The organism is Streptomyces sp. NPDC087906 (assembly GCF_055584925.1).
On the sequence record NZ_JBVJLC010000001.1, the window covers coordinates 853982 to 911652 of the forward strand.

Here is a 57671-nt window from a genome sequence, read left to right on the forward strand (position 1 = left end):
CGCAAGCACTCGCACGGCCTCAGCATCGACGAGGCCGACAAGCTCAGCGCGATCAGCACCGCCCTGTGCTCGCTGGCGGGCGGCGTCCGTGACATCAAGGGGCCCGCCGACGGCAGAGTCCGGCAGGTCGTCGTCGAGCACGACAACGCGCTGCTGTTCGTGTCGATGGCGGGACCCGGCGCCGTCCTCGGCGTCCTCGCTTCCGACACCGCCGACCTGGGCGCCGTCGGCTTCGAGATGGGGCAGCTCGTCAAGAGCGTCCCCGAACACCTCAGTACGCCACCGAGGCTGCGGACCTCCCCGGCCGGCGAAGTGGCGCGCTGACATGGGAGCTTTAGACGGCACCCCCTGGGTGGACGACGACGAGCACGAGGTCCGTCCGTACGCGCTGACCGGCGGCCGGACCGTACCGACCAACAACATGAGCCTGACCTCGCTGCTCAAGGCGCGTGCCACGGCGCCCTCGGGCTATCTGAGCCCCGAGGCCGCCCAGGCGCTGGCGCTCTGCCGCGGCGAGGCCCGCTCGGTCGCCGAGGTGGCTGCCACGCTCCAGCAGCCCGTACAGGTGGCCAAGATCCTGCTGTCCGATCTGCTCGACGCGGGCGCCCTGATCATGGCGATGCCCAGCAGAACCGCAGATCCCAAAGACCCGCACCTCCTGGAGGCAGTGCTTGAGGGCCTACGAACCTATGTCATCTGACGATCCCATCGCCCTGAAGATCGTGGTCGGGGGCGGGTTCGGCGTCGGCAAGACCACCATGATCGGCGCGGTCAGCGAGATCAAGCCGCTGTCGACCGAGGAGACGCTCACCGCAGCGAGCAGCGGGACGGACCGGCTGGAGGGGGTGGAGAACAAATCCACCACCACCGTGGCGCTGGACTTCGGCCGCATCACGCTCCGGCGGCAGAACCTGGTCCTGCTGCTGTTCGGCACCCCCGGCCAGGAGCGCTTCTGGTTCACCTGGGACGACCTGTCCCTGGGCGCCATCGGCGCGGTCGTCCTGGCCGACACCCGCCGGCTGCTGGACTGCTTCGCCGCCGTCGAGTACTTCGAACGCCGCAACGTCCCCTTCGTCGTCGCGGTCAACGAGTTCGAGGCCGACGACGCGTACCGCTACAGCCCGGAGGAAGTGCGGGACGCGCTCGAACTCAAGCCTGACGTACCGGTCCTGCTCTGCGACGCCCGAGACCCGGCGTCGGCCAGGCAGGTACTGATCACGCTCGTGTCGTACGCGCACTCCGTCTCCGTCCGTGCCGCGCAGAGCGCGCAGGCATCCGCGCAGACGCAGAGCGCGCAGGCATCCGTGCAGGCCGCGCAGGCATCCGCACAGACAGCGCCGACATCCGCACAGACCGTTCAGCATTCCAGCAGCCTGGGAGCTCCCCAATGACCTATGACACCGAAGCGGGTCTCTACCTGCCGTCGCCCGACTCCGAGCTGGGGCGGCGCGAGCAACGACTGCGCGAGCTGGGTCTGGGGGACGTGCCCGACGTGGAGTTCGACGCGTTCGCCTCCCGGCTCGCCGAGGCGGCCGGCGCGCCGTACGCGATGGTCAACTTCATCACCGGGCACCAGTTCTTCGCCGGCCTGCACACGCCGACGGGACCGCCGGACGCGCGGGGCCTCGACCCGGCGGGCAACGTCGCCGAGGTGGGCCGCTCCATGTCGCGCGACCACGGCTACTGCCCGGACGTGCTGAACCGGCGCCGCGCGCTGGTGCTGCCGGACGTCTACGCGTACCCGAGATTCGCCTCGAACGAGGTGGTCGACCTGATCGGGATCCGTACGTACGCGGGGGCCCCGCTCATCGACGAGCGGACGGACACGGTGCTCGGCACCGTCTGCTTCGTCGGCACGGAGCCGCGCGGCAAGGAGACGGGCCGGGACACCCTGCAGCTCATCAAGGAGAGCCGGGACCAGCTCATGAACCTCATCTACGACCGCACGGGCGGCGCGCCGAGGTAGCGGGTAACTGACCGGGTCTGCCACCGGCCGATGACCGGGCGTCGTCGGCCGGTCATCGGTTGGGGGCGTGCTCCCGGTACGCGGCCGCGGTCGCGACCGCGGCCGCTCAGCGGAGGGCTTCGGCCGCCACGGGAACGGCTGCCAGCCGCTGTGACCAGGCACCCTTCGAGGTGCCCATCGCCACTTCGGCGAGCCGGATGAGCTGGACGTCGGAGGTGCCCGCCGGCGCGAAGATATGGAACGCGTCGCGGGTGTAGCGCTCGATCGGCCGGTCCGTCGACAGGCCGATCCCGGCGTGGATCTCCATGGCGGCGCGCGCCGAATCCATCGCCGACTCGACGTTGATGAGCTTGGCGTTCATCAACTCGGCGTCACAGGGCAGACCTTGATCCAGCAGATGCACCGCGTGGTACGCGGTGAGCTTCGCGGTCATCAGCCGGGACTGCATCTGTCCCAACTTCTGCTTGATGGTGGGCAGTTCGGCGAGCGCGGCGCCGTAGCGCTGACGGCTCGTGACGAACTTGACGGTCTCCTCGACGATCGCCCGGTGGATACCGAGGGAGACCGCGGTCAGATTCGCCCGCCCGTAGAGGATGCTGGACGAGTACGCGACGGGCAGCCCGTCCCCCTCGTTGCCCAGCAGATTCGCCGCCGGGACGCGGCAGTTGTCGAAGATCAGCTCGCCGAACGAGAAGCCGTGCAGGCCCATCGCGGGGCGGTGCGGGGCGAGCGAGAAGCCGGGCCGGTCGGACTCCACCAGGAAGGCCGAGAGCCCCTTGCTGCCGGGTCCTGTCCGTACGACGACCCCGTGCAGATCGCCGACGTGCGAATTGCCGACGAACACCTTGCGGCCGTTGAGGATGTAGTCGTCACCGTCGCGGTGGGCCGTCGCCTCCATACCGAGGACGTGCCCGCCCGAACCGGCCTCGGTGACGGCGATGGTGGGCAGGCAGTCGCCGGCCGCGATCTCGGGCAGCCAGGCCTTCTTCTGGGTGTCGCTGCCGAAGTGGATGATCTTGGCGACACCGAGCTGGGACGCCTGGACCATGGCGCCCATGGCGCCGCTGACGCGGGCCAGTTCCTCGATGATGATCGTCTTCGACAGATGGCCGGCCCCCATGCCGCCGTACGTACCGTCGATCGTGACGCCGAGCCACCCCTGCCGGGCGATGAGACGGGAAAGTTCGTACTGGACGGCCCGTGACGCTTCCATCTCGGGGATCCGGGGCCGTACCTCGGCTTCGGCGAAAGTTCTGACCTGATTCCTCAGACGTTCATGGCTCTCTGTGGTGAAGTAGCCGCTCATTCTTCTAACAGCCCTCTCTTGCGGGTCATCAGTCAGCGTGCCTGAGCTAGGTTCACGAAGCGATTTGCGCATGGCCGGTGGGGGTGACACTCCACAGTGACGAGCAAACGCTTTCGTTGCAGCAGCGCCCTGGGGTCGTTTGAGGGTCGCTTACGGAACCGGTTACACCACGTGCATGTCTGACTATCGACCGTTCATGTGCCTTCTTGGCGTTTTGTCGACTCAGCCACAATCGCCAAACGACCACGAAACGATCCCGAAGGGATCTGGGAACGACCGGTAACGCCAACTAACGATCAGTGAGCGCGCCCGAAGGCGGCTGCGTGAACGTGTCGGAGGACACGTTTAAGGGGGCGCGGAACGGGGTTGAGTATGCGATCCGGCTATGCGAGGAGCATGTGCCGGGGGTGGTGCGGGCCGGGAGGGGGGGCGACCGCAGGGCCGCCCCTGAGGTTCGAGTGTCGCGGCTCCGGTCCGGCTGAGCGTCCACCCCGGCCGGGTATCGGCCGGGACTCATGCCCCGCTGGTCACTGCGCGTGGGGGGCAAATCGGTGGCGTGGAGTGCGGCGGCGTCAGCAGGATGGCCGGTGCGGGATCCGACCGACGAGGGGAACAGTGATGGATCAGCAGTGGGAACAGCGGAACGGGGAGTTGTGGGCCTCCATGGACACGATGCCGGAGGAGGAGTTCCTGGCGGCGATGGACAAACTCGTCGGCGAACTGCCCGCCGGTGACCCGGTGGCCTCGTTCGAGCGGGCCGCCGCCCTGGACTCGACGGGCCACACCGACCGAGCGGTGCCGCTGTACGAGGAGGCGCTGAAGGGGGAGCTGCCGGGGGAGCGGCGCCGACGCGCGGTGATCCAAATGGCCAGCTCGCTGCGGAGCCTGGGCCGTCCGGAGAGGACCATCGAGCTGCTGACGAAGGAGCAGGCCGCGGGCGAGGACCACTTGAGCGACGCGATCAGCGCGGTCCTGGCGCTGGCCCTGACGGACGTGGGCCGCGAGCGCGAGGCGGTGGCCATCGCGGTAACAGCCCTGGCCCCCCACCTCCCGCGCTACCAAAGATCGATGGCGAACTACGCCCGCCAACTGGTCACCCCCACCGCCACCGACGCGTGAGCCCGCTGGGGCGGGGCGGTTGCGCGGGGGGTGCGGGGGTGCGGGGGTGCGTGGTGGCGGGTGCTTGGCGGGGTGCGGGTGAGTGCGCATGGGCCGGGGGTTGGGTGGGCCGGAAAGATTAGCCGCCCGTAGGGCCGCCCCCTGAGGTTTCAGTGTCGCGGCTCCGGTCCGGGCGTCAAGGGCGCTCCTGCGTCGCGTCGCTCCGCGATGGGCTGCGCCCACCCTTGACCCCCGAACCTCCACCGCAAGTACCTCTTTTTTGGGGGGGGCGGCCGGGGGGACCACGGGCAAGCTGGGATCGCGGTGACGGCTGCTCGGCCGGGTGCGGGTGCCGCGCGGCGGTTGTGTGGGGCGACTCGGCCCGTCTCGGCGTCCACCCCCACCGGGTAGTGGTTGCGACTCATGCCCCGCTGGTCACTGGGGGTGGCCGGGTGCGGGTGAGTGCGCATGGGCCGGGGGTTGGGTGGGCCGGAAAGATTAGCCGCCCGTGGGGCCGCCCCCTGGGGTTTGAGTGTCGCGGTTGCGGTCCGGGCGTCAAGGGCGCTCCTGCGTCGCGTCGCTTCGCGATGGGCTGCGCCCACCCTTGACCCCCGAACCTCCACCGCAAGTACCTCTTTTTGGGGGGGGGCGGCCGGGGGGACCACGGGCGGGCTGGGTTCGCGGTGGCGGGTGCTTGGCCGGGTGCGGGTGCCGCGCACCGGTTGCATGGGGCGACTCGGGCCGTCTCGGCGTCCGCCCCCGCCGGGTAGCGGCTGAGTCTCATGCCCCGCTGGTCACTGCGAGTGGGTGGGGTGGGTGTGACTGGGGTGACGGGGGATGGTCGTGGGGCGTCGGTCCCGGGCCTTTTGCGTGGGGGGTTGCGTTAAGCGCGCCGCAGGGCGCATTAGGCCGGTGGGGGCACCCGGTGGGTGGGACGGGTGTGACTGGGGTGGCGGGGGATGGCTCCTGGGGCGGCCATCTGGTGCCTTTTGCGTGGGTGGTTGCGTTAAGCGCGCGTCGGGGGGCATCAGGCCGGTGGAGTGTCCGAGCGGTGGGGCGGGTGTGGCCTGTGTGCCCAGGGGGCAGCCGAAAGGGGCTGCGAGTAGCCGCCCGCGCAACAGGCCCGGCCGAGTCTCCACTTCCGCCCCGTCGTCAGGCCCATTCGTGGGCTGGGTGCCCTCTACAGCGCCCCTAACGCAACGCCCGACGCATAAGGCGCCCGACGGCCGCCCCACAAGCTATCCCGCGTCTCTCCCGTCACACCCGCCCCGCCGCCGGGGTCGCTCCATCAGCCGGGTGCGCCCTACGGCGCGCTTAACGCAACCACCCACGCAAAAGGCGCCCAAGAGCCGCCCCAGGAGCTATCCCTCGTCACTCCAGTCACACCCGTCCCACCCACCGGCCCAACCACCCGTCACCAGGGCATTCTCCCGGCCTGCCCCCACCCAACAGTGACCAGCGGGGCATGAGTCGCAACCGCTACCCGGTGGGGGTGGGCGCCGAGACGGGCCGAGTCGCCCCATGCAACTGCCGCGTGGCACCCGCACCCGGGCAAGCAGCCGTCACGACGGGCGGTCTGGTCCGTGGTGCCCCCGGGCCGCCCCCCCCTCAAAGAAGCACTTGCGGTGGAGGTTCGGGGGTCAAGGGTGGAGCGCAGCGGAATCGGCGTAGCCGACGCGACGTAGGAGCGCCCTTGATGCCCGGACCGGAGCCGCGACACTCAAAGCTCAGGGGCGGCCCTGCGGTCGCCTGGCCTCTCGGTTCGCGGCGTCCGCCTGTTCGTACCGGTATCCCTATTTGCCGGGCATCCGCCCGACCTGACCCTCCATCATGTGGGGACATCACGGGAGGCTTGAATGATCACGAACCTTGCCAAGGGTGGCAACGCGCCCCTGCCTGCGCTGACCTGCGAAGTCACCCTCCAGGCCCCGACGACGGGGATCGACGTCTCGGCCGTGCTGCTGGCCCCGGACGGCAAGGTGCGGGCCGATGACGACCTGGTGTTCTACAACCACCGCTCCCAGGACGGCGTCGCCCTCCGCGGCCAGACCATCGCCGTCGACCTCGCGGCGCTGCCGGCCTCCGTCGACCGGATCGCCGTCGTGGCGAGCATCGATCCGGAGTTGACCGTCCCGTACTTCGACTCCCGCAGTACCCCCACCGCCGTGATCGACTGCGGTGGTACGCGGATGGCGTTCGTACCGCCGCCGCTCGCCGACCGGGAGACCGTTGCCGTCCTGGTCGAGATCTACCGTCGCGCCGGGGCGTGGAAGATCCGGGCGGTCGGGCAGGGCTGGGACACCGGACTCGCAGGTCTGGCAGAGGATTTCGGCATCGTCGTGGACGACCCCACCCCGGTCCCTGTCCCCGCACCCTCCAGGCCCGCCACTCAGGCAGGCAGCGGCCGTCCCCTCGGCAAGGTCCTGCTCACCAAGGGGGGCCAGGCCAGCATCAGCATGCGCAAGGGCGACTCCACCGTCGTGGTCACCGCCACGCTCGAATGGGACGGTGGCAGTGCGCGACGCCGGCAGGCGGGGGCCGACCTCGATCTGTACGCGCTCTTCGTCCCCCAACAGGCCGTCACGCCACGGGGCACCAAGCCCAACAAGTCGGAAGAGGCCGTGTACTACCGGGACTTGGGGTCCGCCACGGCCTCGCCGTACATCGCCCTGGACGGCGACGCCCAGACACCAGGCAAAGAGACGATCACCATCCGCCGTCCCGACACCCAGGGTTACGTTCTCATCTGCGCCTACAGCGCGGTCGAGAACGGCACCGGGTCATTCGCGTCGTACGGTGCGCGGGCGGTGGTGACCGACGGGCGCGGGTCCACGGTCACGGCTCCCCTGTTCAACAACCGCAACCTCTCCTACTGGGTCGCCATCGCGCTGATCGACTTCACCACACCCGGCCGCATCGACATCCGGCACGTCGAGCGGTACAGCGGGAATCATGTCGAGGCGCGCCCGCTCCTCTACTCCAACGGGAACTTCCGAATGAGCGCGGGCAAGGTCGAGTTCAAGTCCGTCGGCTGACCGATCACGGCGGTATGCTGTATGCACAATCCATGAAACCCGAAGTGCATACACCGCTCCACCTGTACCGCTACTCCGCTACTCCGCTACGGAAAGAGGGCGCCATGCTCACCAAGCAAGAAGCCGCCGAAGCCGTTCGCGCCGCCAAGGTGCGGACCGGGATCACCTGGGCTCAGCTCGCCGAAGGCGTGGGGCGGCCGCTTGCGTGGACCACCGCCGCGTTGCTCGGGCAGCATCCGATGCCCAAGGAGGTGGCCGAGGCGGCGGCGGAGCTGCTCGAACTCGACAAGGACGTCGCGGTCGCCTTCCAACTTCAGCCCACGCGTGGCGCACTCGACGCGGCCGTCCCCGTCGATCCGACCATCTACCGGCTCTACGAGGTCGTCCAGGTCTACGGGCCGACCATCAAGGAGCTGATCCACGAGCAGTGCGGCGACGGCATCATGAGCGCCATCAACTTCCGGCTCGACGTCAAGCGCGTCCCCGACCCGGCAGGCGACCGCGTCGTCATCACCCTCGACGGGAAGTACCTTCCCTACCAGTGGTAGGGATACCGGCCCGCTCCAGCGCCGCCTCCTCCAGCGCCAGCCACACCCGGTCGCTCGTGAGCGGGAGTTCAGTGAAGCGCACCCCCGTCGCGTCCCGCAGCGCGTTCGCCAGCGCCGGGGCGACCGGGTTGAACGGGCTCTCGCTCATCGACTTCGCGCCCAACGGCCCGATCGCGTCCGCCGTTTCCATGAAGTGGACCTCCGTGCGCGGTACGTCGGCGAAGGCCGGCAGCCGGTAGCGGCGGAAAGCCGCCGTGCTCACCTCGCCGCGCGCGTCGAGCCGTACGTTCTCGAAGAGCGTGGCCCCCAGCGCCTGCGCCACACCGCCCTCGACCTGGCCCCTGCACTGCATCGGGTTCATGACCTTGCCCGCGTCGGCCGCGTGCACACTGCGCAGGATGCGGATCTGCCCCGTACCCGGGTCCACGGCGACCCGGAACCACTGCGCGTTGAAGGCCACCGAGCGCGGTGTCCCGCCGAAGTGCCCGTCCGCGGCCAGCTCCCGGCCCGCCGACTCCGCGGCCGTGTACAGCTCCTTGAGCAGCAGGCGCCGCCCCGGCACCTCCACCGCCTCCTCCACCAGCCGGCAGTCCGCGCGCTCGACTCCCAGCACTTCCGCGGCGAAGTCGACGAGCCGCACGGCCAGTTCCTGTGACGCGCGCAGCGTCGCCTTGCCCGCCACCACCGTGCCCGTCGAGGCGAACGCGCCCGTGTCGTGTCGTACGACATCGGTGTCCGACTGGCGGACGGTGATCCGGTCCGCCGTGGTGGACAGTTCGCCCGCCGCGATCTGCCGGTGCACGGTCGTGGTGCCGTTGCCGAACTCCGCCGTACCCACCGCGAGATCGAAGGTGCCGTCGGCGCGCAACGCCACCTGCGCGTGCGCGATATGGCCGCCCGGCGGCCCCGTCGCGATCATCGACAGCGCCGAGCCCTCACCCACCAGCCACCCTTCCAGGCCCGGTTCGTCCTGCGGCACGGGCTCAGCCCGCGCCCGCCGTACGATCCCCAGGCACTGGTCGAGGCCGTAACTCGCGAGGTGCAGGTCCTCCTCCTCGCCGCCCGGTGTGACCATGGGCTCGCCAGGACCGATGATGTTCTGCTCGCGCAGCGTGAGCGGATCCAGGTCCAACTTCCGGGCCAGTTCGTCCAGTACGGACTCCATCGCGAAGACGACCTGGCCGAGACCGTAGCCCCGGAACGCGCCCGCGGGCACCGCGTGCGTATAGATGGAGTAGCCGTCGGCCTTCTTGTTCGGGCAGCGGTAGACGGACAGGGACTCGCCGCAGGCGTGGAACATCACGGCCGGCCCGTGGTTCCCGTACGCCCCGGTGTTGGAGACCACCCGGATCTGAAGGGCCGTCAGCACACCGTCGGCCCGCGCCCCCGCCTTCACCCGGACCGTGAACGGATGCCGGGTGGTGGCGCCGTAGAACTGCTCCGCGCGGGTGTACTCCAGCTTCACCGGCCGCTTGGTCCGCAGCGCCGCCAGCGCGACGATGTCCTCGACCAGCATCTCCTGCTTCCCGCCGAAGCCGCCGCCCACCCGGCCGGCGACCACCCGCACCTTCTCCTCGGGCAGATCGAACAGCGCACACAGCGCGCGCCGGGTCAGGAACGGCGTCTGGGTGCTGGAGCGTACGGTCAGCCGCTCGCCGCCACCCTCCGCCAGCTCCTCGAACCAGGCCACGGCACCGTGCGTCTCCAGGCTGGCGTGCTGCACGCGCTGGGTGCGGAACGTCTCCTCGTACACGACGTCGGCCTCGGCGAACCCGGCCGCCACATCGCCGACTTCACCGTGCACCTCACCCACCACGTTGTTCTGCGGGCGCGAGATCCGGGCCGTGGCCGCGTCCTTGGCGTGCACGACCGGCGCGCCGGGACGCATCGCCTCCTCCGGGTCGAGCACGGCGGGCAGCACCTCGTACGTGACCTCGATCCGCCGGCACCCCTCCTCCGCCGCCGCCTCGCTGTCCGCGACGACGGCGGCGACGCGCTGGCCCACGTACCGCACGGTGTCGTCCAGCAGCCGGGTGTCGTCCGGGTCGTCCTCGGGATGCTCGTGGCGGGCGGTCGAGTACAGCCGCTCCGGAGCGTCTTCGTGCGTGAAGACCGCCTCAACTCCCTTGACCCGCAAGGCGGCCGAGGCGTCGATCGCGACGATGCGGGCGTGCGCGTGCGGTGAGCGCAGCAGCTTCATGTGCAGCAGGCCGGGGATGTCGACGTCGAAGGTGTAGCGGGCGGTGCCCGTGACGACCTGCGGCCCGGCGGGTGCGGGCAGATTGCGCCCCACGGCCTGCCCGGCCTCCGGCGCCTCGGCGTGCCGGACCCCGCGTACGGCGTCCTCGATCGCCCGATAGCCCGTGCAGCGGCACAAGTTGCCCTTGAACGCGCGCGGCAGGTCGGTGAGCTGCTCCGCGTCGAGCGCGGCGGTCGTCATCAGGAACCCCGCCGTGCAGAACCCGCACTGGAAACCCTGCGCGTCGAGGAACCGCTGCTGTACGGGGTGGAGTTCGCCGCCCTTCGATGCCAGCCCCTCGACCGTCGTCACCGCGCGCCCTTCGGCCCGTACGGCCGGGTAGAGGCAGCTATGCACCGGCTCACCGTCCACATGCACGGTGCAGGCGCCGCAGTCGCCCGCGTCACAGCCCTTCTTCACCCCGAACCAGCCGCGCTCGCGCAGATACGTGCGCAGACACTGGCCGGGGCGCGGCTCGGCGTCGAAGGGCTGCTCGTTGACGTTGATGTGAAAGCCCATCAGAGACCGCTCCCGCCGCTGCGCGTGATCAGTTCGGCACGTACTTCCTCCGCCAGCCGCAACGTCATGTGCCGTCGCCAGGACGGCAGTCCATGGATGTCGTCGAACCAGTCGCTGTCCCCGACCTCACCGCTGTCACCGCCGCCCGTACCGACATCCCCGACGGCCTCCTCGATCGCCGCGCGCAACTCCCCGGCCCGTGGCGGCAGCGGGAACCAGAACCGGTACGGCCGTACGGTCGCCGCCGTGACCGTCACCGTCAGCGAGCCGTCCCGGGGGTCGAGCGTGCCGATGACGAGCGCGCCGGAGCGGCCGAGCCCGTACAAGGACGCCTGGCGGAACGCCGTACGCGAGGCCAGCGCGGCGGCCGGCAGGGTGACCGAGCGCAGCAACTCGCCCTCGGCCAGGTCCTTGCGTCCCGCTCCGGTGACGAAGTCGGCGACCGGCGTGGTGCGCAGGGAGCCGTCCTGCGCCTGGAGGAGGCAGACGCCGTCGAGCGCGGCGGTGAGCGAGATCATGGGACCTGCGGGCAGGGCATTGCAGAGATTCCCGCCGACGGTGGCCATGTTCCAGATCTTGAACGAGGCGAGAAAGGCACGGCAGCACTGCTCGAAGAGCGGGGCGGCCGGCGGGGACAAGGTCGGGTGCCAGTTCCGCGCGAACCGCGACAACTGCGCGATCGTGCACGTCGCCGCGATCTCCAGGGATCCGTCCGGCAGCTCCCGCAGCGGCTCCCAGCCCAGCCGGCTCAGATCGATCAGGCGCCGCAGATGCGGCTGGGGCTCGGAGAACAGGTAGGTGCCGCCGGCCAGCCAGGCATCGCCCGGCTGCCACGGCACGCGGTGACGCGCGTCCCGTACCTCAAGCACGGTGTTCAGATCCATGCCCGTCAGTGAAGCAACGCCGTGGCGGGCGGCGACACCGGCGCGGGGCACGGAAAAACATGAGGGTCCTCGCTCATCGTTGGAGGATCAACCAAGAGAGTCACCATCCCGAGTCGCTGGCATTTACGATGCATTAACTCGCATCCTCCTCGTGAATGTGAGGTGCCGGGCGGCTCAGCGACCGGCAGTCGCCCTAGGAGCACCCGCATGCACGTCACCGATCTCCTCCAGCTCGAAGCCCTCGACCTCGCCGTCCTCTGGGCGGAGGACGACATGCTCGCCCGGGAGATCAGCGGTGTGACAGCGACCGACCTCGCCGACCCCTCCCGCTTCCTCCAGCAGGGGGAGATCGTGCTGAGCGGTCTCGTGTGGTGGCAGGACGGCGACAGCCGCGCGAAGGCCGACCGCTTCGTCACCGCACTGCGGACCGCGGGCGCGCCCGCGCTGCTCGCCGGGGAGGAGACCCACGGCGCCGTCCCCGACGCGCTCGTCGAGTCCTGCCGCACACACGGGCTCGCGCTGCTGGCCGTCCCCGCGCACACCAGTTTCCGCGCGATCACGGACGCGGTGTATCTGCGGCAGTGGGGAGACCTCAGCCGCCGCCAGGACGATCATTACGCGCTGCCGGGGAACGTACGCACCGAGCTGAACCGCCTGCTCGCGGCGTCCGCGCCCCTCGACGCCCTGCTCGACCAGGCCCTCGCGCACTTGGGCGGCCCGGCCTGCTACGTCGTGTCGGCGACGGGCCGTACGGTCGCCGCCGCCGCGAGCGCGGCGACAGCCGCACCGCCTTCGACGGCCGGGGCGAGGGCGGGGCTGCGGGTCGACGTGGAGTCGTCGGCGTACGACGCCTGGTACCTGCATCTGCCGGGCGGTGCGGACCAGGTGCCGCCGCGTGTGCTGTACGGGATAGCCGACGTGGTCGCGCGGTACCGGCAGGGACTTGAGGCGGGGCGGGACGCGACGGATCTGCTGACTATCGTAGCCTCAACTCCCGCAGCAGATAACGAAACTGACGGTGAGTCACTATCGGCGGCGCTGCGCGCGTGCGGGCTGCCGGAGCAGGGACCGTACCGGGTGATCAGCGCCATGGCGGGTCAGCGCCCGGACGACGCGGCGGCCGCACTCACCGAGGCGCTGCGGCACCTGCCCGGCGTACAGTTCGCCGTCGGCCACCTACCGGACGGTGGGACGGCTGCGGTGCTGCACGAGCCGGTGGCCGGGGCGGGGGCGGGGGCCGGGGCCGGGGCGGGGGCCGGGGAACCCGACCCGGTGCGGCGGCTGGCCGACGTGTGGCCCGTACTCCAGGCGTGCGCCCCGCGACTCGCGCTGTACGCGGGCGTCGGTGATCCCGCGGCCACGGCGGCGGACCTGCACGGCAGCCTGGTGCAGGCGCGGTACGCGCTGTCGGCGGCGCGGCTGAAGCGGCCGTCAGCCGAAGTCGTTGCGGGCGCTGCATCAGCCACCGCGAGGCTGGTCACCATGGCGGACCTCACCAGCCTGGACGCCCTGCTCGCCGGCATCCCCGCCGACGTACGCGCCGTCTTCAGCGCGCGGACGCTGGGTCCGCTCGCCGACGACAGCCGCGCGTCGTACCGGGTGCTGCTGGAGACACTGGAGGCTTTCCTCGCGCACAACGCGTCGTGGGCGCGTACGGCGGAGGCCATGCATCTGCACGTCAACACCGTCCACTACCGCGTCCAGCGCGTCGAGTTCCTGACCGGGCGCGACCTTTCCCGCCTCGACCACAAGCTGGACCTGCGGGCGGCTCTGCTCTGCCGCCCGGGGAAGTGACGAGCGCGACGAGGGGAGCGGCAAGGGGGAGGCGGAGGCAGCTCAGGGCAGATCGACATACACGTTCGTGGACTTCACCCGCGCGGTGACCAGCACACCCACCGCGATCTCCAGTTCGTCGACGGCTTCGCGCGTCACCAGTGACACCACCCGGTGCGGCCCCGACTGGATCTCCACCTGCGCCACCACGTCGTCGACAATGACGCCGGTCACAATCCCGGAGAACGAGTTACGGACCGACGTAGCCACCTCGTCCGGCACCGGACGCACGCCCGCCGCACGGTCCTTGGCGAACGACGCGAGGCTCGCGCCGTCGATCGTCCGGTTGCCCGCACCGTCCCGCTCCATGAGGAGCTGACCGCCGTCGGCCCACCGGCGGACGGTCTCCGAACTGACACCGAGCAGTCCTGCCGCCCGGCCGATGCTGTACGAGGCCACCACCGCACCCTAATGCCCCGCGGCCCGGGATCGTCGCGACGGGCGAACACACCGAAGCCCGAAATCGCGGCGCCCGTCCGCCCTCACCCACCGCGATCGGCCAACGCGTCTTTGCGCTGGCCAGGTTGACAGTCCACCGGGCCAGGCACAACGATGCTGATACCACCGAGGCCGTTGTGTCCCGAGTGGTAATCGACCATCAGCCCGATACCGCCTCGGCACGCCCTTCTCTAGAAGGTTCCTGTGCGGCGGACACTCGTCGGGCGTTGTGAAGTCACGATTGGATTCGCATGCCCATAGCGCGTCATGTCACCCTGTGGCGTTTTGTCGGGGTGGGTGCTGCCGCCCTCGCCCTGTCCACCGCAGCGGCCACCTCCGCCTACGCGGGCGACTGCCCCGGCGGCCACGGCTGGAACAAGGGCCACCAGACCGGATACAAGCCGGGTAAGGGCGCCGGTGTGAAGACCCCGGCCGACCTGTGCGAGTTCTCCCTCGACGGCCAGACCTGGAAGGGTTCCGTCCAGGTCGACGACCTGAACCTGAAGCCGTCCGAGGACGGCAAGGTGCACGTGAAGGTGCGGGCGGCGAAGGACGCCGGGTCCTGCACGGCTTCGCTCGCCTCGTACCGTACCCACGGCGGCACCTGGGAGACCTCGGGCAACCAGGTCTTCCACGACTTCGACACCGTGAAGGTGAAGTCGGGCGGCGGTGACACCCTCGACATCGCGGTGCCCGACGTCGGCTGCTTCGCGCAGGTCGACCTGTACCGCGGTGCGGTCAAGTACGACGGCAAGAAGGGTGTCAACGACGGCTTCGAGCACGGCGATCTGCCGGTCGGCCCGCAGCACGCCGTCATCCTGGACAAGCTGATCGCGTCGTGGAACGGCGGGACGAAGAACTGCACCGAGCAGACCATACCGAGCACGCCTCCGTCGACCCCGGCGTCCCCGTCGGCCCCTGTGACGTCCACGCCGTCGGACACCCCGACGGACGAGACCTCCACCACACCGGCCCCGCCGGCGTCGTCGGCCCCCGCGCCGTCCGAGACGGTCTCCGGTGCGGAGTCGAGCCCGGCCGCAGGCAACTCGGCGAGCCCCGCGGGTGACGTGGACGCGGTCGCGTCCGAGAGCCCCACCGGTGGTCTGGCCGAGACCGGCAGCAGCAACGTCGGTATCACCGTGGGCGGCGCCGCCGTCCTGCTCGCAGCGGGTGGTGCCGCACTCCTGATCACGCGCCGTCGTCAGGCGGCCCGCCGCCACTGACGGCAGGCAGACCGCGGACAGCGGACCACATACCGCGGACTGCGGATCGCGGATCGCGGACAGCGGACCGAGCGGCCGGAGCCAGGGCCCAACTGCCCTGGCTCCGGCCGCTTGACCTTCACATCAGTGTGAGGGTTCGAGCATGGGGCCACCGAGACGGACACGAGGTGAGCACCCATGGACAACCAGCTCTTCGACTACAGCCCGATCACCGAACGGGACGCGATCCACTGGCCGGGCGGCGCCCGGATCGCCTTCTACGTAGGGCTCAACATCGAGCACTACCAAGTCGATCGGCCCTCCACGAGCATTTTCCCCGGCACCGCCGGACTGGCGCCCGACCCGCTGAACTACGGCTGGCGCGACTACGGCCCCCGGGCCGGCATCTGGCGGCTGATCGAGAGCCTTGACCGCCATCAGGTACGGGCGAGTGTGATGCTCAACTCCGATGTCGGCGAGCGCTATCCGCAGATCATCCGGGCGGGCAGGGACCGCGACTGGGCCTGGGTCGCGCACGGGAAGAACAACTCCGTCTTCCAGGCCGACATGACGCCCGACGACGAACGCGCCTATCTCGCCGAGGTGATCGCCGCCATCGAGAAGGCCACCCACCACCGGCCGCGCGGCTGGCTCGGCCCCGCGCTCACGGAGACCTTCCGGACACCGGAACTGCTCGCCGAACTCGGCCTGGAGTACGTCCTGGACTGGGCCAACGACGACCAGCCGTACCGGTTGAACGTGCCGGGCATGCTGAGTGTGCCGTACTCGATCGAGGTCAACGACATCAGCTTGTTCGTCGGAAAGGCCCTGAGCGGGCCCGACTTCGTCCGTATCGTCAAAGACCAGTTCGACCAGCTCTACGAGGAGTCGGCGGAGAGCGGCCGGGTGATGTCGCTGGTCCTGCACCCGTTCGTGATCGGCCAGCCGTTCCGCCACAAGTACCTCGACCAGGCGCTGGAGTACGTCGTCAGCCACACGGGAGTGTGGCTGACGACGACGGACGAGATCGCGGAGCACTACGCGCGGACGGCGGCGCCGCAGGTGTCCTGACCGATGCAACCGGTACGGGATTGGGCGGGACGCGAGCGCTCCGCCCACCGTACGGCCGGACCGGTCGCGGCCCCGGCGCCCAGGAAGACCGCGCCGAGGAGCAGCCACCCCGGTACGCCCCAGGTCACCAGCAGCGCGGTCAGCAACAGCGGGCCGAGGGTGCGGGCCACCGGCACACCCGTACCGAAGAAGCCCTGGTACTGGCCCACTTGGTGGGCCGGTGCCAGCGCGAAGCTGATCTGCCACGACCCGGCCGACTGCCGCATCTCGGCGACGACTTGCAGCGTCGCGCCGACGACGAGGACCGCTGCCGCCGCCCAGCCGGGCAGCCCGGCCGCCGACAGGGCGAAGACCAGGCAGGAGGCGAACATGATGACGGAGGAGTGCCACACGGCACGCGACGCGGTACGCAGCCCCGTCACCGCACGCGCGGTGCGGACCTGGAAGGCCATCACGGCAAGGGTGTTGAGGACGAACAGCGCCGAGACGAGCCAGCTCGGCGCGTTCGTACGCTCCACGATCCACAGCGGGATCGCCAGGCTGAGCAGCGGCATCCGCAGCAACAGCACGGCGTTGATCAGCGTCACGACGGCGTACGGCCGGTCCCGCAGCACCGCGAGCCGCGGCTTACCGCTGCCACGACCCGGAACGGGGGCGACAGTTGGCAGCCGAAGCAGCACAACGGCACAGACGAGGAAGCTCACCGCGTCCATCGCGAACACCGCGAGATACGCCCCGGCGGTGTCCCGACTCAACGCGAGCCCCCCGACAGCGGCCCCCAGCGCCAGACCGGCGTTGAGGGTCGACTGAAGGTGCGCCAGCACGCCGGTACGGTCAGCCGGCGCGACCAGCCCCGCGAGCAACGCCTGCCGGGTGGCGGCGAGTCCGCACTGCGCGACGGCGTACACGCAGGCGGCGACGAGGAACAGCGAGAACGACCGGATGGTCAGGAACGAGGCGACCGCCGCGCTGGTAGCGAGAGCGAGCAGCACAGCGGTCCCACGCGGCCCCCGCCGATCGGCCAACGCCCCGAGCGGCACCCCGGCGACCGACCCGACGGCCCAGGCGACGGTCAGCCCGAGCCCGATCTGGGTGGGGGAGAGGCCGACGACCCGCACGAAGTAGAGAGCGGAGCAGACGTAGTACGCGCCGTCACCGACGGAGTTGCTGAGCTGCGCCCCGGCGAGCACACGCGGCGCACCGGGCGGCGGCAGGATCCGGATCGACATGGCGCGTTCCCCCTGGCGTGTGGCGGTTGCCTGTGGAACGAAACTATCGGTGGGACCTGCCCAGTCGGCAGTTCCAATTAACGCCGGGATATGTGGGCCACTTCTACCGAATCCGCCCGGCACACACCACACAGGTCCGCACGGCGGGCAGGATCTCCAACCGCTCCAGCGGAATGGCACCCCCACACACCTCACACCGCGCGTACGCGCCGGCCTCCAGCCGCTCAAGCGCCAGATCAAGATCCACGAGCTGCTGCCGAGCCCGCCCCAACATGGCCCCGAGATGCGCCCGCTCAAAGGCGGTGTTGGACCCCTCGGGGTCGTGCTCGTCGTCGACGGCGATGAGAGCGTTGGCTTCGACGATGCCGTCGTATTCACGCTGGAGGGCGACGATCTGGGCAGCGGTACTGGCACGCTCGGCGTCGAGCCGCGCGCGTATGCCCTCAAGATCTGTCGAATCACCCATCAACGGACAAACGATACTGCCCGAATTCGTATTCCCGGGTAGTTGTCAGATGACGTCGGTCTGCACACCTGGGATCTTCAGTTCGGTGATGCTCGTACCATCTGGGGTACGACAGCCAAAGAGAGTCACCTGTTCAAGGCTGCGCAGCTTGGCGAAGGCGAGAAGGTCCGAGGGCAGAGTGCAGTCGGTGAGAGATAAAGAACGCAAAGAGGGCGGGGCGCTCTTGAGTGCCAGCAGCCAACCGTTTGCGTCGCAGCCGTAGAGTGCCAGAGTTTCCAGATCGGTCATTGCTGTGAGATTTTCTAAACCTGTCACCGGGCATTGGCTCCCCTCAATCAGATGCAGTTGACGCAAACCCTTAAGTGTGGCGAGCGGGCTCAGGTCTTTTTTGTGGAACCGGGCAAGAGTGAGACCTGTCAATCGGGGGAGTAGGCGTAAGTCGGTTAGGTCCAGTTCTTCAGAAAAGCGAAGGCCCAGCGACCTCAGCTCCGTCAGGCCTAAAAGAACCGACATCCCTTTCGCCGGTCGATCGCTGAAGAATGTGAAGTACTGCAGATCGGGGTGCTGGCGAAGAATTGACAGGTCTACTTCTCCGAGGATTTCATTCATCCACACGCCCCGGAGGGGTGGAAAATCGGTGAGAAACCCGAGTTCCCGTACAGGGAATACCATTTGGATCTGCGTTAGTCCGGGCAATCGACTTGCCGCATGGATCTGTCCCGAATGTGTGAGTGGCACCACACGTCGCTCTAGCGGTAGTCGGGACAGAACATTGTCGGCGTAGGCTGCGGCCTCGAAGTATCCCCAAGCGCCGACGAGTTCATCGATGACGTGCCAGCGCTCCTCGCCCACATAACCCGCCAGCAGTTCCAGAGCCTCCTCCCCCCCGATCCGCGCCACCGTCCGGATCGTCTCAATCGCGGCCTTCTCCGTGAGCTGCTCCAACGAACGAGGCAGCCAGCGCAGCAGACTCGGCCCCACCGCCGCCAACGCCGGCGGATCCGTCTTCCGCCGTGCAGGCAGCAGCTTGCTCACCGCGCTGTCCAGGCGCTCCGCAAGCCCTTCCGACACCGAAGGCAACGTCTCCCGACAGCTCGCGGCCAGCAGCCGCAGCGTCCTCGCGTGGGTGGGCTCGGCCTCCGCACGGTCGAGGATCCCGCCCAGCAGCTCCTCCCGCTGTCGCGTATTGGCGTGGCCCGCCGTCATGATGATCGTTTCCCGCCACAGATCCAGATGTGCTCGGCCGACCAGATTGCCGATGCGGTCCTCCTCCGCCGCCTCCTGCGCGGCCAGGTACTCCTGGAAGGTCCGGTGCACGAAATCTATGCGTGCCTCGGCGGGGGACCGTAGGACCCCGGAGCGGTGCCGAAGCTGCTCCAGAACTTCGTCGCCCTCCAGGCCGTCGAGATGGCGCATCGCCCTGAGCCTCGTCGCGACATAACCCGCGGCCCTGTCCAGGTCGATCTCAGTGCGGTTGTTGTCCGACAACCGCCATGCGAGGTCCCTCAGTAGGAGCAACTTGTCACCCAGGCTGAGCTTGCTGTCGACCGCGCTCGGCACATTCCGGTCCGCGTCCCGGTCGTGAACCAGCGTGTGCAGCGCGTTGCGGTACAACTCCATCCGGTCGCGCGGCAGTTGACGGCCCCGATTCAGGTGCATCGCACACAGCATGGCCGCCAGCAACGGCGTACCCGCCAGCGATTGCAGATGCGCGCGGTCCTTGAGACTGGTCAGCAGCGACTGTTCGTACTGCGGCAGCTCGTCCACCGGGCAGGGCAGCTCGTCTCCCACCTCCCGTACGACCTGGTGCCATTGCCGTACGAAGGCCGCCAGGTCCGGTGGTGTCATCCGGTCCAGATGCAGGGCGGTGAAACCATCGCGGCGCAGCCAGTCCGCACTGGCTGCTGCGGGACGCGACGTGACGACCACTCGTACGTTGTCGTACTGGCCCAGCAGCTTGCGGAGCCATTCCCGTACCGTCCGGCGTTCCCGATCGAGCAACTCGTCCACGCCGTCGATCAGAAGCAGCGCCTTGCCGCCGTCAAGCTGCCGCTCCACCCACCCCCTGGGCATGATCCCGGTGATCGGTCCGGCGACCCCGTCCAGCATCGCTTCCGGGTTGGGCGGGGTGCGGCCGCTGTAGTCGCGCAGCTTGATGAAGAGGGGGGTGAACCCGTTCCAGTCGGCCAGCTCGCCCGTGAATGCCCCGCGTGACGCCATCACCGCCAACCACCGCAACAGCGTTGTCTTGCCCGACCCTGCCTCACCGCGCAGCAGGACCCGTGAGGCACCTCTCAACGCGCCCTCGACCCGCATGCCTGAGCTTTCGCCACCGCCCTCCTCCCAGTTGCTCATGTCCGGTCGGAGTTGTGGCAGGGACCGAGCCGCACGCCGGCGCTTCCCGTCGTCGCCGGTCGCTCGCAAGCTGACGTACGCGACGGACAGCCGTACCCGGGGTGGCGTCGCCTGGTCGGACGTACGGCGGAACAGCTCGACTTCGTCAAGGTCCCTGCTGACCAGCTCCAGGTACTTACGGCGGAACGCTGTGTCCTGGTCGGTGCCGTCCGGCGCGAACAGCGAGCGGTCCGGCAGGCGTTCCAGGATCCGCGCCACCTCGGCGCCCAACGTGGCCGTCCGCAGGAGCAGTTCCCCGGCCGCTCGCTCCTCGAAGACAGGCAGGCTTCGCACGATGCGTACGTAGTATTCGACGCACTCGGCGAACAGCACCTCATATAGTTGGGTTTCGGTCTCGCTCAGGCCCACCGGCCCGCTCACGGAGTCGGTGATGTGGCGGACGAGCTCCGCCGGACGGGCATTCGCCGCGAGCAGCGCCTCGTCCGAGAGGTCCGCCTTGCCGAACGTGTCGGACACGGCGTTCAGCACCGCCTGTTGACCACCCTCATCCAGGCGCTGGAAGGCGTGCTTCAGAAACGGCTCCAGCCGGTCGAACACCGCGTTGGTGATCTGCTCGAACTGCTGCCTGACTTCCCTCTGGAGCCGTACCCCGGACACCCGGACCCGGATCAACTCCTCCATGGACAGCAGCCGTTCCTGCTCCCGCTGCTTTCCGCCCAGCCACAGCTTCCCCGCAGCCGTCGCCACGGTCGTACCCAGCCGTAACGCCGCAGTCTCCGCGATCACCGCAAAACCCCTCCCTCGCACGACCCAGGCATTGTGGCAGCCGAAGCCGCGCGCCGGGCGCGAACCGAGTACGCACCGGAGGCGGGGACTCCTGATCACGGTAGGGCGACGAAAGATCACGAACCGGCAACTACCTCCATCAGTCAACTACTTCCCTGTCACGCTGCTCCAGCTAACGCCAGTACAGGCAAATATGGAGCACACACCACATGACTGACATCCAGCCCACCGTCGACTCCACCCGAAGCGAATCGGCCCCGGCCGGGGGCGCTCTCGCGTCCAGTGCCGGTGACAACCCGATCGCGAGCCGCTTGACCGGCCTGGCCATGAAGCGTCGCGGGTCTGTCGCGGTGTGGATCGGGCTGCCGCTGGTCACTCTCGGGATCTACCAGTTCGTCTGGTACTTCAAAATCCACAAGGAGCTGCTGCAGTTCGACCGCCGCCAGAAGCTCAACCCCGCGGGCAGCCTGCTCGTCCTGATCTTCCTGGGCTGGACCCTGATCGCTCCGCTGATCTCCTTCCACAACACCGGAAAGGCGATAGCGAACGCGCAGCGCGCGGCCGGTCTGCCCGTGACGTGCAGCCCCGCCGCGAGCACGTTCCTGGCGTTCGTCTTCGGTCTGAACATCTGGTACATGCAGCGCCAGCTCAACCTGGTCGTTGACGCGTACCAGGAAGCGACCCCGGGCACCGAGGTGCCGCTGGCGGCCTGATCGCCCCCGTAACAGCCCACTGCCGGAACGCTCGTTGAGCGTTCCGGCAGTGACGTACAGGGACTTACGGCTTACGGGCGACCGCACCGTACATCGCGATGTCCTCGTCCCTGATCTCCTCCGTGACCGTCCCGTCCGGCCGCCACTTGTGGACCTGCGCGATGCCGGGCTCGACCAGGTCGAGCCCCGCGAAGAACTCCTCCGCCTCGGCCATGGTGCGCAGCCGCATCGGCATGCCGCGCTTCTCGTACTCGCGGGCGACCCGGCCGACCTCGTCGGGCGCGAACTCGGCGGTGCCGATGGACATCGCCAGGTAGCTGCCGCTGGGCAGCGGCTCCAGCAGGCGGCGGACGATGCCGACCGCGTCGTCCTCGTCCATGACGAAGTGCACGATCGCGATGACCATCAGCGCGACCGGCCGGCTGAGGTCGAGGGTGTCCCGCAGCTCGGGAGCGGCGAGGATCGCCGCGGGGTCGCGCATGTCCGCCTCGACGTAGGCGGTCTTGCCTGCGGGGTCACTGGCGAGCAGGTCCCGGGAGAGCGTGAGGACGAGCGGGTCGCTGTCCACGTAGACGACCCGCGAGTCGGGCGCCGCCGCCTGGGCCGTCTCATGGACGTTCGGCGAGGTCGGGATCCCCGTACCGATGTCGAGGAACTGCCGGACCCCGGCCTCTTCGGCGAGGTACCGCACGGCCCGGTGCATGAAGTCTCTGTTGGCCCGCATATGGATCGGCATGGCGGGCCACTCGCGGGACATGGCGTCCCCCGCCTCCTTGTCCACGGGGTAGTAGTCCTTGCCGCCGATGATGTAGTCGTAGATGCGCGCGGAATGCGCGGTGCTGGTGTCGATCTGGTCGCCCTGAGACCCGATGTCGGACAAGGTGTCCTCCTCTACCCACGAGCCAAAGCCCGCCACGAGCTGAACCCCCATCCTCCCCCCGAAAGCCCCCACCGGACCCATGCCTGATCCACCCGGGCCAGGGCGCTGAGCGGCGCTGAGCAGGTGCGGGGCGCGGCGCTGAGGTGGTGCGGGCTCCGGCGCTGAGCTGGTGCGGGCCACAGGCTGCCGTGCTGTACTGGCGAGGTGGAGCGAAAGCACGCACTGGCATCGGTCACCCACCTCAGGCGGCCCGGCGGCGCAGCTTCGGACACTGCGACCGACCGGCGGGCCGAGCGGGTGCGTACCCGGGTCCGGCTGATGATCGAGATCACGGCGCGGTCGGGGGCGTACCGGAAGGGGCTCGTCGCGGCCACCCGCAAGCTCAGCCCCGAGGAAGCGGCGATCCTTTCGGACCTGGAGGGGCACGGGCTTCAGGTGCCCCAGTTGCACGACGTGCTGTGCGGCGGGCATGTGCTGGTGGACGCGCCGGAGCTGTACGACAAGTGGCGGTTCGCCGATGTGAGTCATGAGCGCCTGTCGAGCCACCACCGCGACATCGACAAGACGCGCTACCCCGACATCGGGATGCGCGGGGACGTGGTGCGGGAGAAGTTGCACGGGCGCACCGCGCAGGGGACCTGGGTGCAGTTGGAGAAGACACCGGCCGCTTTCGGCGGGAAGAAGCTGCCCAGTGTGGACGACCTCCGCCACCTCATGGACTACGTGGTCTACCGGATCACACGCAGCAACGTCGGCCCCTGGGGGCTGTCGCGGATGACGGAACGCCGCCCGCTGTACCTGTCGCCGTTCCTCGCCGTTCCGACGTCCCTCACACCGCCGGTCGCGCGGGTACTGACGCAGGCGCTGCGCCGGGTGGAGGAGGCCGACGACGTGACCGCCGTCTCCACGGACCTGGCGGCCCACTTCCCGCCCCCGGACCGGGAGGACCTGGCCGGCGAGCTGGGCCAGTCGCTGTCCGGCAGGTCGGGTCGTGGGCTGTTCGGCAACTCCGAGGTGTGGGTGACCGAGACCCCTTCGCGCAGCGCCGCCGAGGTGCTGCGGGAGAGCCATGTACCGCCCGTGGTGGAACTGCTGCAACCGGGAGGGCCGTCATGAGCAGCGACGACGATCAGCGCGATGTCCCCCCTGGCGTACTGCCGGGCGCCGGTGCGTCACCGACGGACCCCGGCGCGGCGACCGCCCCTCAGGGGCTGGTGACGGCCGTGGTGGACCTGGTCGACACAGGCCCGGTGCTGCTCGGCGCGTACACCATCGCCGAGCTGACCGCCGTGGACGCGATCGTGGACTTCCTGGAGGCCCGGCCGTCGGACGACGTGATCGCCGAGGCCGTACGCTCGCTGGCGGCCCGGCAACTGCTGCTGGCGGGGGACACGGGCGAGCAGGTCCAGGTGCAGGGCGACCTGGGCATCGCGGTGGCGTTCCAGCAGCGGGCCCGCAGGGTGCTCGACGCCCGTACGACGGGGTCGGGGCCCGGTGAGCCGTGGCGGATCCTGTTGCTCCCCCAGCCCGAGCGCATCTGCCTCGTGGTCCGCATCGACGCGCTCGGCGTTCACCAGATGGGGCTGTACAAGCTCGACGAGGCCCTGGACATGCTCACCGAGTGGCTGCCGCGAGGCTCGTCGGCGGACCGCGACGAGTCGGCGGACACCGACGCAGTACTGGCCGCCGCAGAGCGCTCCGCGCTGATCACCGTCACCGAATACACGGCGGAGGGCTCGGCCGAGACCGCCGGCAGCAGCCGGGATCTGGTACTGGCCCGCAGCGGCGGACGCCTCCACGTACTGGCCAGGGACCCCGGGCACCGAGAGAAACTGGTCCCGGACCCGGAGGCGCACAAGGACAACATCCGCGAACGGCTCGAAGGCATGCTGATCTAGCCGCCACACGTTCGCAACGGCCCCCAAAGCTGAGGCCCAGGCACCCGGTGCTGTACCGGTTGACCTGGGCCTTTGTCCCGCTCGCCGCTCGCGCGGCCGTGGTGCCCCCGGCAGGATTCGAACCTGCGACACCCGCTTTAGGAGAGCGGTGCTCTATCCCCTGAGCTACGAAGGCGTAGCGCCGCCGGGATCGGCTGCGCCACGGCCATCAGTGTAGCGGGTGGCCCGGTGGTGGCAGGTGCGGCGAGGGTGTCGGGGGCGGGCCGGTTGCTGGGGGTGGGTGGCTGCGGGGGGCGGCTACGGGGCGTGGCCGTATGCTCGCTCGCTCTCCTCGAAGCGTTCCTTCAGGAGCGCGTCCATCAGCGTCGAGTCCGGGCCGAAGAACTTGCCGAACTTCTCGCGGTACTTCTCGAACCAGTGCGGCCGTTCGGACAGGAAGAAGATGTCGTGCAGGGCGATGGAGCGGATCGCGAGGACCGGTACCGGCGCCCTGCTCACCACGAAGTCGGGGTTGCGGGCCGCCGTCACGTCGCAGTTCTCGTGGAACTGGCCGATCATCAGGCCCTTCGCCACGAATTCGTCCTTCACGTGGGCCTGGGCCTGGTCGAGCAGGCCGGTGTCCTCGCTGCGCAGGTCGGGGAAGACGATCACCATGGCCTGCAGCATGGGGTTCCGGCCGCGCCAGGTCGTCAGCTCGTACTCGCGCAGGCTGCCGCGCGCGATCTCCTCGACCAGTTCGAGGGTCGGGGTGTGCCCGACCAGGCGTAACCGGATTTCCATCGTCCGGTTCTTCCGGGAGGGGGACACGAAGGGGCATATCGGTCCGGTGCGGCCGATTTCCGGGTGGCTCGCCGCTATGTAGTCGGTCAGCCACAGGTCGACCGACTCCAGTGCGGACTTGAAGTCGACGGCGGATGCCGTGGGCGTCATGACGTACCCGTCAGGTTGGCGATGCGGTCGATGGCGATGCGGGCGAGCCGGTGGATCTCGGCCTCGTCCGGGATACGGGTGTTGATGAAGTTGAGGATGTCGCCCTTCGGCACGATCACCCACGCGGTCTCGATACGGAAGTGGTCGACGGTGGACACCCAGCGCACGACGAAGCCGCCGTCCCCCAGGTCGATGGGCCCGAGTTCCACTCGCGTGATGTCGAGTTCCACACCGTCGTTCAGGCCCATCCGGTAGTGCGCGCAGTCGCGCACCGCGTCGGCGAGTTGCTGGTACACCTGCCGGCAGGCGCCGTTGCCGAACTCGGCGACGTGGTGGAACACCACCGAACCGACGATGTTCGTGAACAGCGCGGAGGCGTGATGCCGCGACTCGGGGTGCGAGCCGTGCGTGAGCATGTTCGTCAGATCGACGATGGCCTGCCCCGACTCGTCGCCGGAGACGAAGACGGGATCGTAGGCGGCGCTCGGCTCCTCGCTGTAGAACGACTCCTCCAGATCCTTCTCGCTCAGCAGGAGTTGTTGTGCGAAAGCGGCGTCGTCCATGGCGGTCTCCTAACGGCGTACGAGGCTCAGCGGGCGCATGTCGGTCCAGTGCTCCTCGACGTACGTGAGGCAGCTCTGGCGGTCGGTCGCGGCGAGCGCGACGGTCCAGCCCGCCGGCACCTCGGCGAAGGCGGGCCAAAGCGAGTGCTGGCCCTCGTCGTTGACGAGCACGAGGAAGGTGCCGTCGGGGTTCTCGAAGGGGTTGCTCATCATTGCTCCCTAGGCAAAACGGTCGAGGCGGGGGGTTGTCGGGGGCCGGGCGTCACTTCTCTGCCAGCACCGTCGCCACGTACGTGTGGATGCCGTTGATCGACGTGAACAGCGCCATGTCCTCGAACTGCGGGTCGATGACCACGCCGTGCCGTACCTCCAGCCCGTGCTGGAGGGCGACCAGGGTGAACGAGTCGATCACCAGCTCGGCGTCGTCCGGCAGCTCCTCCGGGGTTCCGAGCCCCGTGCTCTCGGTCAGGATCGTTCTGATGTCGTCTTTCGAGATCACCGGTCCCCCTATGTCTGTGACGACGATTGCGACGTGACGCGCCCGTGCACCAGCGCACGGTCGCGGACCAGCTTTCCCATGGAGTTCCGCGGCAGTTGGCGCGTGACGAAGAACCGCTTGGGGATCTTGACCGGGCTCAGCCGCTCCCGGCACCAGGCCGTCAGTTCGTCCGCGGTGAGGTCGTCCGCGGTGGGATCGGCAGTGGTGGGATCGGCAGTGGTGGGTTCGTCCGCGGTGGGTGCCTGGGCGGCGCCCACGAACGCCTCTATGACCTCTCCGTGGGTCACCACCGCCTCGGTCACCCGGGGGTGTCCCAGCAACACGGCCTCCACCTCCGCGAGATCGACCTTCAGGCCGCCGACGACGACCAGTGAGTCGGACCGGCCGAGCATGCTGAGCACCCCGGTCGCCGGGTCCTGGTGGACACGGTCGAAGGTCCGCAGCCAGCCGTCCGTGAAACGGTCGGCGTGCGCGCCGTACAGATACGGCGAGTGCTCCATCCGGACGAACAGCTCCTCACCGACCACCTTCACCTCCGCCCCCGGCACCGGGGGCCCCAACTGCGGTGGTACGGAGGTGCCTGACAGGTCGCCCGCGATCAGTCCGATCTCCGTCAGGCCGTAGACCGGACTGATCGGCAGGCCGAAGTGTGCCCCGAACCGCTCGTAGGTCTCCTGCGGCACCCGCTCGCCGCCCGACACCGCGAGGCGCAGCGCGGGCAGTTCGGGCCGTCCCTCGATCCGGGACAGCAGGTCGTAGTGGACGGGGGTGCCGTAGACGGCGGACACCTCGGCCCGTGCCATCAGCCGCACCACCTCCGCCGGGCGGAGCGTCGGCGGGACGACCAGGGTCGACCCGGATGCAAGGGCGTGCAACACGCCGCTGACCAGGCCCATGTTGTGCATGACGGAGTTGAGGAGCATCAGCCGCTCGCCCTTGCCTGGGACGCCGGGGAGCGCGCTGTGCCGGTCGAGTTCGGCCAGCACGGAGCCGGCCGGCCTGCCGATCACCTTGGGGCGGCCGGTCGAGCCCGAGCTGAACTGCACCAGCCGGACGTCCTCTTGGGCCGGCCGGCCGTTCGCCAGACGCTGGATCGTGAAGTCGGACTCCTGCCGGAATCCGGCCACCGGGCCGTCGGCTCCGGTCGCGACGACCTGGTACTGCGGGCGTACGAGGTCGGCCAGCGGCTCGTACTCGGCAGGCCGCAGCCGGAAGTCGACCAGGACCACCTGCGCGCCACGGCTCCACAGGGCCAGCAGGACATAGAGATAGGTGAAACTCGGCTTCATCCGCAGAAGAACCGAACTTCCCTCCGTGATTCCCTGGTCCTGAAAATATGTGCCGAGATCGGCGACCGTCGTCCTCAACTGTTCCCGGGTGACCGGTGAGCTGGAAATGGCCCACAGCTCGTCGTCCCCGCCCCGGCTCAGCAGATGGCTTCCCCACCAGGTATTTGCCATACACGCTTCCTTTTATGCAGACAGGTTGGCGAAATGCTCGACCCGGCATTTATCGAGGGCGAAGCTAACACCTCCCTGAAACGGCGGGCAAGGGCGCGGGCGGGCAATGCCGGCCCGCCTCGGTGACGGGTGGCATGCAGGTCGGCAGGTCCTGTCGTCGAGGCTGTCCCGCCGGCGGGACAAGGGCGGGACAGGGGCGGGGACCGGTGCCTGGCATCGGTAATGGGCATCCTTGACCCTTCTGAGATCCCGGGTTAGGTTGCTCCCTGATTGTTTTACGGGTCAGTGTGCCCGATTCCGGTGCGTGCCACATATTGCGTCGCTCCGATGGTTCTCAATTCAACGTTTCTTCATTCGCCGGTTCTCAATAGTCCGGTCTCATTCCCGGTAGTTTTCCGGGCTGTTGCACGCTTTTCATTCCTGTCGGAGGGTGGAGACTTGTCCATCAATGCTGGCGCTACGCTGCCCCTCACGGCCGCGCAACGCGAGATATGGATCGCCGAGCAGCGGCTGGGGAAGTCGAACCGGGTCTTCCGGGTGGGCGAGTATCTGGAGATCGACGGCCAAGTGGACCCGGCGCTGTTCGGGCAGGCGCTGCTGCTGGTCGTCGCCGAAGCCGCCGCCCTGCACGTCAACTTCGCCGAGGAGCGCGGCGAGGTCCGCCAGCGCGTGCGCGAAATCGGCGGCTGGGCACCGGCGTTCGTCGATCTGAGCAACGAGCCGGATCCGGCTGGGGCCGCCCGTGACTGGATGGATGCGGCGATCGCCCGGCCGATGGATCTCGCCGAGGACCGGCTGTTCGAGTACGCGCTGCTACGGCTGGAGGCCGGCCGCTTCTACTGGTACCAGGGCTACCACCACGCCGTCATGGACGCCTTCGGCTCGCTGCTGATCAACCGCCGGGTCGCCGACGTCTACAGCGCGCTCGCCCAGGGGCGTCCGGTGGGGCCGAGCCCGTTCGGATCCCTGTCCGACCTGCTGGCCGCCGAGCAGGAGTACCGCGACTCCGGCCGGTTCACCGACGACCGGGCCTACTGGACCGAGCAGTTCGCCGACCGGCCCGAGCCGGCCAGGATCGCCGACCGCCCGTCCACCACCCCCGAGCACTACCTCCGGCACACCGCGGGCATGGGGCCCGACGAGCTGGCGGAGCTGCGCGAAGCGGCCCGCAGGGCACGGGTCCCCTGGTCGTACCTGGTCATCACCGCCGCAGCCGTCTATCTGCACCGTACGACCGGTGTGCGGACCGTGGTCCTCGGCCTGCCGGTGACGGCCCGCCTCAGCCAGCTCCAGCGCCGTACGCCCGGCACGGCCGCCAACGTCCTCCCGCTCAGGCTCGCGCTCCGGCCGGACATGGCACTCGGTGAACTCCTCGCCCAAGTGGGGGAGCGCATAAGGGAACTGGGCAGCCACCAGCGGTACCGCGCCGAGGAACTCCAGCGCGATCTGGAGCTGCCCGGCCACGCGGGGACGTGGTTCGGACCGGTCGTCAACGTCATGTCCTTCGACTACGCCGTGACCTTCGACGGGCTGCCGACCACCGCGCACAACCTCTCCTCGGGCCTGGTGGGAGACTTCACGCTCGCCGTGTGGGACCGGCGCGACGGTACGGGACTGACCGTCGACCTCAACGCCCACCCCGAAATCTGCTCGGACGACGAACTGGCCGCTCATCAAAGGCGGTTGCTCGCCGTGCTGCGGTCCGTCGCCGCGATGGAGCCGGCCCTGCCGATCGGCCGGATCGACCTGCTCACGGACGAGGAACGCGCGGCCGTTCTGGCCGTTCCCGACACCGCCCCACCCGCCACGGAGGCGACGCTGGCGGGACTGTTCGAGGCGCAGGCCGCCAGCTCTCCGGACGCTGCGGCCGTGAGCTGTGGCGATACGGCTCTGACGTACGGGGAGTTGAACGAGCGGGCGAACCGGCTGGCCCATCTGCTGGTCGCTCGCGGGATGGGCCCCGAACGCGTCGTCGCGCTGGCCCTGCCCCGCTCCGTCGAGCTGGTCGTCGCGATCCTGGCGACGCTGAAGGCGGGTGCGGCCTATCTTCCGCTGGACCCCGCGTACCCGCCGGCCCGGCTGGCCCATATGGTCGATGACGCCCGTCCCGGCCTCCTCCTCAGCACCGCCACGGCGCAGGCCAACCTCCCCGACGTACACGACACTCCGGTCCTCCTCCTCGACGCCCCGGACGCGCTTCCCGCTGCCACCACCGACCACACGCACAACCCCGCCCCGGCGCTCGCACCCGACCACCCCGCCTACGTCATCTACACCTCCGGCTCCACCGGGCAGCCCAAGGGCGTCATCAACACCCACCGGAACGTGGTGCGGCTGTTCGACGCCACCCGGAAGTGGTTCGGCTTCGGCGCGGACGACGTCTGGACGCTGTTCCACTCCTACGCCTTCGACTTCTCCGTCTGGGAGCTGTGGGGAGCGCTGCTGCACGGCGGACGGCTGGTCGTGGTGCCCTACGAGATCAGCCGGACACCGGGCGCTTTCCTCGACCTGCTGGCCGACAACGGCGTCACCGTACTCAACCAAACCCCGACGGCCTTCTACCAGTTGACGCAAGCCGACGCCGACAGTTCCCGGCCCGCACGCCGACTCGCGCTGCGTACGGTCGTGTTCGGCGGTGAGGCCCTGCAAGCGTCCCGGCTCGCCGACTGGTACGAGCGCCATCCGGACGACGCGCCGCTGCTCGTCAACATGTACGGCATCACCGAGACCACGGTGCATGTGACGTACCAGCCGCTGACCCGCGACCACGCGGGCGCGGCGGCGGCCAGCGTGATCGGCGTCGGCATCCCCGATCTGCGCACCTATGTCCTGGACGGCGGGCTGCGGTTGGTGCCACCGGGTGTGGTGGGCGAGCTGTACGTCGCGGGCGCAGGGCTGGCGCGCGGCTATCTGGGCCGGCCCGGTCTGACGGCCGAGCGGTTCGTCGCCGACCCGTACGCTCCCGAGCCCGGCACCCGGATGTACCGGACCGGCGACCTCGTACGCCAGAACCCGCGAGGCGAACTGGAGTTCGCGGGCCGCGCCGACCACCAGGTCAAGATCCGGGGCTTCCGAATCGAGCCGGGCGAGATCGAGGCCGTACTGACCGACCATCCCGCCATCGCCCAGGCCACGGTGGTGGTGCGCGAAGCGCAGTCCGGTGACGCGCGGCTGGTGGCCTACGTGGTCGCGCGGGAGGCCGTCCTGGCCGAGGACGTAAGGGAGTTCACCCGGAGCCGACTGCCCGACTACATGGTGCCCTCGGCCGTCGTCCTGCTGGACCGCATGCCGCTGACGGCCAACGGAAAGCTGGACAAGGCGGCGCTCCCGGAGCCGGACGCCACGGTGCCGGTGTCCGGGCGTGCGGCCCGTACGCCGCAGGAGCAGATCGTCTGCGACCTGTTCGCGCAGGTGCTGGGGCTCTCGCGGGTCGGGGTCGACGACCACTTCTTCCACCTGGGCGGGCACTCCCTGCTGGCCACGCGGCTGATCGCCGAGGTACGGGTGGTGTTCGGGGTCGAGTTGGAGCTGCGTGCGCTCTTCGAGGGCCCGACTCCGGTGGAGGTGGCCGCGCTCCTGGACACCGCAGGCCCCGGCCGCCTGGCACTCGCACGCCGGCAGCGGCCCCCGGTCGTCCCTCTCTCCTCCGCCCAGCGGCGGCTCTGGTTCCTGCACCGCATGGAGGGGCCGAGCGCCACCTACAACATCCCGCTCGTCGTCCGGCTGTCCGGCGACCTCGACCAAACGGCCCTGCATGCCGCGCTCGGTGATGTGGTGGCCCGGCACGAGAGCCTGCGGACGGTGTTCCCGGAGGCCGAGGGCGTGCCGTACCAGCAGGTGCTGCCCGTCGAGGCGGCCGTACCGCGGCTGACCGTCACCCCGACAACCACGACCGAACTGCCGGCCGCCCTGGAGGCGGGCGCCCGTTACGCCTTCGCCCTGGCGACCGAACCCCCCTTGCGCGCCGAGCTGTTCACGCTGTCGGCGCGGGAGCACGCCCTTCTGGTCGTGGTGCACCACATCGCAGGCGACGGCTGGTCGATGGGCCTGCTGTCGCGGGAACTGACGGAGGCGTACACGGCGAGGACGCGGGGTGAGGTGCCGGACTGGTCGGAACTCCCGGTCCAGTACGCGGACTACACGCTGTGGCAGAACGAACTGCTCGGCGACCAGGACGACCCGGACAGCCTGTTCGCGACGCAGATCGAGTACTGGACACATGCGTTGGCGGATCTGCCGGACCAGCTCACCTTGCCCACCGAGCGGCCGCGTCCGGCGGTCATGTCGTATCGCGGGGACTATCTCACCGTCGACATCGACGCGGAACTGCATCAGCGGCTGGCCGACCTGGCACGGTCGACCGGTGCCAGTTTGTTCATGGTGCTCCAGGCGGGTCTTGCGGCCCTGCTCACTCGTCTCGGCGCGGGGAACGACATCCCGTTGGGCAGTCCGATCGCGGGCCGCACCGACCACAGTCTTGACGACCTCATCGGGTTCTTCGTCAACACGCTTGTCCTGCGGACGGACACCACCGGGAATCCGACCCTGACCGAGTTGATCACCCGTGTCCGTGAGACGTCCCTGGCCGCGTACGCCCATCAGGACGTGCCGTTCGAGTACCTGGTGGAACAGCTCAACCCCACCCGCACGCTGGCGCACCACCCGCTCTTCCAGACCATGCTCGCCCTCCAGAACGCCCCCGAGAGCGAGTTCGAGCTTCCCGGGCTGCGTGCCGGTGTGGAGTTGGGCAGGACGGGTACAGCGAAGTTCGACCTGTTCTTCAGCCTCGCCGAGCAACGGGGCAAGCAGGGCGAGCCGCAGGGCATCACGGGCGCGGTCGAGTACTCCAGCGACATCTACGACGCTGCCGGCGTCCAGATTCTCTTCGACCGCTGGGTACGGCTCCTCGACGCCGCCACCGCCGAGCCGGATCGTCCGTTGAGCACGATCGGCATCCTCACCGCAGCGGAACACCGCCAGATCGTCGGCGACTTCAACGACACCGCGCTCCCACTGCCCGACGCGTCCCTTGCCGACCTCTTCGCGCGGCAGGTGTCGGCAACACCCGATGCCGTGGCGGTGCGCGCCGGAGAGACCAGCCTGACCTACGGCGAACTCGACGCTCAGGCCGCCCAGTTGGCCTACGTACTGATCGCGCGAGGCGTGCGGCCGGGTGACTTTGTCGCCGTCCTGCTGCAACGCTCCGTCGCGACGGTCGCCACCGTGCTCGCTCTGACGAAGGCGGGGGCCGTCTATGTCCCGCTCGACGAGCGTTATCCGGCCGAGCGCATCAGCCATGTCCTCACCGACACCGGCGTCTCGCTGATCGTGACCGACGAGGCTTCAGAGGGGGGACTTGGCCCGCTGCCGGCGGACCTGCTCGTCATCGACTCGGCTGCCCGGAAGGACGAGAAGCATCAGGCACCGAATGTGCCCGTCGCTCCGGAGGCCGCCGCGTATGTGATGTATACGTCCGGTTCGACGGGTGTACCGAAGGGGATTGTCGTCACGCACCGCAATGTGGCGGCTCTCGCCCTGGATCCGCGGTTCGACGCCGATGCTCAGCAGCGGGTCCTGTTGCATTCGCCTCCGGCTTTCGACGCGTCGACCTATGAACTGTGGGTGCCTCTGCTCAACGGCGGGACCGTGGTGGTGGCCCCGGCGGGCGACCTGGATGTCCCGACTCTTCAGCGCGTCCTCGAAGAACAGCGAGTGACGGCTCTGTGGTTGACCAGCTCCCTGTTCGATGTGGTCGCCGACCATGCCCCGGAGTGTCTGGCGGGTGTGCGTCAGGTGTGGACGGGCGGTGAGGCGGTGTCTGCCACGTCGGTGCAGCGGGTGCGGGAGACCTGCCCTGCTGTGGTCGTGGTGGACGGGTACGGGCCGACGGAGACGACGACGTTCGCGACCTGCTATCCGGTGACGGCCGCCTATGCGGGTGGTCCGGTGGTGCCGATCGGTCGTCCGATGGGCAATATGCGTACGTACGTCCTTGACGACGGGCTGCGCCCGGTCCCGTTCGGTGTTGTCGGTGAGCTGCATATCGCGGGTGCGGGTCTGGCGCGCGGTTATCTGGGCCGGTCTGGTCTGACGGCTGAGCGGTTCGTCGCCGATCCGTACGCTCCCGAGCCCGGGGCGCGGATGTACCGGACCGGTGACCTGGTGCGCCAAAGCCCCGACGGGGTGCTGGAGTTCGTGGGGCGAGTGGACGACCAGGTGAAGATCCGGGGTTTCCGGATCGAGCCGGGTGAGATCGAGGCCGTACTGACCGACCATCCCGGCATCGCCCAAGCCGCCGTCCTCGTACGGGAGGACCAGCCCGGCGAGACCCGGCTCACCGCCTACGTCGTCCCCGTCACAGGGGCCGACGTACCGCCCGAAGAGCTGAGGGAGTTCACGCGGCGGCGCCTGCCGGACTACATGCTGCCGTCCGCGTTCGTCACGCTGGACCGGCTGCCGTTGACGGTCAACGGGAAGCTGGACCGGGCCGCGCTGCCCGCCGTCGGGCCGGTCGTCGGGACGGCGGCGCCCGGCTGTGAGCCGCGTACCGCGCGGGAGCGGCTGCTCGCCGAGTTGTTCGCGCAGGCGCTGGGCGTGGAACGGGTCGGGTGCGACGACGACTTCTTCGCGCTCGGCGGGGACAGCATCGTCTCGATCCGGCTGGTCAGCCTGGCGCGGGCGGCCGGTGTCGGGCTCGCGGTGCGGGATGTCTTCGAGCAGCGGACGGTGGCCGGACTGGCGCAGTGCGCCGAGGAGTTGGGTCGGCCGACCGCGCCTGACGACGACTCCGGCACCGGGACGCTGGAACCGACCCCGATCATGCGCTGGTTCGACGGGCGGGGCGGCGGCATCGACGCGTTCCACCAAGCCATGCTGCTGGAAGTGCCGGCCGGTCTGGGCGAGGAGCGTCTCACCGCAGCCGTCCAGGCGCTCGTGGACCACCATGACGCGCTGCGGCTGACCCGGACCCGGGCACCAGGTGGCGGTCCGGGTGGCGGTCCGGGTGGCGGTCCGGGTGGCGGTCCCAGCGACAGTCCGGACGGCGGGGCGTGGTCGCTGGAGGTCGGTCCCGTGGGCTCGGTTTCGGCCGCCGATCTGGTGCACCGCGTCGACCTCGGAGGCGCGGACATCGACGAGGCACTGGTCCGCGACCAGGCGGAGGCGGCAGCCGCGCGGCTGTCGGCTGAGCGGGGGCTGCTGCTCCAGGCGGTCTGGTTCGACGCCGGACCGGCCCGTTCCGGAAGGCTGCTGTTCCTCGTCAGCCATCTGGTCGTGGACGGGGTGTCCTGGCGGATCCTGCTGCCTGACCTGATCGCCGCCTGGGAGGCGGCCGGGCTCGGTCGCCCGCCCCTGCTGGCTCCGGTCGGCACCTCGCTGCGCCGCTGGTCGCGGCTGCTGGCGGCGGAGGCCGGGCGGCCGGCCCGCGTCGCCGAGGCCCCGCTGTGGACCGGCTTGCTCACCGCCGCCGACCCGCCGCTGACGTCCGGCCGACTGGATCCCGTACGGGACACGGTGGGCCGCGCCTGCGACCTCACGCTCTCCCTTCCGCCCGACATCACAGCGCCGCTCCTGACCACGGTGCCGACGGCCTTCCACGCCGGGGTGAACGACGTACTGCTGACGGCCCTCGCCCTCGCGGTCGCCCAGTGGCGCCGGGGCCACGCGCGCGGCCGGCACACCGCGCTGCTGATGGATGTGGAGGGACACGGGCGCGAGGAGATCGTCGACGGCGCGGATCTGTCGCGCACCGTGGGCTGGTTCACCTCGCTCTATCCCGTCCGGGTCGATCCGGGCCCGTCGGCCTGGGAAGACGTCGTCAACGGCGGACCGGGTCTCGGGCAGGCGCTGAAGCGGGTCAAGGAGCAATTGCGGTCCCTGCCCGACCGGGGCATGGGCTTCGGTCTGCTGCGCCACCTCAATCCCGAGACCGGGCCCGGTCTGGCCGAACTCGGCACGCCACAAATCGGATTCAACTACCTGGGCCGGTTCCCCTCCGCGGGGACGCCAGTTGTGCCCGGCAACCCCGCCTGGACGATGGCGCCGGAGACGGGGCTGCTGAGCGGCGCCGATCCCGCGACCGCCCTGGCACACGGACTTGAGGTCAACTCGATGGTCCGCGACGCCAAGGACGGGCCGTGGCTGGAGGCCGTCTGGACGTGGGCCCCCGCTCTCTGGTCCGAGCAGCACGTACGGGACCTGGCCGAGCAGTGGTTCCAGGCGATCCGGGGCCTGGTGCGGCACAGCGACCAGTCCGGTACGGGCGGCCACACCCCCTCGGACTTCCCTCTGACCGAACTCAGCCAGCACGACATCGAGCAGCTCGAAGCCGCGTGGAGGATTCAGAAATGACGTCGTCGGGCCTGGAAGACATACTCCCCCTCTCCCCGATGCAGGAGGGGCTGCTGTTCCACTCCCGCTACGAGCAGGACGGCGCGGACGTCTACGCGGTGCAGCACGTCTTCGCCGTCGAGGGCGATCTCGACGCGGCGCGGCTGCGGTCGGCCGTCGGCGCCGTCGTCCAGCGGCATCCGAACCTGCGCGCCGGCTTCCGGCAGGTGGACTCGGGTCAGAGCGTGCAGTTGATACCGCGTCAGGTCGACATCCCCTGGGAGGAGTTCGATCTCTCCTCGCTGCCCGGCGCCGAGGCGGAGGCGGAGCTGGCCCGGCTCGCGGCCAAGGAGCATGCCCGCCGTTTCGATCTGGCCGAACCGCCGCTGCTGCGCTTCTCCTTGGTACGCCTGGCCAAGGACCGCCACCGCCTGATCATGACCACCCACCACATCCTGCTCGACGGCTGGTCGACCCCCATCCTGGTCCGCGAGCTGATCGCCCTGTACGGCAGCTTCGGCGACGCCACCGTCCTGCCGAGGGTCACCCCCTACCGCCAATACCTCAGCTCGCTGGCGCAGTTGGACCGGCCCGCTGCGGAGGGGGCCTGGCACGAGGCGCTGGCGGGACTTGAGCAGCCGACCTTGCTCACGCCGGTGGATCCGGCGCGCCCCGCACGGATGCCGGACCGGATCACCGTGGAGCTGGACGAGGAACGCACGGCGGCGGTCGCCGAGTGGGCGCGCCGGGAGGGCGTGACCATGAACACCGTCCTTCAGGCGGGCTGGGGGCTGGTGCTGAGCCGGCGCACGGGCCACGACGATGTGGTGTTCGGGGCCGTCGTGGCGGGCCGCGACCCGCAACTCCCCGGTGTCGAGGCCATGGTGGGCCTGCTCATCGACATGGTGCCCGTCCGGGTCGAGCTGGACCCTGCCCGGTCGCTGCGGTCCGCTGTCGCGCGGCTCCAGGACGCCCAGTCGCGGCTGACCGCGTACCACCACCTCGGCCTCGCCCGCATTCAGCAACTGGCCGGTCTCGGCGACCTCTTCGACACGGCCCTGGTGTTCGAGAACTATCCCTGGGACGACCCGGCCGACCTGCCGGACACCGGCCTGCGGATCACTCCGGACCTCGGCGGCGGGCGGGACGCGACCCACTATCCGCTCACCCTGATCGCCGCCCCCGGCCGCCGTCTCTACCTCCGGCTCGACTACCGCGACGACCTGTTCGACCGCGCGACGGCCGCCGGTTTCCTCGACCGGCTGATCGAGGTGCTCGACCTTGTCGTCACGGACCCGGACCGGCCGCTCGGCCGTGTCGACCTGCTCACCGAGCAGGAGCGGTCCGCCGTCCTGCCCGTGCCCGAGCGGATCGCACCGGCGACAGGGACGACCTTGCCCGGGTTGTTCGAGGCGTGGGCCGGTCGGAGCCCGGAAGCTGCGGCTGTGGTCTGCGGCGATACGACCCTGACGTACGGGGAGTTGAACGAGCGGGCGAACCGGCTGGCGCATCTGCTGGTGGCCCGCGGCACGGGTCCGGAACACGTCGTCGGCCTCGCGCTGCCGCGCTCGACCGAGCTGATCGTCGCGATCCTAGCGACGCTGAAGGCGGGGGCGGCCTACCTTCCGCTGGACCCCGAGTACCCGCCGGCCCGGCTGGCCCACATGGTCACCGACGCCCGTCCCGGCCTCCTCCTCACCACCACGGCGGTGCGGGCCAACCTCCCCGACGTACCGGGGACTTCGGTTCTCCTTCTCGACGCCTCTGACACGCTTGACGGCCCGGACACGCTTGACGGCCCGGACACGCTTGACGGCCCGGACACGCTTGACGGCCCTGACACACTCGACACCCCTGACACACTCGACACCCCGGACACGCTTCCTGCGGCCACCGGCGACCACACGCGCAACCCCGCCCCGGCACTCGCACCCGGCCATCCCGCCTACGTCATCTACACCTCCGGTTCCACCGGACGGCCCAAGGGCGTCGTCATGCCGGCGGGTGCGCTGCTGAACCTCCTGGAGTGGCACCACAGGGCGGTCGGTGGTGAACCTGGCACCAGGACGGCGCAGTTCACGGCGATCAGCTTCGACGTGTCCGCGCAGGAGATCCTGTCGGCCCTCTGCTTCGGCAAGACCCTGGTCGTGCCCGCCGAGGACGTCCGCCGGGACGCGGCACGGTTCGCCGTCTGGCTGGACGAGCAGCGGGTGGCGGAGCTGTTCGCGCCGAACCTGGTCCTTGAGGCGCTTGCCGAGGCCGCCGCCGAGCAGGGCCGTACGCTGCCCCGGCTGCGGACGATCGCCCAGGCCGGTGAGGCGCTGACGCTGAGCCGCCCGGTACGCGAGTTCCATCGGTCGGCGCCGGGCCGCACGCTGCACAACCACTACGGACCCACCGAGACGCACGTGGTCACCGCCCACACCCTGGCCGCCGATCCCGACGACTGGCCGCTGCCCGCGCCGATCGGCCGCCCGATCGCCAACACCCGTGCCTACGTGCTCGGTTCCGGGCTGCGTCCGGTGGCGCCCGGTGTGGTGGGCGAGCTGTACATCGGGGGTACGGGGGTGGCCCGCGGCTATCTGCGCCGGCCCGGCCTGACGGCGGAGCGGTTCGTCGCCGACCCGTACGCTCCCGAGCCCGGCGCCCGGATGTACCGCACCGGCGACCTGGTGCGCAGGAACGCGCGGGGCGAGCTGGAGTTCCTGGGGCGCGCCGACCACCAGGTCAAGGTCAGGGGCTTCCGTATCGAGCCCGGCGAGATCGAGGCCGTACTGACCGACCACCCCGACATCGCCCAGGCAGCCGTGCTCGCCCGCGAGGACCAGCCCGGCAGGACCCGGCTGGTGGCGTACGTGGTGGCGCGGGAGGCCCGGGATGCGCGGGAGGCCCGGGAGGCGCTGCGGCCCGACGGCGTCAAGGAGTTCGCGCGGGGCCGGCTGCCCGAGCACATGGTCCCTTCGGCCGTCGTACCGCTGGAACAGCTTCCGTTGACGGCCAACGGCAAGCTGGACCGTGCGGCACTGCCCGCGCCCGAGTTCACCTCGGCCGGCGGCGGGCGTGAGGCCCGTACGCCGCAGGAGCAGATCGTCTGCGACCTGTTCGCCCAGGTGCTGGGGCTGCCGAGCGTCGGTGTCGACGCCGACTTCTTCGACCTCGGCGGCCACTCCCTGCTCGCCACGCGGCTGATCGCCCGGATCCGGGCCGCCTTCAGCGTCGAGATCGGCCTGCGCACGCTCTTCGAGGTCCGGACGGCCGGCGCTGTCGCGGCCTGCCTCGACACGGCAGGGCCCGCACGGCTCGCCCTGACCAGGCAGGCACTGCCCGACGTCGTACCGCTGTCCTTCGCCCAGCGCCGGCTGTGGTTCCTGCACAAGATGGAAGGGCCGAGCGCCACCTACAACATCCCGCTCGTCCTGCGGCTGACGGGTGAGCTGGACCATGAGGCCCTGCGCGCTGCCATGCGCGATGTGGTGGCCCGGCACGACAGCCTGCGCACCGTGTTCCCCGAAGTCGACGGAACTCCGCACCAGCAGGTCCTCGACACCGGCACCGTCGAGCTGCCCGCCGTCGACATCGGTGAGGCCGATCTGCCGCACGCTCTGACGGCCGCGGGCCGCCACACCTTCAGCCTCGCGACCGAATCGCCCCTGCGCGCCGAGCTGTTCCGCCTCGCACCCGACCGGCACGTCCTCCTTCTCGTCCTGCACCACATCGCGGGCGACGGCTGGTCGCTGGGTCCGCTCGCCTCCGATCTGGCCCGCGCGTACACGGCGCGGGCGCGCGGGGAGGCGCCGGGCTGGTCGCAACTCCCGGTGCAGTACGCGGACTACACGCTGTGGCAGAACGAACTGCTCGGCGACCAGGACGACCCGGACAGCCTCTTCGCGACGCAGATCGAGTACTGGACGCGGACGTTGGCCGATCTGCCGGACCAACTGACGCTGCCGACCGACCGGCCGCGTCCGGCGGTCATGTCGTATCGCGGTGACTACGTCACCGTCGACATCGACGCGGAACTGCATCAGCGGCTGGCCGACCTGGCACGGTCGACGGGTGCCAGTCTGTTCATGGTGCTCCAGGCGGGCCTCGCGGCCCTGCTCACCCGCCTTGGTGCGGGCAACGACATCCCCTTGGGCACCCCCATCGCGGGCCGCACCGACCACAGTCTTGACGACCTCATCGGGTTCTTCGTCAACACGCTCGTCCTGCGGACGGACACCGCGGGCAATCCCACCCTCACCGAGCTGATCACCCGTGTCCGCGAGACATCGCTTGCCGCGTACGCCCATCAGGACGTGCCGTTCGAGTACCTGGTGGAGCACCTCAACCCCACCCGCACCCTGGCCCACCACCCGCTGTTCCAGGTCATGCTCGCCCTGCAGAACGCCCCCGAGGCGGCCTTCCGCCTTCCCGGGCTGGACATCGACATGGCGCCCGGCCGCACCCACACCGCCAAGTTCGACCTCTTCTTCAGCCTGGCGGAGCAGCGGGGTGCCCAGGGCGAGCCGCAGGGGATCACCGGCGCCGTCGAGTACTCCAGCGACATCTACGACGCCGCCAGCGTCCAGACCCTCTTCGACCGCTGGGTACGGCTCCTCGACACCGCCACCACCCATGTCGACCAACCGCTCGACGACATCGACCTCCTCACCGCCGAAGAACACCGCTCGGTGCTCGACACGTGGCTGCGCACCGAGGCCGAGATCGGCGAAGAGCTGGTGCCGGTGCGGTTCGCCGGGCAGGCGCGGGCCACTCCGGACGCGGTCGCGCTGGTCGCGGGCGACACGTCCCTGACGTACGCCGAACTGAACAGCCGCGCCAACCGGTTGGCGCACGCCCTGCTCCGCCTGGGCGCGGGCCCCGACCGGGTGGTGGCGCTCGCGCTGCCGCGCTCGGCCGATCTGGTCGTCGCGCTGCTGGCGGTGCTCAAGTCCGGTGCCGCGTACCTGCCGTTGGACCTGGATCATCCGGCCGGGCGTATCGAGTACACGCTGGCCGACGCGGCTCCCGCGCTGCTGCTCACCACCCTGGCGACGGACGCGTTGCTGCCGGGCGGCGGCGGTTCGGCGCGGCGGCTGGCGCTGGACTCCCCGGACGCGCGGGCGCTGTTGGCCGACTGCCCCGACACCGACCCGGCCGACGCGGACCGTGCCGCTCCGCTGCGCACCGCCGACGCCGCGTACGTGATCTACACGTCCGGCTCGACGGGCCGGCCCAAGGGCGTGGTCGTGCCGCACGCGGCGCTGCTCAACTTCCTTGTGGCCATGGGGCGGAAGGTCCCGCTCCGGCCCGCCGACCGGCTGCTCGCCGTCACCACCGTCGCCTTCGACATCGCCGCCCTGGAGCTGTACCACCCGCTGCTCTCGGGCGCCGCGGTCGTCCTCGCGCCCAAGGAGGCCGTCCCCCAGCCGTCCGCCGTGCTCGACCTGATCGCGCGGCACGGCGTCACCGTCGTGCAGGGGACGCCGTCCCTGTGGCAACTGCTCGTCGCACACGACGCGCAGGCGCTGCGCGGACTGCGCGTCCTGGTCGGCGGCGAGGCGCTGCCCGTGGCACTCGCCGACTCGCTGCGGTCCCTCACCGATGAGCTGACCAATCTCTACGGGCCGACGGAGACGACCATCTGGTCCACCGCCGCCGACCTGGCCGGCGGCACCGGTGCGCCGCCCATCGGCCGGCCGATCGCCAACACCCGGGTGTACGTGCTGGACGACGGGCTGCGGTTGGTGTCACCGGGTGTGGTGGGGGAGCTGTACATCGCGGGTGCGGGTGTGGCCCGCGGCTATCTGGGCCGGCCCGGCCTCACCGCCGAGCGGTTCGTCGCCGACCCGTACGGCAGTGCCCCCGGCGCCCGGATGTACCGGACCGGCGACCTGGTGCGCTGGACCCCTGACGGCGAGCTGGAGTTCATCGGCCGCGCCGACCACCAGGTCAAGATCCGGGGCTTCCGTATCGAGCCCGGCGAGATCGAAGCCGTACTGACCGACCACCCCGACATCGCTCAGGCAGCCGTGCTCGTACGCGAGGACGAGTCCGGCGACGCGCGGCTGGCGGCCTACGTCGTCGCCGACACCTCGAAGCGCACACACGACGAGAAGCTGGAACGCAACCAACTGGACGAGTGGCAGGACCTGTACGACTCCGTCTACACCAGCGCGTCCGAGCACGCGCTCGGCGAGAACTTCGCGAGCTGGAACAGCAGTTACGACGGCCGGCCGATCCCGCTGTCCGAGATGCGCGAATGGCGCGACACCACCGTCGAGCGCATCAAGTCGCTCCGTCCGCGCCGCGTTCTCGAACTCGGCGTCGGCACCGGGCTGCTCCTGGCCGGTCTCGCGCCCGAGTGCGAGGAGTACTGGGGGACGGACTTCTCGCCCACCGTCATCGAGGAACTGCGGCGGCACGTCGAAGCGGATCCCGTCCTCGCCTCCCGGGTCCGGCTGCGCACCCGGCCCGCGCACGACTTCGACGGCCTCCCGGCAGGCCACTTCGACACGGTCGTCCTCAACTCCGTCGTCCAGTACTTCCCGAGCGCCGGCTATCTGGAACAGGTCGTCGCCAACGCCGTCCGCGCGCTCGCCCCGGGCGGAGCCCTCTTCATCGGTGACATCCGCAACCTGCGGCTGCTGCGCACCTTCACCGCCGCCGTCCACACCGCGCGCGCCGACGATCCGACGGACACGGCCGCCGTTCGCCGGGCCGTCGAGCACAGCCTCGTGCTGGAGAAGGAACTCCTGCTGGACCCGGAGTACTTCACCGCACTCGCCCAGCACATCCCCGACCTGGCCGGCACCGACATCCAGCTCAAGCACGGCACCGCACACAACGAACTCACCCGCTACCGCTACGACGCCACCCTCTACAAGACCGGCGCCACCACCTACGCCCTCACCGGCATCCCCACCCGGCCCTGGCCCCGGCACACCGACCCCGCCACCGCGCTCGCCGACCTGAGCCACCACCTCGAAGCCGAACGCCCCGCCCAACTCCGCGTCACCGGCGTCCCGAACCCCCGCCTCGCCCCCGAACTCACCCTCCAGCAGGCCCTCTACGGCGACGCGCAGCCGCCCGCCGGCATCGGCCCGTCGCCGTCCCCGGTCACGCTGGAGGCCCTGCACACCCTGGGCGACGAGCGCGGCTACCGCACCACGGTCACCTGGAACACCCACGACAGCGACACGGTCGATGTCGTCCTGCTCGACCGGAGCCGGACCCCCGAAGGCGTTCCCGTCGGCACCTACGCCCCGGTCAGCACGGCCACTTCCGGTACGCCCCTGTCCACCTGGACGACCAACCCCGCCGCCCGCCGGGGCACCGGCGCCCTCGTCACGAAGCTCCGCGAGCACACGCGCCACCACCTCCCCGGGTACATGATCCCGGCGTTCATCGTCCCCCTCGACCGGCTTCCGCTGACGGCCAACGGCAAGCTGGACCGTGCGGCGCTGCCCGCGCCCGAGTTCACCTCGGCCGGCGGTGGCCGTGAGGCCCGTACGCCGCAGGAGCAGATCGTCTGCGACCTGTTCGCGCAGGTGCTGGGGCTCTCGCGGGTTGGCGTCGACGACCACTTCTTCCACCTCGGCGGCCATTCGCTGCTGGCCACGCGGCTGATCGCGCAGGTCAGGGCCGTCTTCGGGGTCGAGCTTGAGCTGCGTGCGCTCTTCGAGGGCCCGACGCCCGCGGACGTGGCCGCGCTCCTGGACACCGCGGGGCCCGGCCGCCTGGCGCTCACCCGGCGCGGTCGGCCCGACCCCACGCCGCTGTCCTTCGCCCAGCGCCGGCTCTGGTTCATCCACAAGATGGAGGGCCCCAGCGCCACGTACAACATCCCGCTGGCCCTGCGCCTGACCGGCGACCTGGACCGCGACGCGCTGCGCGCCGCGCTCGGTGATGTGGTGGCGCGGCACGAGAGCCTGCGGACGGTGTTCCCCGAGGCCGAGGGCTTCCCGTTCCAGCGGGTGCTCCCCGCCGAAGAGGCCGCGCCCCGGCTGACCGTCACCCCGACGACCGAGTCCGAGCTGCCGGACGTCCTCACATCGGCGTCCCGCCACCCCTTCGACCTGGCCGTCGAACCACCCCTGCGGGCCGACCTGTTCGAGCTGTCGGCGCGGGAGCGCGTCCTGCTGCTGGTCGTTCACCACATCGCGGGCGACGGCTGGTCGCTGGGTCCGCTCGCCTCCGATCTGGCCCGTGCGTACACGGCGCGGTCGGGGGGAGAGGCGCCGGGCTGGTCGGAACTCGCGGTGCAGTACGCGGACTACACGCTGTGGCAGAACGAACTGCTCGGCGACCAGGACGACCCGGACAGCCTGTTCGCGACGCAGATCGAGTACTGGACGCGGACGTTGGCCGATCTGCCGGACCAACTGACGCTGCCGACCGACCGGCCGCGTCCGGCAGTCATGTCGTATCGCGGTGACTACGTCACCGTCGACATCGACGCGGAACTGCATCAGCGGCTGACGGACCTGGCACGGTCCACCGGCGCCAGTTTGTTCATGGTGCTCCAGGCGGGCCTCGCGGCCCTGCTCACCCGCCTTGGTGCGGGCAACGACATCCCGTTGGGCAGTCCTATCGCGGGCCGCACCGACCACAGTCTTGACGATTTGATCGGGTTCTTCGTCAACACGCTTGTCCTGCGGACGGACACCGCCGGGAATCCGACCCTGACCGAGTTGATCACTCGTGTCCGGGAGACGTCTCTTGCCGCGTACGCCCATCAGGACGTGCCGTTCGAGTACCTGGTGGAGCACCTCAACCCCACCCGCACGCTGGCGCACCACCCGCTCTTCCAGACCATGCTCGCCCTGCAGAACGCCCCCGAGGCGGCCTTCCGGCTTCCCGGGCTGGACATCGACATAGCCCCGGGGCGCACCCACACCGCCAAGTTCGACCTCTTCATCAGCCTCGCCGAGCGGCGCGGCTCCCACGGCGAACCCCAGGGGATCAGCGGCGCCATCGAGTACTCCAGCGACATCTACGACGCCCCCAGCGTCCAGATTCTCTTCGACCGCTGGGTACGGCTCCTCGGCGCCGCCACTGCCGATCCGGACCGGCCTCTCAGTACGGTCGGCATCCTCTCCGCGACCGAACAGCGGCAGATCCTCGGCGACTTCAACGCCACCGCACTGCCGCTTCCCGAGGCGTCCCTCGCCGACCTCTTCGCGCGGCAGGCTGCCACGTCTCCTGATGCCCCGGCGGTCACGGACGGGAAGGCGTCGCTGTCGTATGCGCAACTTGACTCGCAAGCGGACCAGTTGGCGCGTGAGCTGACCACCCGAGGAGTCCGGCCGGGCGACTCCGTGGCCGTCCTGCTGCAACGCTCCGTCGCGACGGTCGCCACCGTGCTCGCCCTGACGAAGGCCGGCGCTGTCTACGTCCCTCTCGACGAGCGTTATCCGGCCGATCGCATCCGCCACGTCCTCACCGAAACCGGCGCGCGCCTGCTGGTGACCGACGAGCAGTCGGATCCCCAACTGGAGTCCGACACATGCGAGGTCTTCCGGATCACCTCGTTGGGGCAGGTGACGGTCGACCCCGGCGACCTCAAGGTCACCGTCGCTCCGGAGGCCGCCGCGTATGTGATGTATACGTCCGGTTCGACGGGTGTTCCCAAGGGGATTGTCGTCACGCACCGCAATGTGGCGGCTCTCGCCCTGGATCCGCGGTTCGACGCCGAAGCGCATCGGCGGGTCCTGCTGCACTCGCCCACGGCTTTCGACGCCTCGACCTATGAACTGTGGGTGCCTCTGCTCAACGGCGGGACCGTTGTCGTGGCGCCGTCCGGGGATCTGGATGTCCCGACTCTTCAGCGCGTTCTCACCGAGCAGCGGGTGACCGCTTTGTGGCTGACCAGTTCTCTCTTCGACGTGGTTGCCGACCATGCCCCGGAGTGTCTGGCAGGGGTCCGTCAGGTGTGGACGGGCGGTGAGGCGGTGTCTGCCACGTCGGTGCAGCGGGTGCGGGAGACCTGCCCTGCTGTGGTCGTGGTGGACGGGTACGGGCCGACGGAGACGACGACGTTCGCGACCTGCTATCCGGTGACGGCCGCCTATGCGGGTGGTCCGGTGGTGCCGATCGGTCGTCCGATGGGCAATATGCGTACGTACGTTCTTGACGATGGGCTGCGCCCGGTCCCGTTCGGTGTTGTCGGTGAACTCCACATCGCGGGTGCGGGTCTGGCGCGCGGTTATCTGGGCCGGTCTGGTCTGACGGCTGAGCGGTTCGTCGCCGACCCGTACGCCCCGGAGCCCGGCGCCCGGATGTACCGGACCGGTGACCTGGTGCGCCAAAGCCCCGACGGGGTGCTGGAGTTCGTGGGGCGTGTGGACGACCAGGTGAAGATCCGGGGTTTCCGGATCGAGCCGGGTGAGATCGAGGCCGTACTGACCGACCACCCCGGCATCGCCCAGGCCGCCGTCCTCGTACGCGAGGACCAGCCCGGCGAAACCCGGCTCACCGCCTACGTCGTCGCCGACACCGAAGCGGCGACGCCTGGCGAGGAAGGGGAGCGGAGCCAGATCGGGGAGTGGCAGGACCTGTACAACTCGCTCTACGCCGAGCCCGATGCGGAGTTCGGCGAGGACTTCTCCGGCTGGAACAGCAGTTACGACGGGGGGCCCATCCCGCTCCCCGAGATGCAGGAGTGGCGCGCGGCGACGGTCGAGCGGATCAGGGCGCTCAACCCCCGCAGAGTCCTGGAGATCGGTGTCGGCACCGGTCTGCTGCTCGCCGGTCTCGCCCCGGAGTGCGAGGAGTACTGGGGGACGGACTTCTCGCCCACGGTCGTGGACGCCCTGCGGCGCCACGTCGACGCGGACGCCGAGTTGGCCCGCCGGGTCACACTGCGGGTGCAAGCCGCCCACGAGCACGGGGATCTGCCGCAGGGGCACTTCGACACGGTCGTCCTCAACTCCGTCGTCCAGTACTTCCCGAACGCCGGCTATCTGGAGCAGGTCGTCGAGCAGGCCTTCCGGCTACTTGCCCCCGGCGGGGCCGTGTTCCTCGGTGACATCCGCAATCCGCGGCTGCTGCGTACGTTCACCAGCGCCGTCCAGGCGGCCTGCGCCGACGATCCCGGTGACACCACCGCCGTGCGCAGGGCCGTGGAGCAGAGCCTGGTGCTGGAGAAGGAACTCCTGGTCGACCCGGAGTACTTCACCGCACTCGCCGGCCACGTCCCCGACCTGGCGGGCTCCGATATCCAGCTCAAGCGCGGCGGCGCACACAACGAACTCACCCGCTACCGCTACGACGCCACCCTCTACAAGACGGGCATCACCACCCAGCCCCTGACCGACATCCCTACCCGGCCCTGGCCCCGGGAACTCGGCACCCTCGCCGCGCAGTTGCGCACTGCGCGCCCCGAGCGGCTGCGGGTGACCGGCGTCCCCAACGCGCGTGTCGCGCACGATCTCGCCGTACAGCACGCCCTCGAAACCGGGACGGCGCCGACGGGGCCGGCCGCCCCCGGTGTCGATCCGGAGGAACTGCACCGGCTGGGGGAGGAGTCCGGCTACTGGACCGCGGTGAGCTGGAGCGCCCACGATCCGGGCGCGGTCGACGTCACGTACGTCCGGCGCGGGCTCATGGCGGAGGGCGTCGCCGTCGGTGCGTACGCCGCCGCGAGTGCGGCCGGGGCGGCGGGGCCGTTGTCCTCCTGGACCACCAGTCCGGCAGCGGGCCGGGACACCGGTGCGCTGCTCGCCGCCCTGCGCGAGCACACCCGGCGCCGGCTGCCCGACTACATGCGCCCCGCCGCGATCGTCCCGCTCGACCGGCTGCCGCTGACCGCCAACGGCAAGCTCGACCGTGCCGCGCTGCCCGTATTCGCCCCTGAGCGGACCGACATCGGCCGGGCCCCCGGCACCCCGCAGGAGCAGGTCGTCTGCGAGCTGTTCGCCGAGGTGCTCGGACGGCCCGTGGTCGGGGTGGACGAGGACTTCTTCGACCTGGGCGGGCACTCCTTGCTGGCCACCCGGCTCACGGCCCGGCTGCGGGCCGCGTTCGGGGTCGAGTTGGGACTGCGCAGCCTGTTCGAGGCGCCGACCCCGGGCGGGATCGCGGCCCGGCTCGACGTGGACGACGCGGACGGCTCGTACGAGGTGGTGCTGCCGCTGCGCACCGGGGGCAGCCGGCCGCCGCTGTTCTTCGTCCATCCGGGCGGTGGCATCAGTTGGTCGTACAGCGCGCTGATCAAGCAACTCGCCCCGCAGTACCCGCTGTACGGGATCCAGGCGCGCAGCCTGGGCCGTCCGGAACCCCGTCCTGCCAGCGTCGAGGAGATGGCGGTGGACTACGCCGACCAGATCCAGGGCGTGCAGCCGCACGGCCCCTACCACCTGGCCGGCTGGTCCTACGGCGGGCTCTGCGCGCATGCGCTGGCCGCCGAGTTCCAGCGGCGCGGCGAACCGGTCGCGCTGGTCGCCGTGCTCGACGTCATCCCCGACTGGCAGGGGCTGACGCACGCCGACGTCCCCGCCCCCGACGAGCGGGTGATGCTGCTGTACCACGTCGGTCTTGTGGACGACGGGAGCCGGCGGGAGGACGAGGAGCTGACCTTCGCCGAGGCGCGGGACATCCTGCGCCGCCAGGGCAGCGCGCTGGCCAACCTGGACGAGGACCGGCTCGCCGCGATCACCGAGATCTCGGCGAACAACACCCATCTGGCCATCGACTACCGGCCCGCCCCGATCGACGGCGACCTGCTGCTGATCGCCTGTTCGGAGCAGCAGGACCCGCCGGTGGACGCCGCCGCCTGGCAGCCGTACGTGCGCGGCGCCGTGGAGGCCCATGTGGTGCCCGGTGAGCACGGCGCCATGCTGACCCGGCCGGACACGCTGGCCGAGATCGGCCGGGTCCTGTCGGCCAAGCTCCATGAGCTGTCCGGCGACGAGTGAGCGTCGCGGGCCGCCTTCGAGACCTCTCTCTCCGCCTTTCTGCGAGGACCGACTCCCGAGGACCGACTCCCGAGGACCCGACTTCCGAGGACTGACAACGATGCTGACTGACGTGCTCTCCGTCGACCTGGCCAAGGCCCTAGCGGCCGTCGACGGCTGGCTGAGCGACTACATCCGCCAACCGCACAGCGAACTCGGACGCCCCGGTCCTGTGTGCCCGTTCGTCGAACCGGCCCAGCGCGCCGGTGCCCTGGAGATCCGGGTCAGGCTGGTCGGCCCCACCCCGAGCCAGACCCTGATCGACGAGATCGTCCGCTGCGGCCTGGACGAGTTCAGCGAGGTCGACTGGAAGGCCGGCAACCCGAACCTGCGGTCGCTGCTGCTCGTCCTGCCGGACCTGCCGCCCGAGCACCTGCATCTGCTGGACGCGGCGCATGCCGCACTCAAGCCGGAGAGCGTGGGCCGCGGCCTGATGATCGCGCAGTTCCACGAGAAGTGCGGTGAGAAGGCCGCTCGCAACCCGGAGTTCGAGGTGAGCCACGCCCCCGTGCCGATGATGGCGGTCCGGTCCATGGCGATCCACGACGTGCTCTTCCTGGCCCACCGCCAGGACTGGTTCGCGGAGTACGCGCACCGCTTCGGCGCCCGGTACCGCAACTCGGCCCACGGGATCGACCCGTTGCTCACCGAGATCTACCAACAGGCCCTGAAGGCGAACGGGATGACGCCCGACCAGGGGTACGAAGGACTCCCGCCGGGCGAGGCGCGATGACCGGCGCCGCCGTGTATCTGGGCATGGACCGGGCCACGCTGGACCGGCAGTACTCGCCCAGCTCACGCGTCCCGAGCCTCGACGCCTACCTCCGCGCGTACGTACGGCAGAGCGAGGCCGCACGCCGGGACCATCCGGTGGGCACCGGGCTCCCGTACGGTCCTCATCCCACCGAACTGCTCGACTACTTCCCGGGCTCGGGGCCCGGCAGCCCGCCGCTGCTCGTGTTCGTGCACGGCGGGAACTGGCAGGCGCTCGGCCGGGCCGAATCGGCCTTCCCCGCCCCGCCGTTGCTGGCCGCCGGAGCCGCTGTCGCGGTCGTCGACTACGGGTTGGCGCCTGACGTCGGACTGGACACCATGGCGGGACAGGTGCGCGGCGCTGTCGACTGGCTGCTGCGGCACGCGGACCGGCTCGGGTTCGACCCGAACCGGCTCCATCTGTGCGGCACTTCGGCCGGCGCGCATCTGGCGGCGATGGCCCTGCTGCCGGGCCCGGAGGAAGGCCCGGACGTGTCCGGCCGGATCTGCGGGGCCGTACTGCTCAGCGGGATGTACGACCTGGAGCCGGTCCGGCTGTCGTACGTCAACGACGCGCTGCGGCTCGACGAGGCGGCGGCGCGCCGCAACAGCCCGCTCGGCCTGCTGCCGCAGCGGCTGCCCCCGGTGGTGATCGCCCGGGGCGGCAACGAGACCGAGGAGTACGTCCGCCAGCACGAGCGGATGGCGACCGCGCTGCGCCGCAGGACGGCGGTGACGGAGGTCGTCGCCGAGCGGCGCGACCATTTCGATCTCCCGTACGACCTGGGGGCGCGGGGCACCGGGCTGGGCGACGCGGTCCTGGCGCAGATGGGACTGGGAGGGATCACCGCATGACCACGGACAGCACCGGCCCGGACACCGGGCAGATACCGGACGCCGGTCAGGACCCGGACGCCGGTCAGGGACAGGGCGGCGGCTGCCCGCTGTCGGGCGGCTTCCCGCCCGGCACCACTCCGTACGCCCACTACGCGCGGATGGACGACCTGCTGGCGCTCCAGCATCCGCTCAGCCCGGCGCACACCGAGCCCGGCTTCATCATCATGAGCCAGGTCAAGGAACTGCTGTTCAAGCTGCTGCACACCGAATTCACCACAGCGCGCGAGCAGTTGGGCAAGGACCAGCTCGACGAGGCGCTGTGGACGCTGCGCCGCGCGGCGCGGGTGCAGCAGGTCCTGCTGGTGAGCTGGGAGACGTTCTCCGTACTGTCACCCACGGAGTTCGCCGAGTTCCGTGACGTCCTCGGCTCGGCCTCGGGGTTCCAGTCGGCCGGCTACCGGCGGCTCGAATTCCTGCTCGGCAACAAGAACCCGGCGATGGCCGGGCCGCACCGCGACACCGCAGGCTACGACCTCGTCCTGAGCCAGTTGCGCGAACCGAGCCTCTACGACGAGGCCCTGGCGCTGCTGGCCCGCCGCGGCCTGCTCGCGCCGGCCGAGTCCGCCGACCGGGACCCCGCCGACCGGGACCCCGCCGACCGGGACCCCGCCGACCGGGACCCCGTCGAGCCGTACCGGACAGGGCCTGCGGTCGAGGACGCCTGGCGTGCGGTCTACCGGCACCGGGCCCGGCACCACGACCTGTATCTGCTGGCCGAGGCGCTGATGGACACGGCGGACCAGTTCGCCCGCTGGCGCTACACGCATCTGGTGACCGTGCAGCGCATGCTCGGCGCCAAGCCCGGCACCGGCGGCACCGACGGGGTGTCCTGGCTCGCCCGGATCAGCGAGCACCGCTTCTTCCCCGAGCTGTGGTCGGTGCGCTCGGCGCTCTGAACCACGGCGCCCTGCACCACCGGCACGGCCGACGGCATGCGACAGAAGGAGGATCCATGGAACGCGGGATTCCGCGCACGGTTGCCGAGGAACTGGACGCGGCCGATCCGCTGGCGGGCTTCCGGGAGCGGTTCGTCGTCACCGACCCGGAGTTGATCTATCTGGACGGCAACTCGCTGGGCCGGCTGCCCGCGGCCACCCCGGAACTGCTGCGCGAGGTCGTGGCGGAGGGCTGGGGCGGCGGCCTCGTACGGTCGTGGCAGGGCTGGATCGACTGGGGCGCGCGGCTCGGCGACCGGCTGGCCGAGCATGTGCTCGGCGCCCGGCCCGGCGAGGTGGTGATCTCGGACTCGACCTCGGTCAACCTGTACAAACTGGCGGCCGCCGCGCTGGACGCGGCGCCGGAGCGCGGCACCGTCCTGATGGACGCCGGGGACTTCCCGACCAACCGCTACATCCTCCAAGGCCTCGCCGAGCAGCGGACGTTGCGACTGCGCCGGCTCCCCTCCGACTCTGACGGCGGCCTCGACCTCGGCGTACTGCGCTCCGCCCTGGACCGGGACGTGGCGCTGGTGGTGCTCTCCGCGGTGTCGTACCGCAGTGGCGCGCTGCTCGACATGGCGAAGGTCAACGAACTCGCGCGCGCGGTCGGCGCCCGGGTGCTGTGGGATGTGTCGCACGCGGCAGGCGCCGTCCCCGTCGATCTCGCCGGGAGCGGCGCGGACCTCGCCGTTGGCTGCACGTACAAGTACCTCAACGGCGGACCGGGTTCGCCCGCCTTCCTCTATGTGCGCCGCGAGCTGCAGACCGTGCTGCGGCAGCCGGTGTGGGGCTGGTTCGGGCAGCGGGAGCAGTTCCAGATGGGCCCGGACTACGATCCGGTGCCGGGCATCGAGCGGTTCCTGGTGAGCACCCCGCCGCTGCTGTCGCTCGCGGCGATCGATCCGGCCCTCGCCCTGGTCGAAGAGGCCGGCGTGCCGCAGATCCGGGCGAAGGGGCTGCTGCTGGGCGGGCTGGTCGACGACCTGGCCGACGCCTGGCTCACCCCGCTGGGCTTCCGGCCGGCCTCGCCCCGGCAGCGGGAGCGGCGCGGTTCGCACGTGTCGCTGTACCACCCCGACGCCTGGCGGATCTGCCAGACGCTCGCCGCCGACGCCAAGGTCGTCTGCGACTACCGGGTCCCCGACCGGCTGCGGATCGGCCCGTCACCGCTCTACACCCGGTTCACCGAGGTCTGGGACGCGCTGGACCGCATCCGCGAGGTCACCGCGGGGCGCACCTACGCGTCCCGTCCCGCCGACCTGGCGAGGGTGACATGACCGCCGGCCCCGCGCGGCCCGGCGCGTACCCGAACTCCCACCACCCCATCCGATACGGAGTGCCCATGGCAGACACAGCCCCGCTCACCACCGACGGCCTGGTACAGATCCTCTTCGGTTCCTCGGCCTTCCAGATGCTCAACGCGGGCCGCAATCTGGGCCTGTTCCCGCTGCTCCACCGGCGCCCCGAGCTGACCCCGCAGCAGATCGCGGCTGAACTGGGCCTGGCGGAGCGGCCGGTGCAGATCCTGCTCCTGGGCACCACAGCGCTGGGCTTGACGGTCCGCGAGGACGACGGATACCGCAACACCGCCGTACTCAACGGCATGTTCGAGGACGGCACCTGGGAGATCATCGAGGATCTGATCGAGTACGAGGAGCGGATCGTCCGGCCCGCCGAGGTGGACTTCACCGAGTCGCTGCGCCAGAACACCAACGTCGGCCTGCGGCGGATCAAAGGCAGCGGCACTGACCTGTACCACCGGCTCTCCGCCGACCCCGGTCTTGAGCAGTTGTTCTACCGCTGCATGCGGTCCTGGTCGCGGCTGTCGAACCCGGTGCTGATCGAGAAGGCGGATCTGACCGGGGTGCGCCGGGTGCTCGACGTCGGCGGCGGCGACGGCGTGAACGCCATCGCCCTCGCCGAGGCCAACCCCGGCGTCGAGTTCACCGTCCTCGACCTGCCAGGTACGGTCGAGATCGCCCGCCGCAAGATCGCCGAGCGCGGCCTGGCCGACCGGATCTCCGTCCGGGCGGCCGACATCTTCGCCGACGCGTATCCGCCGGGCCACGACTGCGTCCTGTTCGCCAACCAGTTGGTGATCTGGTCGCCGCAGGAGAACGTGGGCCTGCTGCGCAAGGCGCACGCCGCCCTGCCCGACGGCGGGCGGGTCCTGGTGTTCAACGCCATGTCCGACGACAGCGGCGACGGCCCGCTGTACGCGGCCCTCGACAACGTGTACTTCGCGACCCTGCCGGCGGCGAGCAGCACCATCTACCGGTGGGGCCAGTACGAGGAGTGGTTCGCCGAGGCCGGCTTCGTGAAGCCCGAGCGGCTGCCCGGCGGCCGGTGGACGCCGCACGGCGTGATCAGCGCGGTCAAGTGACGCCCCAACGAGAACCGGAGTCGGTCATGTCTCCCACGTCCCACGAAGCCCCGCCGACGGAGCCACGGGCCCGGTGCCCGGTCGGTCCGCACATGATGGATCCGGATCTGCTCGGGGACCCCTTCGGCGGCTACGGCCGGCTGCGCGAGCAGGCTCCCGTGGTCAGCGGCCGGTTCGTCGACGGCACCCCGGTGTGGTTCGTGACCCGTTACGACGACGTCCGCGCGGTGCTGCGCGACCCCCGGTTCGTCAACACCCCCACCAACGTGCCGGGCGAGGGGGGCGCGGATCCGCGCGAGGGCATGATGGAGCTGCTCAAGGTCCCCGGGCATCTGCGCGGCTATCTGCTCGGCTCCATCCTGGACAGCGACCCGCCGGACCACCCCAGGCTGCGCCGCCTGGTGACCCGCGCGTTCGCCGCCCGCCGGATCCTCGACCTGCGGCCCGACATCGAGCGGATCGCCGACCGGCTGCTGGCCGAGCTGCCGCAGCGGCAGGAGGACGGGGCGGTCGACCTCTTGGAGCACTTCGCCTATCCGCTGTCGATCACGGTGATCTGCGAACTGGTGGGGATCCCGGCGGCCGACCTCGACAAGTGGCGGGAGTGGGGCGGCGACCTGGTGTCGATGCGGCCCGAACGGCTCCAGAACTCCTTCCCCGTGATGATCGAGTACTGCCACGAACTGATCGCACGGCGCCGCGCCGCGCTCACGGACGATCTGCTGAGCGAGCTGATCCGGGCCCAGGACGACGACGGCGGACGGCTCAGCGACGTCGAGATGGTCACCATGATCGTCACGCTGGTGCTGGCCGGCCACGAGACGAGCGCCCATCTGATCGGCAACGGAACCGCGGCGCTGCTCACCCATCCCGACCAGCTCGCCCTGCTGCGCACGGCCCCGGCCCTGCTGCCGCGCGCGGTGCACGAGCTGATGCGCTGGTGCGGCTCCGTGCATGTGGCGCGGCTGCGGTACGCCACCGAGGACCTTCAGCTCGCCGGCGTGCCCGTCGCGCGCGGCGACGCGGTCCAACTGGTGCTGGTGTCGGCCAACTTCGACCCGCGCCACTACACCGACCCCGACCGCCTGGACATCACGCGCCAGCAGGACGGGCAGGCCGAGAACCATGTCGGCTTCGGTCACGGCATCCACTACTGCCTGGGCGCCACGCTGGCCCGGCAGGAAGGCGAGGCGGCCTTCGGCAAACTGCTGGAGCGCTACCCCGACATGGAGCTGGCGGACGGCGCCGAGGAGCTGGACCGGGCGCTGCTGCCGGGCAGTTGGCGGCTGAACTCGCTCCGGCTCCGGCTCCGGTCCTGACCGGGTCCGCACAGGCAGAGGGGGCCGCCCGATGCGGGGCGGCCCCCTCTGTCCGTACGTGTCCTGGTGGCGGACGGCAAAGGCGCTCAGTCGCCGGCCGGGCGGGCCGCCACGGCGATGGCCTGCACCGGGCAGGACAGCGCGGCCTCGTGGACCTGCCGCTGCGACGCGGCGGCGGCCCCGCCGGGCACCAGCTCCGCGTACCCGTCGTCGTCCTGGGTGAAGACGCCCGGCGCCGTCAGGGCGCACTGCCCGGACCCGATGCATGTGTGATGGTCGATGCGGATCTGCATGAGAGGTGGTCTCCCGTGGTGGGGGGCAGGGTCCGTCAGTCACCGAGTTCGTGCGCGGCTGCGCGGTCGAGTGCCACGACTATCCATTCCTCGAAGGCCTCTTCGACCTTCGAAGCGGCCTCGCGCCAGCGCTCCACCCGGTCGACGGGCACGTTGAGCCGGGGCAGACCCGAACGCGGCAGGGGGGCCGACCTGTTGCCCTGCCGGCTCTCCCGGAGCTGGAGCCGGAGCCGGTTCCTCGACCAGCCGTGCTGCTCCGCGCGGTCGAGCCAGATGTCCGCCTGGGTGGGCGGGAGCGAGACGACCTCCGCGTGGTGGCCGAAGCTCAGGGTCTCGCGCCGCCGCTCGAGTTCGAAGTGGCGTGCCACCCAGGCGTAGTTGCGCAGCGTCTGGTAGTCGAGCCCCGCGGCCTGCACCCCGGTCCGGTAGCGGTCGGCGTACCGCTCCTGGCCGTACACGAGCCAGTCGCCCAGACACCAGGCGGAGGAGTCGGCGATCTGGAAGATGTGCAGCCCGGCCTTCTCCCACCGGTCGTACGACAGGATGACCGGGATCCTCAGACCGACCCGCGTGGTCAGGATCCGCCCCTGGTCGTCGGTGCCGTGGCGAGCGGCGGGTTCGGCCGCTCTGCGGTCGACCCGCAATTGACTCTCACGCTGGTGGTGCCTGGCGATTTGCTGCACGAGCTTTCCCCCTGGAATTGAGGCATTGCCAAATCTCGTACCATTCGTCAACGGCTGAGAACCATGGAAGGTCACCAGCTCAAAAACCGTAGATTACGGATCGATACATCGTCAATGATCAATTCCGGACGGGAGGTGACTGGTTCGGACGCAAAGGCGCCAATGGTTGACACACACCGCTCGGCAGTGCTTTCCGAAGTCCGGTGGAACCCGCATATGCCTGGGCCGTTACGGTGTCGCCTCGATTCCGTCAAGGATCAATTCCAAGCCAACCCGGAAGGCTTCCTTGGCCTCGCGCTCCAGATGAGGTACCGCATCGCCTGACTCGTTTCCCGAGGCATCGGCGAAGGCCGCGGCGGTCGCCTTGGACTCCAGTGCCGCCAGGGCGGGGAAGCGTTCGGCGAAGTCGGGTGCCACCTCCGCGAGCATGGCGGTCCGCGCCGTCCACCACTCCTCGTCGGACACCCCGGTCTCCGGCGCCGCCTGCCGGCGCTCCGCCGCGACCCGGGCCATGCCCCGGACGAACTGGAACAGCACGGCGATGACCCGGCGGACCTTCAGTGGTTCGAGGCCGGTGCCGTCCAGGATCCGCACCACCGTCTCTAGCTGCGCGTATTCGCCGGGGCCGAGCACCGGCCTGGCCTGGGAGACCTGTAGCACCCAGGGGTGCCGCAGGTAGAAGGACCAGGTGTCCTCGGCCCAGGCGGTGATCGCCGGGCGCCATCCCGCGCCGGTGTCGTACTCGGCGGGCAGCTCGGCCAGCACCCGGTCGTGCATGAGGTCGACCAGCTCGCTCTTGCTCGGCACATAGGTGTAGAGCGCCATGCCCGTCCGCCCCAGCCACGCCCCCACGGCGCGCATCGACAGGGCCGCCATCCCCTGCTCCTCGGCGACCGCGATGCCCGCCGCCACGATGGTGTCGACGTCGAGTCCCGGCTTGGGTCCTGGCGCGGCCCTGGTGCCCCCGGAGTCGGCCGAGCGCCAGAGCAGGGCCATCGAACGGCGGGCGTCGCCCTGGCCGGCAAAGATAACCACCTTGCAACTCCTTACTGTGTAAAGTAACCTCGCCCAGGCATCTGATTACGGCGTAATGTATCAGGCGGGTGTGGTCCCGCCTCGGGATGCCCAGCACTCTTGGAAGGTTTTCGATGGCAGAGCTGCCAGTTTCGTTCGTCCGGGTCACCGACATCACGCGCGTCACACCGCGCATGGCCCGGGTGC

38 protein-coding genes and 1 tRNA gene (2 of these 39 running past the window's edge) are annotated in these 57671 nt (G+C 70.2%); 22 read left to right on the forward strand and 17 right to left on the reverse strand.

The window, feature by feature from the left end; translation table 11 throughout:
- The 4 genes in view from ACZ63I_RS03765 to ACZ63I_RS03780 are tightly spaced (at most 1 nt apart) and all read left to right on the forward strand, a layout consistent with a single transcriptional unit that may run on beyond the window.
- Positions 1-324: the 3' portion of a roadblock/LC7 domain-containing protein gene (locus ACZ63I_RS03765; protein WP_469334972.1), read on the forward strand. It extends 66 nt beyond the left edge of the window; only the last 324 of its 390 coding nucleotides appear in the window; the start codon falls outside the window, past its left edge; the stop codon is at positions 322-324.
- Position 325: 1 nt separating this feature from the next.
- Positions 326-700 carry a DUF742 domain-containing protein gene (locus ACZ63I_RS03770; protein ID WP_041988631.1) on the forward strand — a complete coding sequence of 125 codons (375 nt, stop codon included), beginning with the start codon at positions 326-328 and terminating at the stop codon, positions 698-700.
- The gene (locus tag ACZ63I_RS03775; protein ID WP_469334974.1) at positions 690-1391 is read left to right on the forward strand and encodes a GTP-binding protein; all 702 of its coding nucleotides are present in this window, start codon (positions 690-692) and stop codon (positions 1389-1391) included. Before ACZ63I_RS03770 ends, ACZ63I_RS03775 begins: the two co-directional genes overlap by 11 nt.
- The gene (locus ACZ63I_RS03780; protein WP_469334976.1) at positions 1388-1966 is read left to right on the forward strand and encodes a GAF domain-containing protein; all 579 of its coding nucleotides are present in this window, start codon (positions 1388-1390) and stop codon (positions 1964-1966) included. Before ACZ63I_RS03775 ends, ACZ63I_RS03780 begins: the two co-directional genes overlap by 4 nt.
- A gap of 106 nt (positions 1967-2072) precedes the next feature.
- On the opposite strand, the gene ACZ63I_RS03785 is transcribed toward ACZ63I_RS03780, so the two are convergent.
- Positions 2073-3272: an acyl-CoA dehydrogenase family protein gene (locus ACZ63I_RS03785; RefSeq protein WP_469334986.1), complete on the reverse strand. Its 1200-nt coding sequence runs from the start codon at positions 3270-3272 to the stop codon at positions 2073-2075.
- Between the two features lie 618 nt (positions 3273-3890).
- Between ACZ63I_RS03785 and ACZ63I_RS03790 the strand changes: the two genes are divergently transcribed.
- The 3 genes from ACZ63I_RS03790 to cynS all read left to right on the forward strand — a co-directional run bounded on the left by ACZ63I_RS03790 (position 3891) and on the right by cynS (position 7953).
- On the forward strand, positions 3891-4391 hold the full coding sequence (locus ACZ63I_RS03790) for a tetratricopeptide repeat protein (RefSeq protein ID WP_469334988.1): 501 nt from the start codon (positions 3891-3893) through the stop codon (positions 4389-4391).
- Between the two features lie 1835 nt (positions 4392-6226).
- On the forward strand, positions 6227-7405 hold the full coding sequence (locus ACZ63I_RS03795; RefSeq protein WP_469334990.1) for a TerD family protein: 1179 nt from the start codon (positions 6227-6229) through the stop codon (positions 7403-7405).
- Between the two features lie 104 nt (positions 7406-7509).
- Positions 7510-7953, forward strand: a complete 444-nt coding sequence (cynS, locus tag ACZ63I_RS03800) for a cyanase (RefSeq protein WP_469334992.1) — start codon at positions 7510-7512, stop codon at positions 7951-7953.
- Here cynS and ACZ63I_RS03805 read toward each other — a convergent pair.
- Positions 7916-10711, reverse strand: coding sequence for a molybdopterin-dependent oxidoreductase (locus ACZ63I_RS03805; protein WP_469334994.1), 2796 nt, complete (start codon positions 10709-10711; stop codon positions 7916-7918). The two genes, cynS and ACZ63I_RS03805, sit on opposite strands and share 38 nt — an antisense overlap.
- On the reverse strand, positions 10711-11595 hold the full coding sequence (locus ACZ63I_RS03810) for an FAD binding domain-containing protein (RefSeq protein WP_469334996.1): 885 nt from the start codon (positions 11593-11595) through the stop codon (positions 10711-10713). Before ACZ63I_RS03810 ends, ACZ63I_RS03805 begins: the two co-directional genes overlap by 1 nt.
- 207 nt (positions 11596-11802) lie before the next feature.
- On the opposite strand from ACZ63I_RS03810, the gene ACZ63I_RS03815 reads away from it, so the two are divergent.
- Complete coding sequence (locus tag ACZ63I_RS03815; protein WP_469334997.1) at positions 11803-13389, forward strand: PucR family transcriptional regulator; 1587 nt, start codon at positions 11803-11805, stop codon at positions 13387-13389.
- 42 nt (positions 13390-13431) lie between these two features.
- Here ACZ63I_RS03815 and ACZ63I_RS03820 read toward each other — a convergent pair whose 3' ends face one another.
- Positions 13432-13827, reverse strand: a complete 396-nt coding sequence (locus ACZ63I_RS03820; RefSeq protein WP_469334999.1) for a TOBE domain-containing protein — start codon at positions 13825-13827, stop codon at positions 13432-13434.
- Positions 13828-14117: 290 nt separating this feature from the next.
- Here ACZ63I_RS03820 and ACZ63I_RS03825 point away from each other — a divergent pair, with 290 nt between their 5' ends.
- Both ACZ63I_RS03825 and ACZ63I_RS03830 read left to right on the forward strand, forming a co-directional pair.
- Positions 14118-15089 (forward strand): LPXTG cell wall anchor domain-containing protein, encoded by a 972-nt coding sequence (locus ACZ63I_RS03825; RefSeq protein WP_469335001.1) that lies wholly within the window; start codon positions 14118-14120, stop codon positions 15087-15089.
- A 177-nt stretch (positions 15090-15266) separates the two neighbouring features.
- Positions 15267-16139 (forward strand): polysaccharide deacetylase family protein, encoded by an 873-nt coding sequence (locus ACZ63I_RS03830; RefSeq protein ID WP_469335003.1) that lies wholly within the window; start codon positions 15267-15269, stop codon positions 16137-16139.
- On the opposite strand, the gene ACZ63I_RS03835 is transcribed toward ACZ63I_RS03830, so the two are convergent.
- The 3 genes from ACZ63I_RS03835 to ACZ63I_RS03845 form a co-directional block, all read right to left on the reverse strand.
- The gene (locus ACZ63I_RS03835; protein ID WP_469335005.1) at positions 16106-17368 is read right to left on the reverse strand and encodes an MFS transporter; all 1263 of its coding nucleotides are present in this window, start codon (positions 17366-17368) and stop codon (positions 16106-16108) included. The two genes, ACZ63I_RS03830 and ACZ63I_RS03835, sit on opposite strands and share 34 nt — an antisense overlap.
- A gap of 103 nt (positions 17369-17471) precedes the next feature.
- Positions 17472-17834: a TraR/DksA family transcriptional regulator gene (locus ACZ63I_RS03840; protein ID WP_469335007.1), complete on the reverse strand. Its 363-nt coding sequence runs from the start codon at positions 17832-17834 to the stop codon at positions 17472-17474.
- Positions 17835-17879: 45 nt separating this feature from the next.
- Positions 17880-20975 carry an NACHT domain-containing protein gene (locus tag ACZ63I_RS03845; protein WP_469335009.1) on the reverse strand — a complete coding sequence of 1032 codons (3096 nt, stop codon included), beginning with the start codon at positions 20973-20975 and terminating at the stop codon, positions 17880-17882.
- A 209-nt stretch (positions 20976-21184) separates the two neighbouring features.
- Between ACZ63I_RS03845 and ACZ63I_RS03850 the strand changes: the two genes are divergently transcribed.
- Positions 21185-21688 (forward strand): DUF4234 domain-containing protein, encoded by a 504-nt coding sequence (locus ACZ63I_RS03850; RefSeq protein WP_469335011.1) that lies wholly within the window; start codon positions 21185-21187, stop codon positions 21686-21688.
- Positions 21689-21752: 64 nt separating this feature from the next.
- Here the strand turns inward: ACZ63I_RS03850 and ACZ63I_RS03855 are convergent, their stop codons facing one another.
- Complete coding sequence (locus tag ACZ63I_RS03855) at positions 21753-22568, reverse strand: SAM-dependent methyltransferase (RefSeq protein ID WP_469335012.1); 816 nt, start codon at positions 22566-22568, stop codon at positions 21753-21755.
- A gap of 204 nt (positions 22569-22772) precedes the next feature.
- Here ACZ63I_RS03855 and ACZ63I_RS03860 point away from each other — a divergent pair, with 204 nt between their 5' ends.
- Positions 22773-23684, forward strand: coding sequence for a hypothetical protein (locus ACZ63I_RS03860; protein WP_469335014.1), 912 nt, complete (start codon positions 22773-22775; stop codon positions 23682-23684).
- Positions 23681-24466, forward strand: a complete 786-nt coding sequence (locus ACZ63I_RS03865; RefSeq protein ID WP_469335016.1) for a hypothetical protein — start codon at positions 23681-23683, stop codon at positions 24464-24466. Before ACZ63I_RS03860 ends, ACZ63I_RS03865 begins: the two co-directional genes overlap by 4 nt.
- A 99-nt stretch (positions 24467-24565) precedes the next feature.
- Here ACZ63I_RS03865 and ACZ63I_RS03870 read toward each other — a convergent pair.
- From ACZ63I_RS03870 to ACZ63I_RS03895, 6 genes are all read right to left on the reverse strand, one after another.
- Positions 24566-24641, reverse strand: a tRNA-Arg gene (locus tag ACZ63I_RS03870).
- 122 nt (positions 24642-24763) lie between these two features.
- The gene (locus ACZ63I_RS03875; RefSeq protein ID WP_469335017.1) at positions 24764-25396 is read right to left on the reverse strand and encodes a DUF6875 domain-containing protein; all 633 of its coding nucleotides are present in this window, start codon (positions 25394-25396) and stop codon (positions 24764-24766) included.
- Positions 25393-25959: a hypothetical protein gene (locus tag ACZ63I_RS03880; protein ID WP_469335019.1), complete on the reverse strand. Its 567-nt coding sequence runs from the start codon at positions 25957-25959 to the stop codon at positions 25393-25395. Before ACZ63I_RS03880 ends, ACZ63I_RS03875 begins: the two co-directional genes overlap by 4 nt.
- Positions 25960-25968: 9 nt before the next feature.
- Positions 25969-26169, reverse strand: a complete 201-nt coding sequence (locus ACZ63I_RS03885) for an MbtH family protein (RefSeq protein WP_469335021.1) — start codon at positions 26167-26169, stop codon at positions 25969-25971.
- A 52-nt stretch (positions 26170-26221) separates the two neighbouring features.
- Positions 26222-26458 carry a hypothetical protein gene (locus ACZ63I_RS03890; RefSeq protein WP_469335023.1) on the reverse strand — a complete coding sequence of 79 codons (237 nt, stop codon included), beginning with the start codon at positions 26456-26458 and terminating at the stop codon, positions 26222-26224.
- 8 nt (positions 26459-26466) lie between these two features.
- Positions 26467-27918, reverse strand: coding sequence for a class I adenylate-forming enzyme family protein (locus ACZ63I_RS03895; RefSeq protein WP_469335025.1), 1452 nt, complete (start codon positions 27916-27918; stop codon positions 26467-26469).
- A gap of 438 nt (positions 27919-28356) precedes the next feature.
- On the opposite strand from ACZ63I_RS03895, the gene ACZ63I_RS03900 reads away from it, so the two are divergent.
- From ACZ63I_RS03900 to ACZ63I_RS03935, 8 genes are all read left to right on the forward strand, one after another.
- The gene (locus ACZ63I_RS03900; protein ID WP_469335026.1) at positions 28357-36267 is read left to right on the forward strand and encodes an amino acid adenylation domain-containing protein; all 7911 of its coding nucleotides are present in this window, start codon (positions 28357-28359) and stop codon (positions 36265-36267) included.
- Positions 36264-49145, forward strand: coding sequence for an amino acid adenylation domain-containing protein (locus ACZ63I_RS03905; RefSeq protein WP_469335028.1), 12882 nt, complete (start codon positions 36264-36266; stop codon positions 49143-49145). The genes ACZ63I_RS03900 and ACZ63I_RS03905 overlap by 4 nt, the downstream gene beginning before the upstream one ends.
- 100 nt (positions 49146-49245) lie before the next feature.
- Complete coding sequence (locus ACZ63I_RS03910; protein ID WP_469335030.1) at positions 49246-49917, forward strand: DUF6875 domain-containing protein; 672 nt, start codon at positions 49246-49248, stop codon at positions 49915-49917.
- Positions 49914-50792 (forward strand): alpha/beta hydrolase, encoded by an 879-nt coding sequence (locus ACZ63I_RS03915; RefSeq protein ID WP_469335032.1) that lies wholly within the window; start codon positions 49914-49916, stop codon positions 50790-50792. Before ACZ63I_RS03910 ends, ACZ63I_RS03915 begins: the two co-directional genes overlap by 4 nt.
- Positions 50789-51730, forward strand: coding sequence for a tryptophan 2,3-dioxygenase (locus tag ACZ63I_RS03920; protein WP_469335033.1), 942 nt, complete (start codon positions 50789-50791; stop codon positions 51728-51730). The genes ACZ63I_RS03915 and ACZ63I_RS03920 overlap by 4 nt, the downstream gene beginning before the upstream one ends.
- A 56-nt stretch (positions 51731-51786) precedes the next feature.
- Positions 51787-53049, forward strand: a complete 1263-nt coding sequence (kynU, locus tag ACZ63I_RS03925; RefSeq protein ID WP_469335035.1) for a kynureninase — start codon at positions 51787-51789, stop codon at positions 53047-53049.
- Positions 53050-53114: 65 nt separating this feature from the next.
- Entirely contained in the window at positions 53115-54155 is a 1041-nt protein-coding gene (locus ACZ63I_RS03930; RefSeq protein ID WP_469335037.1) for a methyltransferase, read from the forward strand.
- Positions 54156-54247: 92 nt separating this feature from the next.
- Entirely contained in the window at positions 54248-55474 is a 1227-nt protein-coding gene (locus ACZ63I_RS03935; RefSeq protein WP_469335039.1) for a cytochrome P450 family protein, read from the forward strand.
- A gap of 86 nt (positions 55475-55560) precedes the next feature.
- Here ACZ63I_RS03935 and ACZ63I_RS03940 read toward each other — a convergent pair whose 3' ends face one another.
- The 3 genes from ACZ63I_RS03940 to ACZ63I_RS03950 form a co-directional block, all read right to left on the reverse strand.
- Complete coding sequence (locus ACZ63I_RS03940; protein WP_469335040.1) at positions 55561-55767, reverse strand: ferredoxin; 207 nt, start codon at positions 55765-55767, stop codon at positions 55561-55563.
- A gap of 35 nt (positions 55768-55802) precedes the next feature.
- Positions 55803-56450, reverse strand: coding sequence for an LmbU family transcriptional regulator (locus tag ACZ63I_RS03945; RefSeq protein WP_469335042.1), 648 nt, complete (start codon positions 56448-56450; stop codon positions 55803-55805).
- 228 nt (positions 56451-56678) lie between these two features.
- Complete coding sequence (locus ACZ63I_RS03950) at positions 56679-57485, reverse strand: TetR/AcrR family transcriptional regulator C-terminal domain-containing protein (RefSeq protein WP_469335044.1); 807 nt, start codon at positions 57483-57485, stop codon at positions 56679-56681.
- A 113-nt stretch (positions 57486-57598) separates the two neighbouring features.
- Here ACZ63I_RS03950 and ACZ63I_RS03955 point away from each other — a divergent pair, with 113 nt between their 5' ends.
- Positions 57599-57671, forward strand: the start of a protein-coding gene (locus ACZ63I_RS03955) for a siderophore-interacting protein (protein ID WP_469335046.1). The gene runs 818 nt beyond the window's last position; 73 of the gene's 891 nt are visible here — the first part of the coding sequence; it begins with the start codon at positions 57599-57601; its stop codon lies beyond the right edge, outside the window.

Coding starts and splice junctions, on each gene's coding strand:
- ACZ63I_RS03895 (WP_469335025.1), bottom strand. CDS start 27,918: ATGGCAAATACCTGGTGGGGAAGCCATCTGCTGAGCCGGGGCGGGGAC.
- ACZ63I_RS03770 (WP_041988631.1), top strand. CDS start 326: ATGGGAGCTTTAGACGGCACCCCCTGGGTGGACGACGACGAGCACGAG.
- ACZ63I_RS03930 (WP_469335037.1), top strand. CDS start 53,115: ATGGCAGACACAGCCCCGCTCACCACCGACGGCCTGGTACAGATCCTC.
- ACZ63I_RS03885 (WP_469335021.1), bottom strand. CDS start 26,169: ATGAGCAACCCCTTCGAGAACCCCGACGGCACCTTCCTCGTGCTCGTC.
- ACZ63I_RS03810 (WP_469334996.1), bottom strand. CDS start 11,595: ATGGATCTGAACACCGTGCTTGAGGTACGGGACGCGCGTCACCGCGTG.
- ACZ63I_RS03920 (WP_469335033.1), top strand. CDS start 50,789: ATGACCACGGACAGCACCGGCCCGGACACCGGGCAGATACCGGACGCC.
- ACZ63I_RS03790 (WP_469334988.1), top strand. CDS start 3,891: ATGGATCAGCAGTGGGAACAGCGGAACGGGGAGTTGTGGGCCTCCATG.
- ACZ63I_RS03940 (WP_469335040.1), bottom strand. CDS start 55,767: ATGCAGATCCGCATCGACCATCACACATGCATCGGGTCCGGGCAGTGC.
- ACZ63I_RS03865 (WP_469335016.1), top strand. CDS start 23,681: ATGAGCAGCGACGACGATCAGCGCGATGTCCCCCCTGGCGTACTGCCG.
- ACZ63I_RS03825 (WP_469335001.1), top strand. CDS start 14,118: ATGCCCATAGCGCGTCATGTCACCCTGTGGCGTTTTGTCGGGGTGGGT.
- ACZ63I_RS03775 (WP_469334974.1), top strand. CDS start 690: ATGTCATCTGACGATCCCATCGCCCTGAAGATCGTGGTCGGGGGCGGG.
- cynS (WP_469334992.1), top strand. CDS start 7,510: ATGCTCACCAAGCAAGAAGCCGCCGAAGCCGTTCGCGCCGCCAAGGTG.
- kynU (WP_469335035.1), top strand. CDS start 51,787: ATGGAACGCGGGATTCCGCGCACGGTTGCCGAGGAACTGGACGCGGCC.
- ACZ63I_RS03915 (WP_469335032.1), top strand. CDS start 49,914: ATGACCGGCGCCGCCGTGTATCTGGGCATGGACCGGGCCACGCTGGAC.
- ACZ63I_RS03795 (WP_469334990.1), top strand. CDS start 6,227: ATGATCACGAACCTTGCCAAGGGTGGCAACGCGCCCCTGCCTGCGCTG.
- ACZ63I_RS03780 (WP_469334976.1), top strand. CDS start 1,388: ATGACCTATGACACCGAAGCGGGTCTCTACCTGCCGTCGCCCGACTCC.
- ACZ63I_RS03850 (WP_469335011.1), top strand. CDS start 21,185: ATGACTGACATCCAGCCCACCGTCGACTCCACCCGAAGCGAATCGGCC.
- ACZ63I_RS03840 (WP_469335007.1), bottom strand. CDS start 17,834: ATGGGTGATTCGACAGATCTTGAGGGCATACGCGCGCGGCTCGACGCC.
- ACZ63I_RS03835 (WP_469335005.1), bottom strand. CDS start 17,368: ATGTCGATCCGGATCCTGCCGCCGCCCGGTGCGCCGCGTGTGCTCGCC.
- ACZ63I_RS03805 (WP_469334994.1), bottom strand. CDS start 10,711: ATGGGCTTTCACATCAACGTCAACGAGCAGCCCTTCGACGCCGAGCCG.
- ACZ63I_RS03905 (WP_469335028.1), top strand. CDS start 36,264: ATGACGTCGTCGGGCCTGGAAGACATACTCCCCCTCTCCCCGATGCAG.
- ACZ63I_RS03875 (WP_469335017.1), bottom strand. CDS start 25,396: ATGACGCCCACGGCATCCGCCGTCGACTTCAAGTCCGCACTGGAGTCG.
- ACZ63I_RS03880 (WP_469335019.1), bottom strand. CDS start 25,959: ATGGACGACGCCGCTTTCGCACAACAACTCCTGCTGAGCGAGAAGGAT.
- ACZ63I_RS03910 (WP_469335030.1), top strand. CDS start 49,246: ATGCTGACTGACGTGCTCTCCGTCGACCTGGCCAAGGCCCTAGCGGCC.
- ACZ63I_RS03785 (WP_469334986.1), bottom strand. CDS start 3,272: ATGAGCGGCTACTTCACCACAGAGAGCCATGAACGTCTGAGGAATCAG.
- ACZ63I_RS03935 (WP_469335039.1), top strand. CDS start 54,248: ATGATGGATCCGGATCTGCTCGGGGACCCCTTCGGCGGCTACGGCCGG.
- ACZ63I_RS03830 (WP_469335003.1), top strand. CDS start 15,267: ATGGACAACCAGCTCTTCGACTACAGCCCGATCACCGAACGGGACGCG.
- ACZ63I_RS03815 (WP_469334997.1), top strand. CDS start 11,803: ATGCACGTCACCGATCTCCTCCAGCTCGAAGCCCTCGACCTCGCCGTC.